A 50,633-nucleotide genomic window follows, 5' to 3' on the forward strand; every position below is an offset into this window, starting at 1 on the left:
ACCCTTTCTCATCGGAAAGTGTTGCAACGACCCTTTGGACTCAAGTAACGGTTGTTGATGTAGGTCTGGTCCGTTAGCTCCCGCCATGTATCTCCCAGGTGACGGGGCACCCCAGGGGAGTGGTCTCCCGCGAGATACATATCCAGATCTAACTGACGGGACCTACTTAAGTACGGCATCCGCACGCCTATCCGAGCCACTCCACTTATGACCCCGCCAACGTACTCTCCCCATCTGGATGGTCTGGAGGGGGTTGTCTCCGCAGGTGGTCAGGCCAGCCATATCCCGGGCGTCATCGCCAACCTCATCGGAGACTAAGCTCCGGTCCGGAGAGCTATTGAGGCTGCCCCGGAACCACCGGCGGAGTTCCTGGGTCAGTAGGTCACGGCGCCCCGCGAGGCGGACTGCACCAGCTTGGCGTATTTACCCAGCACGCCGTGCAGGCGCGGGTTCTCCGGTACCTGCCATGCTTCCCGACGCCGCGCCAGCTCCTCCTCCGGGATGTCCACGTCGATGGTGCGCTCCGGGATGTTCACCCGGATCGGGTCGCCGTCCTGAATGAAGGCGATGGGGCCGCCGTCGACAGCCTCCGGTGCCACATGACCGATGCACAGACCGGTGGAGCCGCCGGAGAAGCGTCCGTCGGTGACGAGCAGGACATCCTTACCGATGCCCGCACCCTTGATCGCACCCGTGATGGCCAGCATCTCCCGCATTCCGGGCCCGCCCTTGGGGCCCTCGTAGCGGATGACCACGACGTCACCCTTCTTCAGTTCACCGCCCAGGACCGCATCCATGGCGGGTTGCTCGCGGTCGAAGACGCGGGCGGTGCCGTTGAAGACGTCGGCGTCGAAACCGGCGGTCTTGACCACCGCACCCTCTGGGGCGAGCGAGCCGTGGAGGATACTCAGTCCACCGGTGGCGTGCATGGGGTTGTCCAGGGCCCGGAGGATCTTTCCGTCCGGATCCGGGGTACGGATATCGGCCAGGTTCTCGGCGACGGTGCGGCCGGTTACGGTGAGGCAGTCACCGTTGATGAGGCCGGCGTCGAGAAGCGCCTTCATCACGACCGGGATGCCACCGATACGGAAGACATCCGCCATGACATAGCGACCGAAGGGCTTGAGGTCGCCCAGATGCGGGACCTTGTCGGCCACGGCATTGAAGTCATCGAGGCTGAGATCGACCTCCGCCTCATGTGCGATGGCCAGCAGGTGCAGAACCGCATTGGTGGAACCACCCAGGGCCATGACCACCGCGACGGCGTTGAGCAGGGAATCGCGGGTGATGATGTCACGGGCCCGGATCCCGTTGCGCAGCAGACCGACGACGGCCTCACCCGACTGGCGGGCGTGGATGATGCGGTCGCGGTGGACCGCCGGGGGAGCGGCAGAACCCGGCAGGGACATGCCCATCGCCTCGGCGGCGGAGGCCATGGTGTTGGCGGTGTACATGCCGCCACAGGCGCCCTCACCCGGGCAGATGGCGCGTTCGATGACGTCGACGTCATCCTGCGAGAGTTTGCCGGCACGGCAGGCGCCGACCGCCTCGAACGCATCAATGAGAGTGACCTCCTCCTCGCGGCCGTCGGCGAAACGGGCGGTCCCCGGCATGGTGGAGCCGTTGTAGAGGAAGACACTCGAGAGGTTGAGACGGGCGGCGGCCATGATCATGCCGGGGATGGACTTGTCGCAGCCGGCCAGCAGAACGGAGCCGTCGAGACGCTCCGCGCCCATCACGGTCTCCACGGAATCGGTGACCACCTCCCGGGAGACCAGGGAATAGTGCATCCCCTCATGGCCCATGGAAATGCCGTCGGAGACGGAAATCGTGCCGAACTCCAGGGGATAGCCACCGGCGGCGTGAACCCCTTCCTTCGCGAATCCCGCGAGCTTGCGCAGGGTGAGGTTGCAGGGGGTGATCTCATTCCAGGAGGAGGCGACGCCGATCTGCGGCTTCTCCCAGTCATCGTCACCCATGCCTACCGCGCGGAGCATGCCGCGGGAGGCTGTGCTCTCGAGTCCGTCGGTTACATCCCGGGACCGGGGCTTGATGTCCACGTCGTCATTGTCGGGGGAGTCTGTGAGCTTCGTCATGACCTGAGTCTAGGTAGCTGGCGGGCAGGCGGCAGGAAAACCAGGAAGACGGCAGTCGAAATGCTGTTGAACTGGGGATTTGGGGTCCGGAGACATCGTGGGTTATAGTTTCACATGTCGTCAACACGGGGTTAACAATCTTGTGTGGACGTGGTGAAGTGAATATCACCCGACGCGGGGTGGAGCAGCTCGGTAGCTCGCTGGGCTCATAACCCAGAGGTCGTAGGTTCGAATCCTGCCCCCGCTACCAATTCCGACAGCCCCCTGGACCTTGTGGTCCAGGGGGCTTCGTCGTGCGCGGAGGTAACGGTTGTTGATGTAGGTCTGGTCCGTTAGCTCCCGCCATGTATCTCCCAGGTGACGGGGAGTCCTGGGAGAGTCGCATCCCGCGAGATACATGTCCGGATCTAGCCCACGAGAGCTACATCATCCCGGGATCCGAACCTGGCAGGCTGGTAACCATTCGGACACGACATTCATGCCCACCTGCCGGTTCGGGGGTGCCGTGGCATGATGTTGAGGTATTCGTTTGAGCACCACCAGAAGGGCCCCACCTCACATGCGACGGCACTCCCGCGTTAGAAATATCATGACTGCAACGATAGTGATGGGGGCGGTACTGCTCGCAGCACCGGTCTCCGGAGCAGTCGATGCTCCGGCAACCCCCGAGGCCGTGGAGCTGGAGAACCCGCAGGTTGAGCAGACCCCGCAGCCCGCCGGTCAGATGGAGGTCGCTTCCGTCGACGTGGTCAACCAGGTTCGGGGCCAGCTGGCTGCTTTCGGCGTGCAGGCCCCGGCGGTGGACACCGCCCTCACCGATGCAGTGGACCAGGCGATCGTGGACCATGTCCCGAACACGAAGCTGCGCGAATCTGATGAGACCGCGGAGGACAACTCCGCCCCCGTGACCGGTACCCAGTACGTCGACCAGGTGGAGATCACCGACGAGATGCGCGGGCGTTTCGTCGAGGAGGATGCCGTCCCCCTGGATCCGAACTACCGCTGGCACAATGACCCGGTCGCCAAGACCATGGCCGGTAAGCCTTTCGATGAGTGGGTCCTGCACCGCGTGTCGGGTTCCTGGTTCGACGCGCCGCGCATCCCGGAGGAGTCCATGGTCGTGCAGAACCAGGACGCCTCCCTCTACGGCCCCGGCACCCCGATCTACCTGGGTGACAGCATGATGTGCACCCTCGGTGTGGTGGGCACGGACGCGCAGGGCCGGAAGGTCGGTCTCACCGCCGGTCACTGCGGTCAACCGGGGGACCAGGTCTGGTCCGCCGATTCCTGGCAGGTCGGCCCCACCGGCACGGTCGTCACCACCAACCAGGTCCATGATTACTCGGTCGTGGAGCTGGGCTCGAATGCCGAGCTCACACGCACCTACAACGGCGTGACGGTCAACAGCGTCGGGGGCCCGGTCGGGCCGGGGCAGGTCCTGTGCAAGCAGGGTGTGGCCACCGGCCACACCTGCGGCCACGTGTGGGCTGCTGACGAGGAGGTCCACATCACGCAGGTCTGCGCCATGACGGGCGATTCCGGTGCGCCGCTGCTGGCGGGTGACCGCATGGTGGGCATGATCTCCGGTGGCGTGCTGCCGGACCACCGCCTGTCCTGCAAGTCGCCGCTGCAGGGGCAGCTGTTCATGCCGACCGCCTCGCACACCATGGATGCCGTCCTCAAGGACGTGGACGCACGTGGGGGAGTCGGTGCCGGCTTCCGCCTCCCTGACTAGGAACGACGGGAACTAGCCCTCGCCGCGCAGCGCGGCGAGGGTTTCTTCATGCAGCAGGCCGTTGGTGGCCACCGCATCACCGCCGTGGGGGCCGTCCGCCCCGGCCAGGGAGCTGAAGCGGCCACCGGCCTCGGTGACGAGGATCGCCAGGGCGGCCAGGTCCCAGAGGGAGACCTCGGGCTCGGCGGCGATGTCGACCGCACCCTCGGCAACCAGGCAGTAGGAGAAGAAGTCTCCGTAGCCGCGTAGGCGCCAGGTCTTGTCGGACAGGGCGATGAAGTTCTCCCGCAGGCGGCGCTCGGCCCAGCCCTCCAGGGAGGAGAAGGCCAGGGAGGCGTCACTGAGGGAGGCCACACCGGAGACACTGAGCTTCTTGGGGGAGCCACCGTTGAAGGTGCGCCAGGCACCGGATTCCTCGGCGGCGTACCAGCGGCGGGCCAGCGCGGGGGCGGAGATGACGCCGACGACGGGTCGGCCGTCGACAAGCAGGGAGATCAGCGTGGCCCAGACGGGCACGCCGCGGACGAAGTTCTTGGTGCCGTCGATCGGGTCGATGACCCACTGGCGGCCCTCGTGAGTGACCTCGCCGCCGAATTCCTCGCCGAGGATCGCGTCGGTGGGCCGGGCCTCGGCCAGTTTCGCACGCAGTGCCTCCTCGCAGGCGAGGTCGGCATCGGAGACCGGGGTCATGTCTGGCTTGGCGGTGACGTTGAGGTCGGTGGCCTCGAAGCGCTCGAAGGTCAACGCGTCCGCGAGGTCGGCGAGTTCGAGGGCGAGGGCAAGGTCATCGGCGTACGTGCTCATGGCTCTACATCCTAACCAGCGCGGACGTGACCTGTTCCACTGCGCGGGCATTACCTGCCACACACCAGGTGACTCCGGCGGCCTCGACCTTCACTCCGACGCCGCCGGCCCCCTCGACGAGCGCCTTGCCCGGCAGCCAGTCCCAGTCGGCGACGGAGTGCTGCATCCACACACCCATCGAGCCGTCCGCCACGGAGGCGAGGTCGACGGAGGCCGCACCGAGCATCCGCAGGGTGGCGAATTCATCGACGACCCGGGTCCATGCCTCGCGACGCTCCGGTTTCGCCAGCGAGGTGGGATGCAGGTAGGTGGCCAGGCAGAGCTGCCCGGCGTCGATGTCCTGCAGCTTCGCCACCCCCTGGCCGTCCCGGACCGTCGGGATCTCCGGCCCACCCAGCCAGGTGTAACCCATCGCGGGGCGGTGTACCGCACCGAGGATGAGGCGCTCCGGGGTGGCCGGATCGCCCTCTGTCAGGGCGAGGGCGGCGCACCAGTAGTCGGAACCGACGGTGAAGTTGTAGGTGCCGTCGACCGGGTCGACCACCCATGTCCGCCCCGAGGTCGAGGGGTGGTCGGTGCCCTCCTCCCCGACGACCCCGTCCTCCGGGCGCAGCTGCTTCAGTGCACCGGCGATGAACTCCTCCGCTGCGTGGTCGGCCTGCGTCACCACATCGGAGACGGAACTCTTGTGGCGGGTGTCCACACCCTGTTCACGCATCCGCCAGGCCAGGCGCCCGGCGTTGTAGACGAGGGCCTGGGCGAGGTGTTCGTCGGAATCCTGGTCGTGGGCGATGACGAATGTCTTCGTTATCGCGGCGATCATGTCTTCAAGGCTGGCGGCAGGGTGCTGATTGGTCATGGGCCCATTGTGCCCCCTCGGGCGCGATGACTCAGCCGGGGGACAAGTAGACTGTCAGGTTATGCGACCGGAAATCTCTGCTGCACTCGAAGATCTGGACTCCACCCTCACCACCATCGAGAAGGTGATGGACCCGGAGGAGTTGTCCGCGCGTGTGCGTGAGCTGGAGCAGCAGGCCTCCGATCCGAGCCTGTGGGATGACCCGGACCATGCCCAGCAGGTCACCTCCGAACTGTCCGCCGTGCAGGGCAAGCTGCGCAAACTCACCGACCTGCGCCAGCGCCTGAGCGACCTGCCCATCATGTACGAGCTCGCCGAGGAGGAGGACGACGGCGACGAGCTGGCCGACGGGGAGCTCGCCGACGTCCGTGAGCAGATCGAGGCCCTCGAGGTCACCACGATGCTGTCGGGGGCCTACGACCAGCGTGAGGCGTTGATCAACATCCGTTCCGGTGCGGGTGGGATCGACGCCGCGGACTGGGCGGAGATGCTCATGCGGATGTACACCCGCTGGGCGGAGAAGAACGGCCACAAGGTCGACGTCTATGACATCTCCTACGCGGAGGAGGCCGGCATCAAATCGGCGACGTTCGTGGTGCACGGCGACTACATGTACGGCCAGCTCTCGGTCGAGCAGGGTGCCCACCGCCTGGTACGCATCAGCCCCTTCGACAACCAGGGCCGCCGCCAGACCTCCTTCGCCGAGGTCGAGGTGCTGCCCGTCGTGGAGAAGGTGGACTCCATCGATATCCCGGACAATGACGTCCGTGTGGATGTCTACCGTTCCTCCGGTCCGGGTGGCCAGTCCGTGAACACCACCGACTCGGCCGTGCGGCTGACCCACGTCCCGACAGGCATCGTGGTGACCTGTCAGAACGAGAAGTCGCAGATCCAGAACAAGGCCTCCGCCATGCGGGTCCTGCAGGCGAAGCTGCTGGAGAAGAAGCGCCAGGAGGAGCGTGCCGAGATGGACGCCCTCGGTTCCGGTGGCCACGCCTCCTGGGGCAACCAGATGCGTTCCTATGTGCTCCACCCGTACCAGATGGTCAAGGACCTGCGCACCAACTTCGAGGTCAATGACCCCTCGAAGGTGCTGGACGGCGAGATCGACGGTTTCCTCGAGGCCGGCATCCGCTGGCGGATGGCGGAGCAGCAGCAGGCTTGAGTCGGGCGTAGCACTTCCTGGCAACTTGATGGCACCCCTTCTCCTGCGTTCACAGGCCTCTCAATCATCACAGGCCGTTGGCTACAGTGTGAGAGGTGATCACGTTTGACTCCGTCACCAAGGCCTACCGGACCTCGACGCGCCCGGCCCTGGACGATATCTCCCTGACCATCGACAAGGGGGAGTTCGTCTTCCTCATCGGGCCATCCGGCTCAGGAAAATCCACCTTCCTGGAGCTGCTGATCCGTGAGGAGAACGTCACCTCAGGCGACATCCACTTTGCGGACCTCCACGTCAATCAGCTTCGGGGCGGGCAGATCAGCCAGCTGCGGCAGCGCATCGGTTACGTCTTCCAGGATTTCCGCCTGCTGCCCAAGCTCAACGTCCACGACAACGTGGCCTTCGCGTTGGAGGTCATCGGGAAGAAACGCCGCCAGATCGACAAATCGGTGCCCGAGGCCCTGGAGATGGTCGGCCTGGCGTCCAAGGCCGACCGGATGCCGCACGAGCTCTCCGGTGGTGAGCAGCAGCGTGTCGCCGTGGCCCGCGCCGTGATCAACCGCCCCCTGCTCCTGCTGGCAGACGAACCCACCGGCAACCTCGACCCGGAGACCTCCGCCGGCATCATGTCGTTGCTGGGCCAGATCAACCGCGGCGGCACGACAGTGGTGATGTCCACGCACAACGCCCGGGCGGTCGACGACATGCGCAGGCGCGTCATCGAACTCAACCTGGGCCGACTCGTGCGTGATGACGCCCACGGTGTCTACGGCGAATCCCGATAGCGGCAAGGAGCACCACATGAACATCAGATTCGTCCTCCGGGAGGCCTTCCGCGGGCTGGGCCGGAACTTCACCATGACCGTCGCCCTCGTCATCACCACGGCGATCTCCCTGGCGCTGCTGGCCACGGGATTCCTGGTCACCCAGATGACCGGGGACACCAAGGACATCTACCTCGACCGGGTGGAGGTGATGGTCCAGCTCGACGAGGACATCTCCGCCAACGACGCGGACTGCTCCTCCGGGGCGTGCCGGGAGGTCCGTGAGCTTCTCGACGCCGCCGAAGGCGTCGACTCCGTCACCTACCGTTCGCGTGAGCAGTCCTATGAGCGTTTCGTCGAGGTCTTCCGGGACACTGACCCGCAGTTGGTCGCGGAAACCTCCCCCGATGCCCTGCCCGCCGCGCTGCACGTGCGCCTGAGCGATCCGCTGGACCAGGCCCCGCTGGAGCCGGTGCGGGATCTGCCGCAGGTGGACACCGTGGTCGACCAGGTCGATGACCTGCGCGGGGCCACCGAGAACCTGGACGCGGTGCGCAACGCCACCTTCCTCGTGGCCGCGGTGCAGGCGGTCGCGGCGGTCTTCCTCATCGCCAACATGGTGCAGATCGCGGCCTTCTCCCGCCGCCACGAGATCTCCATCATGCGCATGGTCGGTGCCTCCCGGTGGTTCACCCAGGCACCGTTCGTGCTGGAGGCCCTCATCTCGACGTTCATCGGTGCCGTCCTGGCCACGGTGGGCCTGTTCCTGGGTAAGGAATTCGTCATCGACAAGGCGCTGCGCGGTCTGTACGAGTCGCAGCTGATCGCACCGGTGACCAACGCCGACATCTGGCTCGTCGCTCCCGTGGTCACGCTGACAGGTCTCATCTTTGCCGCGGCCACGGCGCAGGTCGCGTTGCGCAGTTATGTGAGAAAGTAGACGGATGACCTGGACCCTGGCACTGGCCGTTTCCCCGACCGGCAACGGCACCGCGAAACTCGGTGCCTCCGGCACACCTGAGATCACCGGATACTTCCCCGAGATCGACCGCGCTGTGCGCTTCTCCTCCGAGGGGGAGGACAGCCGGGTGCCTGCCCGGACCTGCCTCATCATTGAGGAGGGTCTGGAGCCTCACGCCCTCAAGTGGTATCTGGGTGAGCTCGTCATCGCCGGCATCCCCGCCCAGACGGTGCAGGTGCGCAGCGAAGTCGAGGTTCTGTCCACCGCCCACGGGGAGCCGGTGGAGGTCATCCCGCAGGGGACCCCGAAGAAGAAGGGTTTCCTCTCCGTGGAGGAACCGGTGCGTGACGAGGTGACGATCATCGTCCCCGGCCGTGAACCGGAGGTCCGCCCCCGCGAGGACGTGGCGCTGCTGGCACTGGAGAACCCCGTGGCGCAGTCTCTCGTGGACATCCCCGCTGATGCCCCCGCACCGGCGCCGGAGAAGAACACCAGTGTGAACAACTACATCATCATCGTGGCCGTCGCCCTGGCTGTCGTCCTTGGCGTGGTCTTCCTCATCTGATGGGCTGGTCGCTGGGTCTCTCCCTCGGCCCCGGCGGGGTGGGTTCTGCCGTCGGGCTCAGCGGGGGAGGGGTGCACCTGATCGGGGCGTTCCCCACGATCGCCCGTGCCGTCCACGCCGCCACCCAGGCCGCCAGCGGTCCGGCCACCCGGGTGGTGCTTGTCCATCCTGCGGGCCTCACCGTCGACGAACTCGGCCGCCACCTCGGGGATCTGGCCCTGGCCGGTCTCGACGTCGACGGAATCCAGCTGCGCACTGATGTCGAGGTGCTCCACGCGGTGACCGGGCACCGCGTCCTGCTTGTCGACGCCGACCGTGACCTCATCGCCGCCCACCCCGGGCGGACCTCGCGGTTTGAGGCGGACAGGTTGGCCGCGCTCGTCGCCAAGCACCCCCATGACACGACGGTGGCCCTGACCGGCCATCCGGAGACCCGCGACCGATACCACGTCGCCGCCCGCGACTACGCGCCCCTGCTCGTCGAACGCCCGGCCCTGGCAGCACTCGCCCTGCAGATCCCCGACACCACCGCGCTGGTGAGCACGCCCCGTACCGCCGGGGCGCTGCGCCGACGTCCACCCGTTCTCCCCGTCCTGGCCGCCATCCCCGTCATCATGGTGCTCCTGTTGCTTCTGCTGCTGTGAGCAGCCGGGTAGCATGGACCGGACTATGGCCAAGAAGAAGAAAACTCAGGACCGTAGCGTCCTGGCCACCAACCGCAGGGCCCGGCACGACTACAACATCCTGGAGACGTACGAATGCGGTGTCGTGCTGGTGGGCACGGAGATCAAGTCCCTGCGTGAGGGCAAGGTGTCCATCGCCGACGCCTTCGCCACCGTCGATGACGGGGAGGTGTGGCTGCGCAACCTCCACATCCCGGAGTACTCCATGGGCTCATGGACCAACCACCCCCCGAAGCGCACCCGCAAGCTACTCCTGCACCGCCGCGAGATCGACTCCATCATGGGCAAGGTCCGGGATGGCAACCGCACCCTCGTGCCGCTGCAGCTCTACCTCAAGGACGGGCGAGTCAAACTCGAGCTCGGTCTGGCGCAGGGTAAGCAGGACTACGACAAACGGCAGGACATCAAACGCCGCACCGAGGAACGTGAGATCACCCGCGAGCTGGGTAGGCGCATCAAGGGCATCCAAGGGTGATTACCGCGGTCAAGGTCCACGACCTCCTGCGTGGTGACGGGAAAGTAGCGGGACGCGCCGTCCTCGTCGACCGGCTCTGGCCCCGCGGGGTGGCCAGGGCAGACCTTGACTGTCTCTGGTTGAAGGATGCCGCCCCCTCCCATGAACTGCGGAAATGGTTCGGCCATGACCCGGCCCGGTGGGTAGAGTTCCAGGCCCGCTACCGGGCGGAACTCGACACCGGGAATAGCGATGTCGACGAACTGGTTGCACTGGCTGACGGTGATATCACCCTCCTCTACGGAGCCGCCGACCGCGAACACAACCAGGCAATCGTGTTAGCAGAATGGTTGACGGAACAGGTGGAGAAGCGTTAAGATGAACCATCCTGCGGACAGATGCACAATCCCGCCGCAGTGAATACGGGGCTGATTCAGGTTTCGACTTCGTATATTGAGCCAGGGGAAGCGTGCCGGTGCAGGCTGAGGACCACCGTAAGCGTCGCAGCAAACCCATAAGCGCCGAGAACACTCAGCGCGACTACGCCCTCGCTGCCTAAGTAGCGACCGCGTGTCTGTCAGACCGGACTCGCCTCTGATCCGGACCCTGGCATCGACTAGGAGGCTTGCCGTCCAGCCGCGTCAGCGGGGTTGGACGGGACACTTACCGCTGACTGGGCCCATCATCCGGAACGAGTTCGTCCGAGCCGGAGGGCCGAGCAGAGATCCGGCGCGAACTGCGCACGGAGAAGCCCTGGCGAGGTGACGAAGGACCCGGGTTCAATTCCCGGCAGCTCCACCGAAGAGAGATCCCCAGACCATCACTGGTCTGGGGATCTCTTCATTTCATGGCCTTGACCTGCATAAGTAGTCAGCGGACATAGCGGACACTAGGGTACGGGCTAGCACTCCCGTTCCCCACGAATTGGTCACGAGACCACCTCATTGGCCACGCATCGGTCACGCACTGGCCACGACAGAAGGGTTCAATTCCCTATGACTCCACGCCCGAAACGCGGCTTCGGCTCCATCACCCAGCTGCCATCCGGAAAGCACCGCGCGCGCTACACCGGTCCCGACGGCGACCGCCACAAGGCACCGAACACCTTCTTCTCCAAGGATGATGCCGCCGCGTGGCTGCGCTCCGAGGAGAAGCTCATCGAGTTCGACGAGTGGACCCCACCGGCCACTCGCGCCCAATCGCGCGAGGACCAGGCCCGCACCGTCGGCGACTGGATCACCCAGTGGCTTGATCTCCGCTCCCGCGGCACCAGCGCCCTCGAACCATCGACCCTGCAGGACTACACAAGCACCCTCAACCGCCGCATCCTCAAGGTCGCTGACCCTGCCGCCCGCCTCCGGGACATCCCCCTGACGAGGCTGACGCGCCGGGACGTGGCCGCCTGGTGGGATGACATCAACCGCCAGTTCTCAACGCCGCCCTACAACCGCAACGCCTACGCCCGCCTCAAAACCGCCATGCAGGCCGCCGTCGACCGCGACATGATCCCCATCAGCCCCGTCGTCGTCCCCGACGCCGCCAAGCGACCCAAGCACCACCGCAAAGACCTCCCCGAGGCCTCGGTCATGCAGGGCATCGTCGACCAACTCGACAAGAAGATCCCCCGCATCGACGGCCGCCACAAGCTCATCGCGATCCTCACCCTCTTCCACGGACTCCGCCTCGGCGAGGCCCTGGGCCTACGCCGCCGTGACGTGGCCATCACCGCAGACTCCATCCACGTCCACGTCCGGGGCAACGTCTACCGCGTCCCAGGCGAAGGCATGCACTACAAGGCCACCGCCAAGACCGACGCCGGACACCGCACCGTCCCCCTCTTCGCCCGCTTCCACACCGACGTCCGCGACCACCTTAAACGATTCGTCGGTGACAGCCCTGACGCCTGGCTGTTCACCACCGCAGCCGCCGGCGGCATCATCATGGACACCAGCTACCGCAGCATCATGGAACGCGCGAAACTCCGCGCCGGGTTCAAGGACGTCAAAATCACGCCCCACTACGGCCGCGTCTGGCTGATCACAACGCTGGCAGAGGCCGGCATGCCGATCCCCGCGATCGGCGAGATACTCGGCCAGCGCGACCTGCGTACGATCACCGAGATCTACATGCGGTCCTCGGCGGCCAAGCGGGATGAGGTCCTCGGCCAGGTGAACCAGGCGCTCGACACCCCGCTGGCTGATGTCGCAGATCTCGACGCAAAGCGCGGGGAGAAGGAGGTAGGAGAGGAGACTGCCTGACACAGCCTAGCTATAGAGTTACCTTCCGACAGACTGTGACGGAAGGTAACTCTATGGCTGAACTACAGAGAAAGCTCTCGTGGTGCTGAGTCGATACGGACTAGACGGTAACCTGTCCGCCCAGTCCTTCCCGAGGCTTGCTTCTTGCGTCGGCAAGCGATTGTCGCACGTACTCTTTGATTGATAAACAGGGGGAGAGTTTCTAGTAGCTCTTCGTCGATCGTGCCCGCGATGTCTCTTTGGCCGGGGACTTCTAGGAAGAACTGGCGTCGTCGAGTGCGCATGCCATCCAGAACTCCAACGACTTCAGTGGTCCAGTTTTCGTACTCGGATTCGCTTAACGATTCTTTGAGGACTCGAGCTTGCTCAGAAGTCAATTGGCCACCGAGTTGTCTGCCGTCGCTGATCTTGAGGGTCAGTTCGATTGATCGGCTCAGGGAGTCAATCGTCTCGGATAGTTTTTGGAGACCGATTCTCTCAGGGGTGCGAAGTCCAAGGGCAGCATCTAGAGCAGAATCATCCTGTTGGTTTTCAGGTAGAACCTGGGTGAGGCTTCGAGTTGAAGCTTCAGCCTTCGAGGGACTCTCTCTCCGGTCAATAAGGGCGGCGTTCTCATCAGGGATGGAATGAGGGAAACCGAGAAGAATTTTGTTCCCACTTGACCCTAGGTTGCGGAAACCGAGGCTCTCACGGAAGTGCTGGGTGATGCGAACTTGCTCAGCTGCGGTATCCAGCTGAGACTTGGCAAAGTGCGCGACGCTGTCCATGACAGCCATGGAAACCTGAGCGTTGACGTAGGCATCCACTCGCGGGCCATCTATCTCGACCTCAAGGAGCGATGAACGGGGAGTGTAGAATTTTTGCTCGCCTGCAAGCAAGGATCCTCGAGCCAGGCGGGACAGCGGCGAATCGTCGAAAGCATGCTCCTCGAGAGCACGTCTCAGTGGGTTTGTCATACCTTCACCTCCGCAAATCCTTTAACTTCTCCTGGGCAGTAGACGCCGTTGCGCTTCACGCTACTCCAAGTTTCGAACCAGGAGGGCGCCAAGTCTGGAGTTGAAATAAAAGCGTCCAGCGCGCCGGCCATCGGCTGGAGCCTGGGAATGGAGGTCATCCACGGAGATGAGATTAGAACACTCTGCAGCGTGAGGAACTCGACAAGCTCGTCTAGTTCCTCCTGGGTGCGATTGTTGAAGCTATCAACATCCTCAGGAAAGATGACGACATCTACATCACGTGGCGCTTCAAGCTTCTGCATCGCGAACCCGCCGTTTATCCACAGCCTAGACGGGCCAACTGCTGGTCGGACAATTTCGATGTAGCTGGTCAAGCACTGGAAAAGTAGCTCCCGCACCTGACGTTCTGGGGCATCGGTGACAAATCGGTCATAGACGCCGTCCAGATCGGTGGCGTGCGCGCCGGGGTCCAAAAGTCCGCTGGCGTTCCAAGATGGAAGGGGTGCGGCTGACAATGTAGTACCTCCAAGGGCGGACTGGGCGTGAAATTACATTACCCATTAGCGGACTTGGGGGGACGTAAACGGGCATTGGGGGTGTCGGGATGGTGGATAGGCAAGGCCCCTGAACCGTGCTGGTTCAGGGGCCTCACGTGGTGCCGTCGGCGCGCCGGGTGGCGCGGATGGGGGTCAGTACCCCATCTGGTTGGCGCAGTCCTGGGTCCAACCGCTGGTGCCGTCCGTGAAGAACGTCGTGCCGGTCTCGTGCATCATGGGGTCACCGCAGGAGGCGATGGTCTTGTCCAGGACGCGGGGCTGATCGTGGCCGGGGGCGCCGGTGAATCCGATCACTGGTGCGGGGGCTGGGGACGGCGCAGGGACGGCAGGTACGGCGGGTGCAGGCGCTGGTGTCGGTGGTGCCGCGGGTGTGGGTGCAGCAGCGGGGGCGACCTCGGGTGCTGCAGGAGCGGCTGGAACCTCCGAGACGTGGCTGGTGGTCTGCAGGTCAGGGGCAGGGAACGTCCATCGGCCGCTGGTCTGGTCCTCGGTGAGCCTGATCTCCGTCGTACCGATGGGGACGTCAGCGTAGTGGACGTGGCGGACGGTATCGCCGACATGGATCTGTGAGATCCAGGGGGTTTCGTCGGCTGGGTTCGAGCACCAGGTGGAGGACCCGAGGGGGTGGTTGAGCCCATCCTCGGTCAGGGCTGACCATTCGGACCTGATAGTGAAGTAGCCGGGGTCGTACTCGAAGTCGGAGGGCTTGGTCTTGATGAGTACGGGGATGTGCACCAGGATGGTGTCGGCAGGCTGTTCGTCGAACGCGATCCCGGGGCAGGAGTCGAGGGGCTCGATTGCTTCGACGGTGAACAGTACGGAGCAGTCTTCGAAGGCCACGCAATCGAAGCCGGCCTCCTTGCCCACAGTGCTCATACCTATGTCCTCTCCGGGGTCCCTGAGCGTAGGGGTTTCGGAGGTTGACTCGGTGGCGGATGTGGCAGCGGGTGAATCATCAGAATCGGCGTTTCCACACGCTCCCAGAACCATCGACAAAGCTGTGATGCCTGCAGCGAACGGTATGCGAAGTTTTATCATGAACTCTTTCCTGAGTATGCGTTCTACTTTTGCTGCTTGTCGAACGGAGGCTGCAGACGGGCCCGGGTGATGTAGTGGTACACGAAAGGCCCAACGGCCAGAGCGGTGAAGATGAGCCCCACGGGGGCAGTCACCAGACCGATAAGAGCGACGATCGCCAGCAGCACCAGCAGGACCCACCACAGGCCCATCAGCAGGGGACCGCTGAACTCTCGAACGCGCGCCGGGTCTCCGCCATGGGCCTGCATGATGCGCTCGCACTGGCCTACGGTCGCGTAGTCGATGCGGGGAGCTGAGTTGTCTGCTGACGCGGTGCGGACACGTGCCCGCACGACACCGCGTTGAAAGAGGTTCGCACGGCGAGCCCCATCCGGTGCAAGCAGCTCTCCCCAATCGAGAGGAGCTGGTCTCGCCAGCGTATGCAAGGGCATCGAAAAGGACTGGGACGGCGGACGGTTCTGCCGTTGTGTGGATTCTCCTGGCCAGCGATCAGCGACCGGGTAGTTTCTCGGGTTCTCCTCGAAATCGACCAGCCGGGGGATCGGGGCGTATTCGATTGGGGAGAGCTGAGATTCTGATAGCTCACTGGATCGGGCAGCATGAAGAGTTACTTCGGCAGCCAAGGATGATCCCTTGATGGTCGCGTGAGCCACGGTGAGAAGACCGAGATCGTCGAAGTGACGGACCGCCGGAACGTACTTCTCGGAGCTTGCCTTCGTGAGCTCGCCGATCCTCTCTCCACCCAAACGGACTTCGATGCCTTCCCACTTGGCGCGGATTCCCGCTTCAACCACATGAAGAGTCACCAGAAGGTGCCCTTCGCCTGATGGTGGAACATAGTCCGCCAGGACATCAATGTGATCAGATTCCTTGGTCACCTGGATCGCATTACCTGAAGGCAGCACCGCGAAGCCATCAACTGGTGGGTCGTTAAGCGGAACAAGCAGATCCGGCGCCCCCAGCTGGACCGAGGCATCGAAACGCCACTGATTCTCGTAGTCCTTCGACACCCACACGGAAGCCAACGTTGAAGGATCGAAGCCAGAGGCAGCGATACGCCGCAGCTGCTGAAAGTTCCCAGACAGCTCGGAGGGAATATGCCCAATGACACGGTCACGCCACCGAACTGACAATGTATTTCCAGAGGCGCTATGGGGGTTGTCTGGCTCAGGGACGATGGTGACTTCAGCCGTAAAATCAGAATTCTGCCGACCACTGTGAGCTTTCATCATCGCCTGAAGCGCATCAGGGTAGTAGTACGTTCCCTTCACCTCGGTGCGCAAACCTTTCGATAGCGAGGACACATCATAGGTCGGTAGTCCAGTGGTCATTGAACTGAAGTCCTTTCATGAAGATCCCGCCAGAGATTTACATATTCGACGGTGACACCCAGCTCGACTGCTAGCGCGCCGGGATGTGAGCTTACTTCACTTGCTGTGTCACGGTGATCGATTGCCCTGATGGGGGGATCATGCTGCCCACTCCCACGCCATCCTGAAGGCCTATTCGAGAATGCAGTCGTAGTTCGGTTTGATGCGGCCGGTTTCGTAGAGCTTCATCCATACCTCGAGAAGGTAAGGGGTGACGCCGAGTTCGGCGGCCACGGCCGGGGCTGCATGGTCGAGGTCGAGGGAGGCCTGCTCGACGATGTCGAGGGTCAGGAGAAGCTCGGCGGCGTACTCGTCGGCGTCACGCTCATAGCGGGGGGTCGAGCAGTCGTGGCCCCAGTGGGCATGGCCCAGCTCGTGCGCGATGGCACAGCGCCGGGTGACCGGGTCAAGCCCCCAGCGCACGACGATGGTGCGGGTGTCGTGGTGGTAGGCGGCGTTGAGGCTGTCGTTCAGACGGCCGGACTCGACCAGGTGCACGCCCAAAGAGGCAAGGCGTGCCTCCAGGAGGCTGTCCATGTCTACTTCTCCTTAGGTGTATTCCTCGTCCAGGGGCTCCGTGGACTCTTGAGCGGCCACCTGTGCCTGGCCGCTGTTGATGGCGTCGATAAGCGCGTCGTCGTCGTAGGGGGCCGGATCAACATTGGGAGTGGGCAGCGATCGAACGGCAGCGGATGCCTCGGCCTCGATGTCATCGACGGTGAAGGTTCCCTCAAAGAGGTTTGAATCGTTGAGTTTGTCGACGAGCAGCTGCAGCGCATCGGCCATCGATGCCTGGGCGAAGGCTCGCTTGAGACTGACCTTTTCGGAGGCGACTTCGTCGGCGTCAAGGAAGCCAGTGTCGACGAGGGCATCGATGGGGGAGACCTCATAGGCGCGGGCGATCTGGATGATGTTGTCGGCGGTGGAGCGGCCACGCTGTGCATGGCGGATCAGGGTGGGGCCTTGAAGCTTGGATCGTTTAGCGGCGATCGACGGCGTGGGGGATCCCGGGAGGCTATGCAGCCAGGTTTCGAAGTCCATGACTACATTATGCAGCTGCAAAATGTATGCGTCAACACCTGGGGAAATATCTAATCATCTCGTTCCCGTTGACATTCTGAACTGCTGGTGTGCATAATGTATCTGCCGGATACAAAATGTACTAGGAGGGGTCAGATGCACAAGGTTCGACCGGGCGCGCTCGACGAGATCGCTCAGATGATTGACGCCAAAAGCGACAGCGACGTCGCGAAGTTCCTCGGCGTCAGCGAAAGAGAACTTGAGGCAATGCGCTACGGCCACGGAGTCGGAGTGCTTCAAGCGGCAGTCATCGCCAAGCGCCGCGAAGCCCACCTCCGTGCCATGGACATCCTCGACGAAGTCACAGGTCAGAAAGGGGCCTTCGTCGAGGACCAGCCCGCCGCTTGATCAACAGAACGTTCCCCATCCCACCCCTGAAATGAAAGGAGGCCCCCTGATGCAGCAGGAGGCCAGCACCCAGATTACCAGCCTTAACGCGTCCCGAAACGATCTCCTCGGGTGGCTCACCCGCGAGTGGACTGTCGAGGACGACGGGGACATCTTCACTGTTTGGGCCCGCGAGCACCGCACCACCGAGAGCTGGGACGTCTTCCGCACCGCCACCCAGCGGGACCTGTCCACCACGAACCCCCGCCACAAGAGGATCGTCGCAGCCATCAAGGAGCACATCACCCACCGGGTGCTGCTCAAGGACATGGACTTCTACCGCGACTGCGACGGCCGCCATCGCGTGGACCGCAACTACATCGTCAACCACGACGATCAGAAGTGGCAGGTAGTCCGCAGCCTTATGGACGGCGAGACCGAGTACGAGGTTTACAGCCTGCCCGACGTCGACGAGATCCCCCTGGACTCCGAGGCCGGCCGCGCGGTCGTCGCCCTGGTCGAGGAGTTCACCGAGTTCCGAAAGGACGAACTGTGACAACCAAACCTGTGCCGGAACTGATGACCGGCCGGCAGGTTGCCGACCTCTTGAAGGTCCACCCGCGGACCGTCCGCCGGTGGTCCACCGATGGCCGGCTGACCCGCATCCGCCTGGGCCCCCGGTCCATCCGCTACGACGCGGCGGAAGTCCAGGCCCTGGTCGAGGACAACTCCTACCGCCTCGGCGCCTGACGTCACTTTCCACGCCGCCGGCTGGCGGCACATGGCCCGAATGGTTGCAGGCCGGGGTTCGACTCCCCGCCCGGGCACCGCGCACACCTGTGCGCAATCACCCCACACCGAAAGGTTCAACACCCATGGATTCCTTCCACGAGTTCTTCACCGCCCTCTCCTCCAACACCGAGGGCCTGGTTGACGGCGTCTTCGCCTTCATCAAGGCCATCTGGAGCGTCGGCGCCGACTTCCTCCTGGGCTCCTCCACCCCGACCGAGTAGGCCACCAACCGCCCGACCGGCAGGCAGGGGAGTTCGAGCCTCCCCGCGGGCACCGAGGTGCAGCACACTGCTGCGCCTTACCGACGCACGACACCAAGAAGGAGGCCTCATGGCAGAGATTCAGATGTTCGACTTCCGCGGACACGACGTCCGCGCGTTCCTGGCCAAGGATGGTGAACCTCGCTGGGTGGCCACTGATGTAGCCAGAATCCTCGGTTACGCCTCCGCGAAAGACATGACCCGCAACCTTGATGAGGACGAAAAGGGTGGGCACAATCTGCCCACCCTTGGTGGCGCGCAGATCATGACCGTCATTACCGAGTCAGGTCTCTACGCCGCGATCTTGCGCTCCCGGAAAGTAGAGGCGAAGGAGTTCAAGCGTTGGGTCACTCGCGAGGTCCTACCCTCCATCCGCCGACACGGTGCCTACATGACACCGACCACCGTCGAGCAGATCCTCACCGACCCCGACACCCTCATCAAGCTCGCCACCGACCTCAAGGCATCCCGCGAGCGCGCAGCAGCCGCCGAGAACCGCGCCCGCGTCCTCGAGGCACCCGCCAAATCCTGGGAGCACCTCGCCGCGCCGGGTGGAGACTTCTCCGTCAGTGCCGCGGCCAAGGTCTTATCGCGGGACCCGGAGATCTCCCTCGGCAGGGATCGCCTGTTCAAGCACATGGCCACCATCGGCTGGATCTTTCGAACGAAGGGCCATCGCCCCCACTGGGAAGCCTCGCAGCAGAAGGCCATCGATACCGGCCGCCTGACGCACAAACTCTCCGCCCCGTTCTTCAACGAGCGGACCGAGGAGTGGGAACAACCGAACCCCACCATCCGCATCACCCCGAAGGGCCTCCACCAGCTGCACCGCAGTCTCGGCGGCTCTGACCAGACAACCCTCTTCCAGCAGGAGCTCAATTCATGAAGCCCGACCGTATGCCGTCCCGCTCTGCCGCAGCCACGCTCGCACAGGAAGCGATCGACGCCGCCCGACTCCGGCGTGAGATCTCGGACAACGTCGAGATCTACCGGGACCGGAGGTCCAACAGTGCCCGTGTCGTCGTCGACGGCGTCGACCTGCAGCTGCCGGCAGGCACCCGCGTCTCGCAGTTCTCCCTGCACAACAAGGAACAGTCGCTCGTCAAGATCGAGATCTTCGCCAACAACGTCACCGTCGAAGGATCGGAAGCCTGATGATCCACCGTCATGAGACCAAGACCGTGTCGACGCCGTCCGCGCCGTGGAGCTGGTACGCCGCCCTAGCCGTGCTCGTGCTGGCCCTGCTCATCGGAGGTGCGCTGTGACCGAGACCAGGACCATCGACTGGTCGGCTCTCGGACCGATCCCTGACCTCCCTGCGGCCCCCACATCCGGGCAGTCGGTGGCGGCCGCGTCGGCCGCGCTGCTCGAGACGGTCACGACCACCTTGCGGGGGGCAGCGGCGCAGATTCGTGCGGTTGACCGGGAGCGCCAGGACGCGCTTGAGGCAGTGCTCTCTACGAATCGTCAGCTGCAGCGGGCGGAGGAGCGGATCGCGGAGCTGAAGGAAGGGAGCAACCGGCCGGCGCTGGAAGCCATCCCGGCTGGTGCCCGGCCGGAGGACACTCGCCTGATCGAGGAGCTGACCGCCGAGCTCGTGGAGGCACGCAAGGTCAACTCCTCATTGTCGGTGCAGGAAACCGACACGATCCGCCAGATGGCCGCGGAGTTGGAGCGCACCCGCACCATCGCGGAGCGCCAGCGCAAGGAGCTTCTCCGTCTGCAGAACGCTCTCATCGCAGAGCAGGAGAAGCATGAGGCGACCCGCAAGGCCCGGGACGACGCGAAGGAACACGCGGATCATCTGATCTCCGCGAACGTTGCTCTCGTCGACCGTAACCGCGTGCTGGAGAAGAGCCTCGCTGCCACCACCACTGATTTCCCCATTCTGGAAGGAACGAAACGATGAACATCATTCTGATTCTGCTTGTCCTCGCTGCTGTCGCTGTCCTCGCTGGAACCAGCGCCGCGAAGTCGCTGCGTCTCGAGGCGCTGGAGAGAGCCCATGATCTCCTCGAATCGGACGTCACCGAACTGGAGGAACAGGTCACGCAGCTGCGCGAACACTTCCACGGATACACCCTCACCCCGGCCGCCCTCGACGTCCTGGAGGGTCGCAGTGCTTAGGGTCACCCGCAACATCGACGGCGTGTCCGTCACTGGTACCGCACCTGAGAAGATCCGCGACGCTGTCGAGGACTGTGTGGGGAAGGTCCACCGTGCCTTCCTCGATGACGGCGTGGAAGGTATCGGCCTGGAGGACCGGATGGATACGGTCGCGGCGATGATCGAGTGGGCGTTCATCGGCTTCAACAACCGGGTGATCGCCGACTTCGAGGCGCGGGTCGACCAGGAACTCGCTGTCGCCGATGTCTTCAAGGTGAGCACCTCACCTCGCGGTGGTGCCTGATGAGGATCCCGTGCCCCGTAGCCAAGGACCGCTTGATCGGCGTGGACGTCATCGACGGTGTCCGCATGATCGAGATGGGTGACCTCACCGCCGCCATCCCTAGGTGGCCGCACACCCCGGCGATGCGCCTGGCCACCCGCCGGGCCATTCGCAGCCGGCAGTTCGTGGCCACCGACGTCGCCCGCAAGTGGGCCACGGATCTCGACAAGGAGCAGGCCCCGGTCCTGGCCGCCGTCCTCGACTGGGCCGACCGGATCCCGCTCGCCCAGCCCCGCTGGGAGGTGACCGTCGATGCACATGTGGCCTGACGACGACCTCAATGAGCTGTGCTCACCCTTCGAGGGCCGTGATCTCCTCGACCAGGCACAGGAAGCCCTCGTCCTGCTGGTCGTGGTTGGTCTCCTCGCCGCCATCGTCTTCATCCCCGGTTTCTGGTTCTACCAGGCGGTGATCACATGGTGACGAGCAAGAAGATCGGGAAGCGCGCCGGCCGTGCCTGGTGCCGGGAGTGTCACGCCCCGATCCAGTGGGCCCGCAATCGTGAGGGCAATCCCGTCCCCCTGGATGAGTCCCCGGATCCGTCCGGGCGGTGGGTCATTGAGAAGGGTCGGCGGACCCGCCCGCTGCGGGGCGTGGAGTGGGAGCGCGCGCAGGAAGACGGTCGGTTGATGTTCACGAACCACATGGCCACCTGCCCCGCCCGCCAGTCCATCCGGTCACCGGGGGAGGGGGTCTGCCCGCCGCATCTGCGTGAGTCCCTCGGCTTGCGACCGAGGGGGAGCGATGGATGAGGAGTACTTGGCCTGGGAGTGGTGGGAGGGGCTTGACGCTGGCAGGCGGGTGAGCATCTTCAAGTGGGTCGCCCGTGGTGACCACACCAAGATCCCGCAGATACCTGGCCAGCTGCCGCTGATCGAGGACATTGAGGAAGAGGAAGGAGAAGTAGGAGCATGAGCACGACCGAGACGTCCAAGGTGATTGTCTTCGGCCAGGAGTTCCAGGCCGCGCTGAAAGCCGCGCACGCAGTCGCCCCGAACAGCGATTACGACATGGTGCAGCTGAGGGTGCAGGCCTCCGGTGGGAACCTGCTGGTGTGCGCCCGGGACCCGAAGAACAACATGATCGTCGGGATCACCGTGGGCACCACGATGGTCGATATCGTTCACGACCGTGACGAGGTCATCGAGATCTCGAAGGCCTCCGCGCACCAGATCCAGGGCATGAAGGTCAAGGCCGGTGAGGATGAGGAGGACCCGCTTCTCGGCCTCATCATCGCCGGTGACCGGGTCTCCATCACGGACGAGACCGGTTTCGACCTCGGCCTGCGCCTGACCAGAGTCCGCCGGCTGGTGTTCGACGATGGTGCGTGGCTCGGTGACGTCGAGGCGATGTTGGCCCGCGCTGCGGATTCCCTTCCGGGGGAGTGCGCTCACCTGTCGCCGGCGCAGTGGAAGAAGGTCGCGGCTGTGGCCACCGCGACCGGTGTCGACCTGCAGGTCCGCCCGCTGCACTCCTCGGATGCGGGTATGTCGCGCGCGATGGTCCTCGGTGACCGTGTCGCCGGCTACCTCGCCCACCTGCCCCTCCAACCGGACAACCCCGATGACGGAGGTGCGGAGACCATCCTGATGGACTTCGACGACAACCCCGAGGGCCCGGATGACCCCGCCGACGTCGGCCAGCCGGCCCCCACCTCCGCACCGACCGTGCGCGTTCTCCGCGCTGTCCCACCGAAGGGAATCGCATGACCAACGTGATACCAACCGCCAAAGAAATCGGACAGAGAATCCTTAGCGTCCGCAACAGCAAAAAAATGTCACGTCGTGATGTCCTGGAAGGTCTCAAGAAACTCGGCATTCCCATGTTCGAGACCTCCCTAAGACGAGCGGAAACTGAAGCCCAGCCGCTCCGAATCCATGAAGCCATCGCCCTATCCGCCATCTACGAAATGGACCTCTACGAACTCTGCGGACTCGACAAGGACTACCACGTTGATGTCGCGCGCCGGGCGTTGGAAGAACAGGCTGCCAGGCTCCGTGAGGAACTCGCAGAGATCGAAGAGAAGCTGAGGCCAGAGAATGAAGGCCAGTGATGTTCTGGGCATCTGCCAGCTCACCGCCAACCGGGCCCGCCCGGACCGCCCGTCCCTCTGGGACAGCCGCTACACCGGAGAGAAGATCCCCGACGTCCTGGCCCGCCACAAGGCAGCCCGCCTCGCCTGCGTCCACTGCCCACTTCTCAACGCCTGTGAGGCCATGCTCTCCGACCACGAGGCACAGGGCATCCACATCGAGGGCGTCGTCGCCGGCCGTCACACCGACTTCGTCGCTCACTGGGCCAAGCAGGACAGCGACCTGGTCCAGACCGAGTGCCGCGGTTGCCGTCGCCCCCTCCAACCCCAAAAGGATCGAGACCGGCCTCTCCGCGGAGCACAACGCCCCCACGTCGGCGAAGGCATGTGCGAGGTCTGCTACCCGCGTTTCTCCCGCGCCGCACGCCAGAAGAAAGCAGCAGCATGAACCAACTCGCTCTCGACCTCACCACACCCATCGGCAACCTCCCCTCCAACGACGGCCGCGAACACTACGCCGACATCACCGCAGCCGGCCACCACGTCGCCACCATGAACGGGCCCAACCCCGGCCCCGACGTCGCGCCGGGCGACTCGGTGGTCAAGCCACCGCTGCCGGCCGTGGGTGACCGCCTGGTCGACCGTCACGGCCGCACCGGCACCGTCGAAGCGGTCCGCACGGAGACCGGCGTCAACATGTCCATCGACGTCCGCCTGGACGTCCCCTCAAACCTCGGCTCTGGAACCATCCTCGGCCTGTTCGCCCCGACCTGGTGGCGAGATTGGAGAAAAGCATGACCCAGTTGAAGATCACCCGGACCGGCATGAACATCTACGCCGGCACGGATCAGTGGTGGGTCGCCACCCCCACCAGCCCCTATGCCCCGCAGATCCTCACCATGTGCGGTGACACTGCCACTACCGACACCATCCGCACTGGCACCGGTGAGGACCTTCTCGTCGGCATCCCGGTTGACCAGCTCGACCTCTTCATCGAGGCCCTCATCACCGTACGAAAGGAGGCCGGCCGTGCCCCAGCAGCCGAATGACCTCATGACTGTGGACGAAGCACGGGACTACATCGCGCGCATGGAGGCCCGTGGACACGATGACCTGATGACGTTGAAGGCCGCTCGCACCATCGTCGCCCAGGCCGACGAGATCGCCGAGCTTGCCCGCGCCCGGGACGCAGCTCTCGTCGACGCTCAGGACTACAAGATCCGCCTGCACGCTCTGCTCGATGATGAGGAGGGCCACTATGGCTGACCTCGACTGATCGCCCACCTGATGACCCACCACCTGAAAGGCCGCCGACGTGCCGTGGCTCCGCGCCGGAGACAACCTCTCCACCCACCCGAAGATGTTCCGCCTGCTCGAGGCCTGTGGCTACGACCATGACCTCAAGAACGCTGCCTTCGGGGCTCTGGTGATCTCGGCATCCGTCGCTGCTGCCCACCTCACCGACTACGTCATCGAGCCCGGCCTGATCGCCACGTTCGCCCCGACCCAGCCGAAACGCATCACCGACGCCCTCATGTCCGCCGCCCTCCTCGAGGAGATCGACGTCGAGGGCCGTCGACTGTTCCGCATCGTCGAGGACGAAGATTTCCTCCACATGCGCAGCAAGGAGGAAGTGGAGATCGACCGTCGTCGGTCCGCCGACAAACGCAACCACGAGCTGATCATCAGCGTCCGTGTCCGGGACGGCGACGTCTGCCGCTGGTGTGGACGCACCGTCAACTGGAACGACCGCCGCGGCACCCGCGGCGGCGAATACGACTCACTCTCCAGCCACAAGGACTCGACCACCGACACCCTGGTCGTTTCCTGCAAGGGCTGCAACAGCAAACGCAAGGACGGCCACGAGCTCCAGCTCAGGCCTGAACCCACCCGCGAGGAGGTCTACTACACACCATCCAGCATCTCCTGGATCAATTCCCACCCCTGGGCCCAGGAGAACAACATCACCGTCTCTGACAGGCAAACCCGACTTGATCTCGGCCAGGCAGCAGCCGCCGGGGCAGATGTCGACGGCCAGGCAGCAGCCTCCACGGCAGCGCCGGCCGCACCGACCGCCCCGGCCCAGGCAGCGCCGGCCCCTTCGACCCCGCCACCAGTGGGGCCACGAGACGATCTGGCTGACGCACCCGACTGGGTGACGGCGCCGATCAACGAGATCATCAAGGCACGCCCCGCAGCGTCGGGCCATGATGGCGTCGATGACCAGGCAGCCGCGACCACCGCAGCACCCACCGACCAGGCAGCAGCTCTAACGGCAGCGCCGGCGGATCAGGGAGCGCGAGGCCAGCAGGCGCCGGAAGTCGAGGCCTCAGAAGGCCAGGCAGCAGCACCAGATCACGATGAATGTAACGAAATGGCAAAACCTAGCTCGGACCTAGATCGTGAGGGTGACGGACCTGGTCTCGTCGGGTCGGGTCGGGACGGTAAGGGAAGGACAGGAGAGTGGTCTGTTCTCGGTCAGGGACGGAAAAGGAAACGTGGTCGTCGTTCGGGAAGGAGACGATGAAGGTGATGGATGATCTGCTTCTTGATGAGCTCGGTAGATCGTTGGTGAGGTTGGAGACATTGGGTCCTCTTCTGGATGATCTGGTGTTTCCTCGTCAGGTGGCGACCGGGGAGAACGCGGGGGTCGCTCCGAATGCTCCATCGTCCCGGCCGCCGGTGTCGGTGCCGATGGTGGATCTCAAGACGGATGCCCAGCAGGTGGTGTGTGGGTGGGCCGGTTGTCTGGTCGATGATGCTCGGGATCAGGTGGGGCAGGCGCCGGAGGATCGGTCGCTTGCTGTTCAGGCGGCGTGGCTTCGTGAGCACTTGTCCGTGTTGGAGGTGATGCCGTGGGCTGATCTTGCGGCGGAGGAGGTCATCGCGCATGTGCGTCTGATCTCTGATGTGGTGGATCCGCCGGCCGCTCGGGACGCTCCGGAGCCGTTGACGGTGGGCACGGTCAGGGAGATCGTGTCCTGGGGCAGGCTTCTGGGTGCCCGGGTGTCGGAGCGGTCGGTGCGCCGGTGGTGCCAGGACGGTGACATCCCGTGCGAGTTGGCTCCGGATGGGAGCATGCTGGTGCTGCTGGAGGACGTGTTGGTCAGAGCCCGGAAAACTTCTGGTGACCAGCAGTATCCGCCGTTTGGCCGTGTGTCTTGATAAGCTGACGCACGAAAGAGATGGGCCCTGAACGTGAGGAACGTTCGGGGCCTTTCGCGTACCCGGGGGAGGTGAGGGTAGTGGCGCTCATCGTGGTCACTGGTTCGCCCGGGTGCGGGAAGTCCACCTGGGTGCGAGCCGTGGCTCAGCCGGGGGACATCCGTTTCGACGGGGATGCTCTGACCAACCTGCTCACCGGCAAGACGGAATCCAGGCACCACCACGACAAGGCTCACACCAGGATCAGTCGGGCCGCGCGGGAAGCCGGCATAGCCGAGGCCGTCCGGCACGCCAGCGACCTTGACGTCTACGTCCTGGTGAGCAACCTCAACCAGGAGGAAGAACTGCGATGGCGGACCCTCGGCGCTCGCTTCGTGATCATCGACCCCGGGTTCGACATCGCCATGCAGCGGTGCCGCGCCCACCGGCCCGGATACAAGCATCGGCTGGTTGACGCGTGGTACGACCGGCGGGACCAGTGGCCACACGATGCGGAGATCATCCGTGACTTCCAGGCCCCGGACCCCGGCGGCGAGGATGATGATCCCGAGGTACCGACCACCACTCCAGCCCAGCTCCATGTGGTGATCGGCCCGCCGGCATCAGGCAAGTCCACCTTCGTCCGCGAGAACCGCAGACTCGGTGACATCACGATCGACTGGGACGAGATCGCCAACACCTTCGCCGGACTTGAGCCCGCCAACCACACCCACCAGCCGCACGTCAGGGCGGTGACGAAGGCGGCACGCCAGGCCGCCATCGACACCGCCCTGAAGCAAGCCGGTGATCATCGGGTGTGGCTGATCCATTCCTCGCCGGCCGCGTCCACCCTTGAGCGGTACCGCAGCCTCGGCGCCGAGATCCACGTCATCGACCCGGGCAAGGATGTGGTGATGAAGCGGGTCAAGGCGCAGCGCCCACCGCACCTGCTGCGCGTCGCTGCCGCCTGGTACACCCAGGACCGCCGGACGCAGTCAAGCGCTCCAAGCACCACCACCGAACGAGGCTATGGCCACGACCATCAGCAGGCCCGTGAGCAGCTGATGTTCCACCACGTGGACGGAACCCCGTGCTGGTGGTGTGGCCAGCCGCTGTACCGGGACCGCACGAGGAACTGGGACTACGATCCAGACTCCACGGACCCGGGATCCGGCTCGCTGCACGCCGATCACGGCAACGGCAAGGGCGAGCAGGCCTCGCGGCTCCTCCATGAGCGGTGCAACAAGAGCCGCGGCGATGGTAGCCGCGATGACTCCCGGCCGGCGCTCCAGCCGGAGCCCGAACCTGTCCCACCGGGTGAGACGTTCCGGTGGGCGTCGATCTGACCCCGCCCCCGAAAATCTCGGCGGGCGGGCGGCCTGACTCGTCCCCTCGGCGCATCAGTCAGGCCTTCTCTCTCTCCGGGAAAGATTCAGCTGTCCAGCCTCGTCCCACTCTGTGGAATGTGCTGGTCAGAAGACTATTTGACCAAGAATTAGGGTGTGATATGGCTCACGATTTCGAGCCTGACGCTGACGTGCGCAGGGAGCGCGACCGAGTCGCGCGCAAGCGGATCATCGGCGGTCGGGAGATCTCCGAGATCGACCACGTCTGGGTCGGAATTGTCTCCGGCCTCGTGGCGCAGATTGAGGAGGTACGCACGCTCATCGAGCGGGACGGCGTCCTCGTGAACGGTGAGGCTCACCCGGGCTTCGACGTGCAACGGAAGGCCTCACAGGAGATCCGGGGCTGGATCGAGCGCCGCCCGGATCTCTTCGGCGGCGACAAGATCAAGGGTCAGCGGACCACCAAGACGCAGAAGGACCGCTTCAAGCACGTCCTCGGGATGTAGACGGGAGGTGAGTGGCGGTGGCAGGCCAGCACCTGATCGGCCAGCAGCAGCCGCGCCTCAGCTCCATCCCGGAGGGCGACCCCGCACGCGGAAAGCTCGCCGTCGATTTCGTCCACACCTACGGAGTGAACCTCTTCCCGTGGCAGGACGAGCTGCTCATTGACATGTGCCGTGACACTGTCCGTGAGGTCGAGCATCCAGGCGGTACCACCGTCGACGAGGTTGTCCCGGCCGTCTCCGAAGTGGTTGTGCCGCTGGCACGCCAGAACGGCAAGGGGGAGCTGCTCATCGCCAGCGAGCTGTCCGGGGTCTACCTCTTCAAAGAGAAGACCATCCTCCACACCGCCCACCTCATGGACACCGCCCAGGACGCGCAGAAACGCCTGTGGGACGTCATCTCCGAGAACGACGACCTCATGACCTGGTGGGAAGACGACTACGACGGTGTCCCGGAGATCACCACCGGCAACGGGAAGGAGTCCATCAAGTTCCCGAACGGAGCGGTGATCTACTTCCGGACGAGGACGGAAAAGACTGGCCGTGGCTTGCCGGTGGACCGGTTGATCTTCGACGAGTGCTTCAACCTCCCCCAGGAGATCTACGCGGCGATGAACTACACCACCCGAGCCCGACCGCGAGCACAGAAAATCTTCATCAGCTCTCCGGTGAACCGCCGCCGGCACCGCCACGGCAAGATCTTCTCCGCCAAGCGGTGGGCCGGGATCGATGGCGCCCCCAAGACTCTGTTCAAGGAGTGGTCGCCGGGCAAGGGGGACGATCCCCACGCCCTGGACACCTGGATCAAGACCAACCCCTCGTTGACGCGCTGGGGCGCGGGCGTGCAGCTGGATGAGGTGCAGAACGACTCCAACTCTGCGAAGAACGACGACGCCCTCCTGGAGGTCTTCCTCGTGGAGGCCCTCGGTCAGGGCGACTGGTACCCGCGCGCTGGGGACGTCGAGAAGCGCGATCACGTCATCGACCTCTCCGCCCTGGCTGCTGCTGCCCGCACGGTCCTGCCCGCCAAGACGGGGGACAGCTGCATCGCGGCGGACACGCCCCCGGGTGGCGATGGCGTGGCCGTCTGGTCGGCGTTCCGCACCTCGTACGGGGCGCACCTCTACCGTGCTCCCATCGAGGAGATGGACACCGACCAGGTCACGGCGTTGATCACCGGAACCGCGCGGTCCGCTGACCCGGTGGCCGTCGTCTACGACCCGAAGACCGCGCTGTCGGTGATCACCCCACGGCTGACCGCCGCGGGCATCGAACCTGTCCGGGCGGGGGCGCAGGCCCTGACCACCGCGGCCTCCACCATCGTGGCCCGAATGAAGGAGGGCACCGTGACCTGGGACGGAAGTTCCCAGTTGACGGAGGCCGTCGAGGCCGCCGACTGGCGGCATATCGGCGAGGTCGGTCGCGCCTTCACCCGCAAGACCGGTGTCATCCATGACCTCGTTGCCGCCAGCCTCGCCCTGTGGGGCCTGGAGACCTTCGAGATTCCCGACTACGTACCCGAGCCTGAGCCCGAGCCGATGCACATCCCCGCACCGCTTGTGGTGGAGGCACCCGCAACACTGAGGAGGTGACCATGGCAGACACAGTCACGCCCGAGATCGGGCACGCGCAGGTCAGCCTCTGGGACGGAACGACAGAGCTGGACTTCAACCTGCAGGGAGTGCAGGCCGCCCGCACCTGGAGCCGCCTCCTGAGGGAGGACGATAAGTGCGCGGAGGTCTACCAGGCCCTCACACTGCCCATCCGTCGCGCCGCCTGGCAGGTCGACCCCAACGGGGCGCCCGGCCACATCGTCGCCCGCGTCGCCGAGGACCTCCGCCTGCCCGTCCGCGGAGAAAAATCCGACGAGCCCGTCGCCCCCCGCGCCGGGCGGCTGTCCTGGTCCGAGCACCTGGAGCAGCTGCTTCTCTCCCTGCCCTACGGGGTGATGTTCTTCGAGCAGGTCTACCGCACCGATGCACACGGTGAGGAGCACCTCGTCAAGCTCGCACCGCGCCCCCCGGGGACGATCACTGACATCACCGTGGCACGCGACGGCGGCCTGGAATCCATCACGCAGGCCGCCGCGCCGGGTGATGAGACCGGGCCGGTCACCATCCCGGTGGATCGTCTGGTGGCCTATGTGCACCGGCCGTTGGACACGACGTGGACGGGGACGTCGATCTTCCGGCCGGCGTGGTCGAAGATTGTCCTTCGCGACCGGCTGCTGGAGCTGGAGGACATCGTCGCGCACCGCACGGGCATGGGCACCCCGGTGTATACCGCCTCTGAGATGGCGACCAAGGACACCGTCGCTGCCGATATGAAGGCCGGGCTTAAGATCGCCCAGGAGTTGGCTGCAGGCCGTGGTGCAGGTGCCTCCCTCCCCCCGAAGGCGAAGCTGGCCTTGGTCGGCACTGACGGCAAGGTCGTCGACATCCGCGCGATCATCGAGGCTCATGAGGCGTCGATCACGAAGTCGGTCCTCGCGCACTTCCTGAACTTGGACGGGCAGGCAGGCGCATACGCGCTGGCTGATACCCAGAACGACATCTTTGTCCAGGCGCAGCAGACCATCGCGGACTGGATCGCCGACACCGCCACCCAGCATGTCGTCGAGGACCTTGTCAGGGTCGCGTTCCCCGAGCATGAGGGCCTGTGCCCGCGCATTGTGGCTGATCCGATCGCCTCGAAACGTGAGCTCAGTCCCGAGGCGCACGCCCAGCTCTGGCAGTCCGGGGCTCTGCAGGACCGGGGCCCGGTCGGCGATGAGCTGCGCCGCCGCTACAGCCTGCCGGCCCTGGGTGAGGAGAAGGGGGCGGGGAGTGAGGTCGAAACTGTGGTTGATGACACGACAAAGTCATCGGATGACTTGCTCAAGGCATTCAACGGTGCGGGCATGGATTTCCGCTCCGGGTTCGACCCCGTTGAGGCGTTGGCAGAGTTCGGTGTCGAGGGGATTGCACACAATGGCTCCTTCCCCATCACCTTGAAGCCACACGAAGTGGCTGATGCTGAAAGTGAAGCGGCGATGGAAGCTCTAGAAGATGACGGCAACCAGTCATGACCCCATCCCCGCCGTGTGCCACCTCGATGGTCGGCGCCCAAATACCTAAGGAGAGCCAGTGACAACCACAACCCGGCCACGCATGGCCGTGAAGAACCAGGCCTCCGCGTCGGAGTACGGCGCCGAGGTGCTCATCTACGGATTCATCGGCGACTGGTGGACCGGCATGGACGCTGACACCTTCGCCCGGCAGATCGAAACCATCTCCGCCAACACGATCCTGGTGCGCATGCACTCCCTCGGCGGAGACGTCTGGGACGGGATCGCCATCATGAACGCCCTCAAGCGCCATACCGCGAAGGTCACTGTCGTCGTCGAGGGCATCGCCGCGTCGATGGCCTCCGCCATCGCCGTGGGCGGCTCCGACGAGCTGATCATGGCGCCGCACTCGCAGCTGATGATCCACGACGCCTGGGGCGGGGGATTCGGCAACTCCGAGGAGCTGCAGAAATACGCCGCCGACATGGACCGTGAATCGCAGAACCTCGCAGAGATCTACGCCACCCGCGCCGGGACCCCGGTGGAGGAGTGGCGTGAAGCCATGCGGGAAGAGACCTGGTTCAAGGCAGAAGAGGCGGTGGCAGTCGGTCTGGCCGACAGCATCGGCTACGCCGGTCTGGCCGCCCCGTCTGAGCCCGCCACGATCCAGGACTTCGAAGATCACCGCATCATGGCCACCCTGCGTCACCGTGGCCGCGACGACGCCCCACCACCGCCATCCCGACTCATGCCCCCACAGGAGGACCCCACCATGAAGCTGGCAGACAAGATCACCGCCAAGCTCCGCACCGCCAACGCCACCGCTACCGAGTCTCAGATCCTGGCTGCTCTCGACGAAGCCCTCGGTCTCACCCCGAACGCTGAGACCCCCCAGGCGCCGGCAGCCGCGGACACCGCGCCGAAGAACGTCCTCGAGCTGACCGATGAGGAGACCACCGAGATCCTCGCCCTGGCCGGCCTCGAGGAGGGAGCCACCGCCCGCGAGATTCTCGACGCTCTCGCCGAAAAGCTCGCCGACACCACCAACGCTCAGGCTTCCGCCCTGACCACCCCGGTCGACAAGGAGACCCTGGCGGAGCTGCGCCAGCTCGCCGCCGAGGGCATCGTGGCCCGCGCTGACAACCAGAACCGCGCCCGCGCGGACCTGGTCGAGAAGGCGATCCGCGAGAACCGCATTTCCGCCAAGAGCCGCGACCGGTGGATCAAGGCCCTGGCCAACTCCCCGGAGTCCGCCGAGAAGGAACTCCTCGCCATCCCCGTCGACACCATCCCGCGCGCCGAACTGGGCCACAACCGCGAGGACCACACCGACACCCCGTCCACCGAATCCGCCGCCATCATCGCGGCCTTCCACTCCTAGGAGGAGCTGACATGCCCGCACTGAACATCATCCGCAAGACCGGCCCCGCCGGCTACGCCGCCGAGGAAGAGATCACCGGCGGCCAGGTCGTCGCGCCGGGTGCTTCCGGCGGTGTGGTCGTCGCTGAGGCTGACGCCGAGGTCATCCTCGGTGTCGCTCTCGTCGACGCTGCCCCCACTGATCTGGAGGTCGGCGACATCAAGGTCGCTCGTCCTCGTATGACCTCCGTGGCCTACGGGCCGGCCGAGGTCAAGCTCGCGTACACCGGCACCCTCGCCCACGGCGACCAGGTGGGTGTCGGTGCTGGTGGTGCCGTCAAGAAGCATTCCGCCGGCGCCGTCGTCGGCATCGTGTCCCAGCCCCCTGCAGGCGGCTTCGCCGTCGTCCGTCTCGCTTAGAAGGAGTCACTCTCTCATGACCACCACTCTTCACTCCATCAACGACGGGCCCGTCTACACCGTCTCCCAGCTGATGGCTGACCCGAAGCAGATCACCCAGCCGATCATGAAGTTCGTCGAGGAATGGGACCTGGCGAAGTTCCTGCTCCGCGACGGCGGCGCCAACCAGGGGTCCGTCACCTTCGAGCGCGACGCCGCCCCGCTGACCGAGGATGGCCTGGAAACCCTCGCTGAGTTCGAGGAGGTGCCGACCACCCGCATGGTCGGCGGACAGGTCGTCACCGAGCTGGCCGAGACCGAAGGTCGAGCGTTGTCCATCTCCGATGACATGCGCGACTTCAACAAGGTCGGCCAGGTCAAGAAGGGGATCGAGCAGCTGAAGAATGCTGCGGTGTACAACGCGGCCAAGAAGTTCCGCACCCTGGCCCTGGCCGCCGACATTCCGGAGATCCCGGCGTCCGCCGCGTGGGGCGACAGCGGTTCCGCAGTCATTCACGACGTGTTCTCCGCAGTCGAGTCCATCACCGGTGCTGAGGTGCCGGGACATGAGGACGTGGAGTGGGACTACGAGGCCGAAGTTATGGTCGCTCCGCGCTCCATCCAGGGAGCCATGCTCCAGGATGAGCAGGTGCGCTCACTGTACGTCGGCAACATCGCCGACCAGAACCCCGCCTACAAGGGCTTCCAGAACTTCAGCTTCGCCGGTCTGCGCGTCGTCTTCCCGAAGTTCTGGTTCTCCGACCGCATCCTGATCACCAAGCCGGGCGCCCTCGGCTTCTACTCGGATGCCCGCAAGCTGCACATGGAGGGCCCGATCGATCTGCGTCCCACCCGTGAGACCCGCTACCAGCTCCTGCGCTCCCGAGCGCTGGGCCTCGACCAGACCCAGGCCGGCGCCTGGATCACCGGCATCAAGGACTAGAGGAAGGACCACATCATGAAGATCAAACTGACCGCCACGAAGTTCACCTACCGCAAGGGCAAGGGCTACACCCGGCATATCAAGGGTGACGTCTTCGAGATCGACGAGCGTAATGGTGCCCGGCTGATCAAGGCCGGCGCCGCGGTGCGGGTCGATGACGACGCACAGGAGGCTTCCGTCCAGTCCGGTGACTCCGACGATGACGCCGAGGCTCCCGCCGCTGAGGCCGAGACCGCCACCGATCAGGAGGAGGACGCCGCGGATGAAGAAGACGAGTCCGACGACGGCGATGAGACCGCCGAGGCTCCCGCCGCTGAGGCCGAGACCGCCACCGATCAGGAGGAGGACGCCGCGGATGAAGAAGACGAGTCCGACGACGGCGATGAGACCGCCGAGGCTCCCGCCGCTGAGGCCGAGACCGCCACCGATCAGGAGGAGGACGCCGCGGATGAAGAAGACGAGTCCGACGACGGCGATGAGACCGCCGAGGCTCCCGCCGCTGAGGCCGAGACCGCCACCGATCAGGAGGAGGACGCCGCGGATGAAGAAGACGAGTCCGACGACGGCGATGAGACCGCCGAGGCTCCCGCCCAGGAGTCTGGAGCACCTCTGAAGGGCGCTGGCATCGCGGACTGGCGAAAGCACGCCAAGAAGCACGGCATCGACACCGCGAACCTGACGAAGCAACAGATCATCGCCGCTGTCGCCGCCGCAGAAGCATAGAGGAGGTGGAGCCGTGCCCACCCTGGCCGTCCCCCTGCAGGATCTGCTGAAACGGCTCCCCCGACCACTGGACCCAGCTGAGTCGTCACGAGCAGAGACCCTGCTCGATGACGCTGCCCAGGAGGTCGCCGACACTCTCGAGGACCACGGGGTTGACCCCGCGGACTGGATGACCGAACCACGGCAGGCACGCCGTGCCACCCGCGTCGTTCGTGCCATGGTCGCCCAGGCCATCCTCATCGGCGATGCTCTCAACACCACGTCCATCGCGACCGGCACGGGGCCCTACTCGGACTCCGTCACCTGGGATGCCCGCATCGCTCCCCTCACCCTCTGGGGGGAGGCGGAGCTGACCGCCGACATGCTTCACTACCTCGGCGTCCACACCAACGGGCCACGAGGACGGTTCCCGACCGTCCCGATGTGGCCGGGAGGGGGACTTCCATGGAGACGGTGAAGCACCGCCGGCCCAACGGCGGGAAAACACCCACCGGCCACCTCATCCCCGACACCTCCACCTGGTCAGATCTGCCGCGCTGCATCATCGCCCCCACCAGGTCCGAGGACATGGTCACCATCTCCCGGGACGGCGAGGTCCTGGCCTGGGACGTGTTCACCCACCATCCGGTGGATATCCGCCGCGGTGACAAGGTGCTGATCCGCGGGCAGGAGTTCACTGTCGAATTCACCCCCTTCACCTGGACTCCGATGACCCGCCGCCGCGGCCGGCACGGAACCCGATTCACCGCGACCCGAAAGGAGGGATAGGAATGGCGCGCCGCACCAAGCCCTCCTTCCGGCTTAACGTCCCCTCCCCGGAGCTCGAGAAGATCCTCACGACCACCTCGAAACCGGCGCTCCGGGACGCCGGCAACGCCGTGGCATCCAACATCCGGGGAATTCCCGTCAACGTCTCGGTCGGCAACAACCGCAACGGCCGCGCCGCAGCATTCGTGACCCTCCTCCACCCCAAGGCGATTGCGTCGCAGATCAAACACGGCACCCTCACCCGCGCTGCAGCTCGCGCCGGGCTGGAGGTGAAACGTTATCGTGTCTGACCCTGTAATCCGCACCGCGGGGGACCGGGTCGCGGACATGATCACCCTGCTCAACCACATCGTGGTTGACGTCCCCACCACCGACGCCCTCCCTGATAACTACGCGGCGGACACGGACGGCCCCCACATCGTAGTCGAGGGTGACGGAACCCCCGTCTCAAGTCAGGCCCACACCGGCCAAGCAGTCCGCGTCATCGTCCACGCCCCTACCCGTCCTGACGCAGTCCGGATCATCGACGTCCTTGACGCTCTGCTCCAGCTGCATTCCTCCACCGGAGTCGGCATCGCAATCAGGCCCGGCCAGAACCCACTGGTCGACAAGGACTCCGGCGGCCACGGCACCCACTACATCGCCAGCGCAGGATTCACTGTGCTGGCACCACGCACCAAGGAGAAAATCTGATGCCAGACACCACCCCGTCCACCACCGGAGCCGTCGACATCTGGGTCGGCGCCGAAGTCTACGTCTCCCTCGACGACAACCCCCAGATCGAACAGAACGGCACCTTCGGCGAGGAGTGGAACCTTACCGGCCTACTCGACGGCTCCGCCGGCTTCACCCAGAACCGCGAAGTCTCCACCACCGAAGCCACCGCCTGGGGCAAGGGTGTCGTCGACGCCGCCGACTACGGCTTCAAGTCCACAGGCGGATTCACCGCACTTGAGGACAACGACGTCACCCGCTACCTGATCAACCCGGGCAGCACCGAGCACGTCATCGTCGCCCCGAAGCCGGCCTACGCCTTCCTCGCATACTGCACCACCAACCAGCGCGGCGACACCGAAATCCTCATCACCCGCAAGAAGGCCCGTGTCTTCGCCCCGTCCATCCCCAAGACCCAGGAATTCGCGGGTACCGCCTTCGAGGTCAGCCACTTCGTTGACGGCAAGGGTGGACTTTTCGACCGCGTCATCATCGACTCCACCACCGGCGAGGTCACCACCATCGCGCCGATCCGCATCAAGGGCCTGAACACCCCGGAAACCCCCCTCAACATCCACGGCGACACCGTCCCCGCCGGCGGATAACCCCGCCCGCCGCCGCGCGGTCGGCACACACCAACCGCGCCCCCAGTCACCCCAAAGGACCCCAGCATGCACATCCCCACCCAACAGGAGATCGACGCCCGAGCCCGACAACTCGGCCAAGACATCAACGGCACCTGCCCGCCACATCTGCGCGCAGGGATCGCCAGGCAGTTGGCCCAGGAGTCGGCGGCACAGTCGGAGGCCCCACCGGAGGCACTGGCCGAGGTCGCGGCCCGCTTCGACCGGGAGCTGGCGAGTCTCGGCGTGCCGGAGCTCGTTCGTGCGCACGCTGTCGGCGGGCTGATCAGCTCGCTGGCTCTGGGAAACACCGAAATAACCCCACATTCCTGACCCCAAGGAGGACGGCCGATGGCCGCAGTAAAGAAGTCTGAGTCCGCCAAGCGTGTTGCTGATGTCATCGAGGCAGAGGCGACAGCCAGTGAGAAGTATGTGACGTTCACCGTCGAGATCGGTGATGCGGAGCTTGAGCTGACCACCGTGCGTGAGGTGACTGATCTGCCGCGTCACGTCATGAAGTTCGTCGGCAAGAAGGACCTTGAGTCGGTGTCGCTGTTCCTCGAGGCGCTGCTCGGTCCTGAGCAGCTGGGCAAGGTCGATGCTCTGCAGGCCACCATCGGGGAGTTCTCCGAGATCGCGTCGGCCTGGGCCGACGTCGCTGGCCTTGAGGGAAAATAGGGCTGCTCCCGCAAGTTCTGGAGCACCTCGATCTGGTCGAGGCGGATCTGCTGGAGCAGTACGGCGTTGACATCTACTCCTGGTGGCGCGGTGAGATGTCGACTCGCCGGCTGCTGAACTTGGTGTTTCAACTTCGGCAGGAGTCGTCTTTTGTCGCGAAGATCACCGGTTCTCAGCGCATTTCGTTCGCTGATGAGCGGCTGATGGACATCCCCGAGGCATTGACCGGGCAGGCACATCCGGTTCGTCAGGCGATCGCTCGTGCTGAAAAGCAAAGGGCGATGGAGCCGAAACGTGCCGCGGCTCTCCGGAAAGCCAAGGCACGTCGAGCGGTATCACGTAGGTAGGAGGGGAAGTCTAATGGTCGCAGTCGGGTATGCAACGCTCCCGATCATCCCGTCGTTGGAGGGGATCGCAGAGAAACTCTCCTCGGCACTGGAGAAGCCGGCCGCTGCCGCCGCTCAGCGGGCGTCTGCGTCCATAGAGCAGTCGATGTCGCAGGCTGCAGACAAGGCGTCCTATGTGCTCAAGAAGGCTCGGGAGCGGGAAGAGGAGGCCACCCAGAAGGTTCGCGATCTTGAGCGAAAGCTCGAGACTGAGCGTAATGATGCCGCCCGCAAGCATGATGCGATCCAGGCCGCCGAGCTGGCGCGAGACCGTCAGGTCGCCGACAGCAAAGCACGGGTGGAAGAAGCTCAGCGCAAGCTCGATGAGGCGAAGTCCTCTGGTGCTGCCACCACGGAGGAACTCGCAGACCTTGAGCGCAAGCTCGAGTCGGCGTCGCTCTCGGCTGCCGAGACGAAGATCAAGGCCGAGAACCGCGTCTCCGCGGCGGTTGACGCGCATCAGAAGTCACTGGACAAGGTCGAGAAGACCACCCGCGACTACGGTGACGCGCAGGAAGACGCCGCCGAGAGCTCCGAGAAGGTCCTGACCGCCCAGAAGCGTCTGGACACTCAGACGTCGATGACCACCGGGGAATTCAAGGCTCAGCAGGACGAGGCCGAGAAACTCGCCCGGGAGCTGTCCGGGATCGGTGACGCTGCTGCCGATGCCGGTGAGAAGTCTGTGTCCCTGGGAGACCGCATCAAGCAGGGTCTCGGCACGATCGGCCGGGGCGCCCTCCTGGGTGTCGGCGCCAAGATCGGCACAACCTTCATGGATGCTGTCGGAGAGTCCGTCGGCCGCGGCTTCAAGCGACTCAACGCTTTCGATCAGGCTGAGGCATCGATGCGGGGCCTCGGGCATGCTGCCGACGCCATCGACCGCATCATGCAGGGTGTCAGTGACTCCGTCACCGGCACCTCTTTCGGTCTTGATGAGGCCGCCGGCTCCGGTGCGAAGCTCTCCGCTGTCGGCGTGGAGGTCGGCGCTGAGCTCGACCGGGCGCTGAAGCTGACCGCTGACATCGCTGCCCAGGGCCGGACCTCGATGGATGACATCTCCTCGGTCATGGCCAAGGTCGCCGGTGACGGCATCCTGACCAATGAGGTCCTCGGCCAGCTCGATGATCGAGCCACCGGTGCCTCGGCCGCGGTGGCCCGCCATATGGGGGTCAGCGTCGGTGAGGTCAAGAAGCTGGTCACTGAGGGGAAGGTCTCTTTCGAGGACTTCCAGACCGCGATGGAAGATCACATCGGCGGTGCCGCGCAGGCCACCGGTGAGACGTTCGAGGGCTCGCTCGGGAATATGCAGTCCGCGCTGGGTCGTCTCGGGACGAAGGTCCAGGAGCCCGTGTTCGCGCTGCTGCCTGGTGTGTTTACCGCCGTCGGTGGTGCCGTGGACAAGCTGGGGGAGAAGATCGGTCCTCTCGTGGAGGAGTGGTCTGCTCGTCTCCAGCCGACGATGGAGCGGTGGGCCGATGAGCTCGGACCGCGCCTGATTGACACGATCGAGCAGGTCTCTGACAAGATCGGGGCGGCGTTCGGGTGGATCTCCGACAATCAGGATGTCCTCCAGGCCGTCGCTGTCGGCGCCGTAGCCGCCGGGGTGGCCTGGCAGGGTTGGGCTGTCGGTATGAAGGTCCATGCCGCGGCCGTCGCGATCGCCGACAAGGGGTGGAAGGCCTACATTGCGTCCACCACGATTGCGACAAAAGTCACCGCCGCGTTCGACAAGGTCACCAAAGCCACGGTCATCGGCGCAATCGCGGTGGCGGTCATGGCTGTGGTCGCGGCCCTCGTCTACTTCTTCACCAAGACCGAGACCGGTAAGGAAATCTGGTCCCGTTTCACTGATTTCCTGAAATCATCGTGGGAATCAGTCCAGGAGAAGTTCACCGTGGTGGTCGACTCCATCACCGCTTCCTGGGAGTGGCTGACCTCCGCCATCCAGGCAGGCTACGAGGGCTACATCAAGCCTGTCGTCGACGGGATCATCCTCGTTTTCAAGACGCTGCTCGTCGTGATCACCACCGTGGTTCTCACCCCCCTGCAGATCGCTTGGAACGCGGTGTGGGCCGGCATCAGCTGGTACTGGGAGAACGTATCCAAGCCAGCATTCGAAGCGATCCAGTCGGTGTTCCACATCGTCGCGGAATGGATACGGGAAAAGATCGACGTGATCCGCGGGAAGTTCGACGAGTTCACCGCGAAGATCGTCGAACTGTACGAGACGTGCGTCTCACCGTATCTGCTTCTGGTGCAGGCCGCTTTCGAATACACCCAGGCATGGATCGCTGAGCGGATCGACCTCATCCGCGGAGGGCTGCAGTCACTCGGTGACAAGATCACCGAGCTGTACACCTCGTACGTCCAGCCGATCATCGACAAGATCGTCGAGCGGTTCAATCACTTCCGGGACATGGTTGGCCAGGTCAAGGACTTCATCGTCAACGTGGCCATCGTCGGCATGCAAAACGCCTTCAAAGGTTTCCGTGACTTCGTCACCTCCGTTGTCGACGGCGTCGGAACGAAGTTCAACGAGATCAGACAGAAGTTCGCCAAGCCGATCAACTTCATTATCCGCACGGTCTACACCGACGGACTCCAGCGGGTGTGGAACGGTATCGCGGAGAAGGTCGGTGGAGTCCCCCAGCTGGGGAACATCGCACCCATCCCCGAGTTCAACACCGGCGGCCACGTCAAGGGCCCGGGAACCGGCACCTCGGATGACATCCTGGCCAGGCTGTCCAACGGTGAGCATGTGCTCACCGCCGCCGAGGTCGAGGCGGTCGGTGGCCACGGCGTGATCTACGCGCTACGCAAGGCCATCAATGCCGGCCACGGCTTCACATTCGCCAACGGCCAGCTCGTTGAACTGCCCGGGAGAATCAACAACCGGGTCGGCGACCTCGCCGGCGCCGCGCCGGGCCTGTTCCCGGCGTTTCGCGACGGTGGCGAGGTTCGGCCGCTATGGGAGATGCAGCTGCAGAAGGCTCATGAGTTCGCCAAGGCTCAGCACGGCAAGCCCTACCAGTGGGCAGGGCCCACCGGCCCTGGGTCGTCGTTCGACTGCTCCGGGTTCATGGGGTCGATCGCAGCTGTCATCCAGGGCACTGATCAGTGGCGCCGCTACTGGGCGACGATGAGCTTCCCGACTCCGGGTGCGCAGGGCTTCGCCCCGGGCCTGGGACCGGGTTTCTCCATCGGTGTCTGGAACGGCGGTCCGTACGGAGGCCATACCAGCGGAACCCTCGGCCCCGCCGGCCCCTACGGGTCGGTCAACGTCGAGTCCGGCGGTTCACCGTCCATGGTCAAGTACGGCGTCGGCGCCGCCGGAGCTGACGACCCTCAGCACAAGATGCACTTCCACCTGCCCATCGGTGCCGACGGGGCGTTCGTCTCCGGCGGGTCTCTGTCCGCAGAGGGGATGCTGTCGGTGATCAGGCAGAAGATCGAGTCCACCATGGACTCCGTACTCGGCCCGATCAAAGCGCAGCTGCCGCAGCCACCGACCGGGATCAACGCGATCCCGCACCAGATCGTCGAAGACCTCCCACCGAAGGTCGTCGACAAGCTCTTCAACATCGTCGAGAACCTCGGTGAGAAACTTGCCACGGTCTACAACGCTGTCAAGGACGTCGGGTCCCTGGTCTCTGACCGGGTGAGCTCCGGCGTCAACTGGGTCACCGACCGGGCAGCATCCGCCATCGGTCTTCATGACGAGGGCGGCTGGCTCATGCCGGGGGCTCTGGCGACCAACCGGCTGAGCAAACCGGAGCCGGTGCTCACCCCGGAGCAGTGGGCTGACATCAGCCGCATGGTCGAGTCCCTCCCGACTATCGGCCCCCCGCTGAAGAACCTGGTCGAGGTGCTCGAGGTGGAAGCTCGAACGCCGTGGGATGAGCGCATGGCATCGCTGGCCAACCACCTCGAAGGCATCGAGGTCAACGCGAAGGGAGAGACCGAGAAAACTCGTGGGCGCATCGGAACTCCCGGCGAGATCGCCCAGTGGGCAGGCACCGAAATCGCCGAGAGTATCGGCAACGAAGCCCTCGGACTGATCGGACTCGACGGCCTGATCAGCCTTCCCCGGTTCCTCGACGACGAGCTCCGCGTCCCCTACACCAAGGACCAGGCCACCGCGCCGGGTGAAGTGGGGACCCTGGTGGAACCGAAGTCGGTGGCGTCAGTAGCAGATCAGGCCACGGCGGGTCAGGCCCAGTCAGTGACGCTCAACGTCACGTTCAACAACGTGGATCCGGAGAACGTGGACGAGCTCCAGCGGATGGTCGACGAGCTGGCAGCAAAGGTATCTGACGCGACGACCAATCGTCGGACGGCGGCGGCGGTATCTCGCGGCCGGTCAATCTAGAAAGGGGAGATGCTCATGGGCACCATGTTCGATGGCACCGAAACCTATGACTGGTGGCTTGAAGACTTCCGCGGCCGGAAGTGGGTGCTGTTCGGAGATGAGGAAGGAGACCGCGGGGTCACCTTCGAGTCGATCAGCGGTGCGGAGAACAGCATCATCCGCGAGATGACGGCAAGCTCCCACCAAGTCGGCGAGACCATCTCCGGGTGGCACGTCGAGAGGCTGGAACCCACCCTCACGGTGTCGATCTCCACCCGGGGTCGGCCCAAGGTGTGGACCGACTGGATGACCGCCTGGTCACAGAACCGCGAGTGCACGCTGTTCTGCCGCAATCCGCACACCCAGCGGGTCAAGCAGTTGACGTCTCGTATCCAGTCGGGACGTCAATCTCCGGAGGCGGAGCCGCATCTGTCCGGGCTCACGATCCAGGAGTTGCCCCTCCTGGCGCCGAAAGGGGTGTGGGTGGGTTCCGTCCAGGTGCTCAACGTCGGGGACGTGTGGGTCAACCCCGGTGATCTTCCACCACTGGTCTCGTACTACCCCGAGGCTGCCGGTGAAATCGGTCTGGGCATCGGCGAGGACGTGTGGACCGCAACTCACCCTGCTTTCCCTGCGGGGACGGAGGTGGATCTCGATCCTGAGGCGCGGATGAAGACCCGGGTGAACGGCGTCGTCGAACCCGTGTGGTTCTCGACGTGGCGCAACAAATGGAATCCCCTGCAGGTGCAGGAGGGGCAGGAACTGCACGTGGTGGCCGCCGCCGGCGAGGTGGCAGTCACCCCACGGTTCCTCGGCCCATGGTGACGAAAGGAGGTGGAAGCTGGTGAGTTTCGACTGGACTCGGTGGCACAACGACATGAAGCTGTCGGCGAAGGCCTTCGGTCGCGCGATCTGGCTGATCGACCGCGACGGGATCCCCTACGAGGAAGTGCGTGGCTGGATCGACCACGACTTCGGAGACAGCGCCCTTGACGTGGCCGCCGGGTCGGTGACGATCTTCGCTGACAACGAAGTCGTCCCCTGGTTGCTGGCCATGCAAGACGTCGGCCTGATCGACGGTCACTCCCCGGAGATGGACGCCCTGATCCACGAAGCCGTGCACATGGTCGTCCTCTCCGACGGCGGCACGCTCAAGGGCTATCGGGTCCATGAGCTGTCCGTGGAAATCGGTGGGAAGAAGGGCGGCACCGTCGAGCTCATCGGCCTGCGCCCCTTGGAGCACTGGAAGCATATCGTCCTGAAATCCAACCCGGCGTCGCCCAACGAGTTCCAGCTCAAGTGGTCGGACATCCGCTGGGGGCCCTCGCTGAAGATCCTCAAGGACTACATCCACAAGAACCTCGAGCGTGCCTTCCAACCGCTGTCACTGCTAGGCCAATGGGATCTTTCATCACCTAGCGCCTGGTCAAAGATCGAGCCGGCACGATGGAAGATCATCATGAACCCGACCGTGCCCGCCCGGCCCACCGAGTGGGCGGTGATCGAGGCCCGCTACGACAATGCCTGGGACGCACTCTCCGGCACCGCCCACGCCGCCGGCCTGATGATGACCGCAGAGTACTGGTTCCCCGGCGACCCCCAGCCAGCACCCGACCACTTCACCCTCACCACACCAACGATCGTCCTCGACGTCGTGGACCGTTCCTTCCACAACGGGGCAACCGGCACCCTCGCCGACCCTCTCCGTGCGATCGCCCGGATCTTCTCTTCGGTCGGGGACACCGAGATCTCCGACGTCCCGGTCTTCGACCCGACGGCCGCCGCAACAGCCTCAGGCCTCCAGCCCTGGGTTGTGTGGCGCCCCACCGAATACCAGGCTGTATCGCGCCTGGTCATCAAGAAGAGCACCGACAACTCCTTCATTATCGGTGGACGCTCACCCGCCGCCCTGAACAAGATCCTCTCAACGGGTGTCCGGGCATTGGCCGCCGGCATCGGCTCACTCCTCCCTGGCATCGGCCCGGCACTGGCTGTCATCGTCGGTGACCTCGTGGAGGAGAACGTCAAGGACCGAATCCTGGCGTTCATGCAGATCGACCATCGCCGCCGTGCTGGGTACCACGGCCGGCTCTCGTATCTGGAGCTGTCGAAGCCGGGGGAGGCATTCTCGCTCTCCGGTGTCCAGCAGGCGATCGCTGCCTCTGAGGAGACTGATGGCGGAATCAGTTTCGAGATCGCCGTCATCGACGACGCCCCGTACAAGCTGGGCCGGGACTACGTCTTGGGCGACCAGGCTGGTGTGGAGGCCCTCGGCATGCAGCTTGCTTCGTTCGTCTCCGAGACCCACGAGATCGGCTCCCGTGGGCACCTCGGGGTATCCGTCAGCCTCGGCGACCCCCGGCTGAGGGAATCCCAAGGAGACATGCTCGCACGCAACGCCGAAACGACCTCTGGGATCCTCTCCCGACTCAAGACCCAGCTAGGAGCGTGACGATGTCCGAAGTCAACCACCAGTTCAGCCGGATCAACCCTTATCCAGTCCCGGCCGGCAAACACCCGTGGATTCCCCTCCTCGTCCGACCCAGCGGAATCGCCTTCGACGAGGAAGTGTTGGAGGCCATCGCCACACACATGGAGAAGGTCGGCTTCATCCACCTCGGATGGATGGAGATCGTCCATGACGTGCGCGTCGTCGTGGGCCTGCCACCCAAGGGAGCCGACGACCTGACAGCCCAGCCGGGAGAGCCCTTTGAGTGGCTCATCCCGGACGGATGGAAATCTCACTGCCGTCATATCGGGCAACTTCCGCCGGGGATTGAGCTGGTCGGCGACAGACTCGTGGGTGTGTGCGCGATGCCCGGTGTCTGGTCATTCCAGATCATCGTCGGACCAGGCGTGAAATTTGATGGTCTGGGACATGGCGGCGCTCCGCTGGAGCCGGGGGAGTGGATTTCGGTGGATCAGGAGCCTGCCGTGATCTCCCGGGAGGTCGATGGGATTGACCTGACCACGAAGAGCCGGCAGGAGCTTGATGACATCATCGCTCAGGCCATGGCCGTCAAGCAGGACAAGAGAATGCAGGAGGTGCGTGACCAGTGAGTGTGGATCCGTCAAAACGTGTGCCGGTCCCCAACAGCGGGCCCAGCTCCTTTAATTTGGGGGAAGCTCTGGGAGGTCTGCTCGGTGACATCATCGGTGGGATCGGCGCGGCCATCGCCGGGTTCTTCGACCCGGAGGGTGTTTTCGGTGCTGTGGGGGAAGGTATTTCCACCATCCGGGATGGGATGGAGGATCTTCATGACCGGGTGGATCTGGTGGATGAAATTTTGGATTACGGTGTGGCGTACATGCCCACCGGCCGGAATTTCAGCGGAGCTGGGAAGCTGCCGTTTACGGGTCAGCGCACCCCGCTTAAGGGCGTGCGCCTGGAGAGCTCGGGACTGCGTCTGCTGGGGAAGGGGGCGTGGCAGATTTCTGTCACCCTCAACCCGTCGTGGGTGCGTCTGGTCACCAGTCAGATCATCTACGAGATCCGCTGCTACGCACCCAACGGTTCGTTGTTCACCTACCAGAGGTTCGTGGACTATACGTCAGATGACACGCACTCAGTCGACTTTGGTGCGGACTTCGTGGTCCCTGCCCCAAATTATTTGGTCAGCGTCCATGTGGTGTCCATCGGCCTGGGCCGTGGCCACAACGGCGGATGGGCCACCACCCGGCTGGTAGCGAAGCGGTGGACGTCAGAGACCATCGGGCAGCCATCAGGTGACGCGTCTGAGGAAGTGGGAGAGGGTTAAAGTGACCATTCTTACGGGAAAACTAACTTCTGTTGGCGGCAAGCCCTTCGCCGGACGGTCGCATGCTGTCCTCATTTACTCGCGGGTGGCCCGGCCAGGCCCGGGGAATGCTGTCATCCTCCAGCTGGTGGACACCATCCCAATGCGCGCCGCGGCTGGCGGGGAGTTCACTTCTCTTGACATGCCCCCGGGCCCAATCCGTGTTGAGCTGCAGGGCAGCGAAGCTCACGGCCAGCACTGGGATGTCACCCTCCCCGATGAGGATGTGGTGGAGCTGTCCGCGCTGATCGAAGCCAACTTCGACTGGACTCCTGCTGTGGTGTCCCGCGCGGAGGCCGCTGCGCGTCGTGCGGAAGGTGCGCGGAATGACATCGTCCAGGTGGTGGAGTCTACGGAGTGGGTGGGTGACCGGCTCACCGTCCTCGGGAAGGAATCCCCACCGCTGAAGGGCCCGCGGGGTGAGCAGGGGGAGAAGGGGGAGCCTGGGCAGGATGGGCAGGTCACGTTTGAGTCCCTGACGCCTGAGCAGGTGGAGCAGATCAAGGGCCCGCGGGGTGAGCAGGGGGAGAAGGGTGATCCCGGTCCGCCGGGTGATCAGGGCCCTCCGGGGGATGTGTCTGTCGATCACCTGAATCACGCACTCACTGCCAAGGCGGACGTGGAGCACACGCACCCCACCAGCCAGGTCGCGGGGTTGGATGATGCCCTCGCGGGGATCCATGACCTGGTGGAGGGGCGGACCACTCCGACCACGGTGGCGGGCATGATCAATCTCGCGGTGGACGCCCTGATCGACGGGGCACCCGAGGCTCTGGACACGCTTTTCGAGATCGCCGCCTACCTCGGCACGCATGATGATGAGCTGGCCGCCCTGGTCACTGCCCTGGCGGGGAAAGCCGACAAGACGCACTCCCATACCCCGCAGCAGGTGGGGGCGGCCCCCGCCCATGTGGAGGTCACCGGGGACTGGCCCACGTCGGGCACCCCGGGCACCATCTACTGGAAGGCGGAATAATGCCCCTCCAGATCGACGGGAAGAATGTAGGCGAAATACGCCTCGCCCAGATTGACGGCACTCTCGCCGTCATGGGGGAAACCTGCGTATGGGACAGCGGGGAGTGGCGGACGATCTACACCTCTGTCCGACCCCTGCATTTCGAGGTGCTGGAGATCACCACCGCCGGGACACACACCATCACCATCCCCGACTGGTGCACGCACGTCGCCGCGATCCTCGTCGGCGGTGGCGGAGGCGGAGGCAAGTGGAGAGCCAACTCTACGACCGGCCAGGGCGGCAACCGGGGCGAGGGCCGCGTCCTCGACCTCGCCGTCACCCCCGGCACCCTCACCCTCGCCCTCACCGTCGGAGCGGGTGGTGGGGCTGGTGCATCCAACTACCCCGGCGGGACAGGCGGGTCCACCACGCTCCTTGGAGCATCCGCGCCGGGCGGGTCCGGTGGCAGCAGCTCCGGCTCGCCGCTTGCTGGGCAGGAGGACACTCTGCCCATCGACCCCAAGGTGGTGCCACTCACTGATGGGCAGACACAATTTTTCATCGGCCCCTCCGGCAAGACCTACGGCGAGGCCGGCCAGCGTGGTGGTGGCGGTTCCGGAGGAAACTCTGAGCTGACCAAGCCGTCCGCCCCTGGTGGTGATGGGTGGGCACGGATCTGGATGTGGAACCGCGACCCCCGCACCTGACTGTCCTGTCTGATGAGGACCTCCGAAACCGCTATAGGCAGATCTCCGATGAGCTTTCGCGTCGTCATGAGCTGGCTGCCGGACCGCAGCAGGTGCGTGAGATCTGCGCCCGACACTGCGAGCTCGGCGGTGACCCGCAGGACCTCGCTGACGAGATCCACACGGTCGCAGCCGAACACGACATCACCATGCAGGCACCGACCGACGAGACCTGACCCCTAAAATTGCTCTGCTGCCGGTAGCTTGAATGCATGTTTGAACTGATCTGGGCGCCGATCATATCGGGCACTTTCACTGGCGTAGCAGTTGCGCTGGTACTCGCGGCTTTTAGGTGGAGGGCGAAACCACGATTCGAGCTGCAGAAAATGGGAGAAGAAGGATACGGCAAGCTGATCAACTGGTCACTTCGGCCGATTCTTCTCGGTGACAGCTTCTGTATGGATACTCAGTCGCGTCTGCTGGATCCTGGCGGAGGATCGAACTTATCCGGAGAGAACTCTCTTTCTCGATTGGTGGTTCTGCCGCTGGATAGTCGGATTGTGCTTTTGAACGGCGCTGATCTTGGTCACTACGTGACGTTCACCTACCGACCTCTCTGGCGTGCCAGTGGGGGAAAGAACTACTCGGAGCTCGGTGCGCAAGCTGACGAAATAGGACCTTTCGGATCCCCGAAGCAGAACGACAAACGTTTTTCTAAATGGAGAGAGCACTCCGTCCTCGTAAGCGACTGACTACGAACTCACAACCCCTGACCAGTGTGGTCGGGGGTTTTCTCATTCCCGAAAGGAAACCCGTGAAGACCATCCCGTACAGCACAGCGATGGAGATCCTGGGCTGGATCTACTCGAAAAATGGCTTGCCCTATCACTACGGAGGTAGCGGCCGGCCGGGCGGTGACTGCTCCTGGTTCGTCATGGCTGTGGCCGCTGCCCTGCAGGGGAAGGCCCGCGATGTCCGTTACGGATCGACCGAGACCTTCCGCCTGGCCTCCGGTGAGGTTCTCGGCCTGGTCCGTGCGTCCTCGAAGGCGGCGGTGCCGGCCGACGCGATCCTCAAGCTGGGCTTCTATCACAACGGCGGCGGTTACAACTCACACACGAGCGGCACGTTTGCCGGTGTGAACTTCGAGTCGCGCGGCATGTACCGCGGTGTTTCTGGACACGTCGTCGCTGGCACGGCGCGCGCCTGGGACGATCCGCTGTACCACTCCTGGTGGTATCTGCCGGCCCGTCTCGGCCCGAAACCCGCCGGCGCCTTCCCCCTGCCGCCGCAGGGCTGGTACTACGGCCCGCGGTCGGGCCCGGATCAGTCCGTGTCCGGAGAGGCTGGGGAACCGCCCTACATGATCGAGGGCCTGCGTGAGCTCCAGCGCGCGCTGGGCACCACCCCGACCGGCCGGTGGGCTGACGTCGCCGGCCGTGTCCGCACGATCCAGGCTGATGCCGGCGGAGCTCTCGGCCCGACGACCGGGCACGTCGGCCCGAAGACCTGGGCCGCGATCATCAACCCCACCACGACCCCCACACCTGCACCTGAGAAGAAGGAGACCACCATGGCCACCACCCTCGACACTGACGTCGAAGCAACCGACGGCACCACGCACAGGGTCGTCGACCTGATCCGCTACACCGACGGCCGGGTGTTCGGCCTCACTGAGGTCACCCTGCCTCGGATCGAGAAGAAGCTCGACACGGTCATCGAGACCAACGGTCAGATCATCGACATGCTCGCCAGCTTGCAGGCCCGCGCCGCCTCCGGTGACGACCGCCAGCAGATCACCATCCCCACCACCACCGTCTAGAAGGAGAACCACACCATGATCACTACCGCATTCTGGGCTGACGCCCTCGAGCGCGCCGTCAAGACCGCAGCCCAGGCCGTCCTGGGTGTTTTCGTCGCGGGCGTCACCATCATGTCCGTCTCGTGGGTCGAAGCCGCCGCCATTGCCGGCACTGCCGCCCTGGTCTCGATCCTCACCTCCATTGCCTCCTCGGGTGTCCGTCATCAGGACTCCGGCTCCCTCATCCGACAGCCTCACCCCCTCCCGGACGACGCCGCGACGAACTAGATCATGGACCTGCCCCTGCTGGAAATCCTCTTCGGGGCCGGGGCTACGGCACTCATCGGCATCATCGGCTTGGTTTGGAAGATCGTCTACGAATCCAGAGCCGCCCGGCACTCTGCCGTCGAGGCTGAGGCCGAAGTTAAGAAGGTGAAAGCGGAAGCCGAATCAATCGCCGTCGAGGCCGCCCACACGGCAGTCCAGACCGTGCAGGCCGCCCTCGAGGCTCAGGCTGCCCAGGTCCGCGACCTGTCGCAGCGAGACCTCAACCGTGACACCCAGATGACCCGGATCAACCAGAAACTGGACGACAGGGAACGCCTGTACAGCCTCGCACTCGGACATATCGCCGAGCGAGAACAGTACGCCGCGACCATATTCGAGGCCCGCCCAGGCGACCTACCTGAGATACCTGTCGAGCTCCGCCCCGACCTTGAGGCCCTGGACACCAACCACCGGTTGCACAAACACCCCCGGCCCCGGTCGCCGGATCCGAAAGCCCGCACACCCCCCGAGCGCAAGTGAACCGCCCCACCCCGCACGCCATCATGGGCGCGCCGGGTGGGGCGGTTTCGTCATTTCTGGGTGTCGTCCTCGATGATGATGTCGGTGGGGATGCAGCCGAGGCAGCCAGCGGCGATATAGGTCAGTGCTTCGTTGTCGGGCTGGTGGGGGAGTCGGGCGAGGAGGGCGTCGAGGAGTTCGCGGCGGTCGTTGGCCACGATCCAGTTTCCGAGGCTGTCGTCGAGGAAGATCATGCTTTATTAGACTGCGGTTCTGCTCGTGCGGTTCCCGGCAGTGCGGAAAAGGTTCAAACTGGGTGAGGTTGAACTAGGTGGCATTACCCACGAATTACCCACGTCTAGATTTTGTGGTGGATCTCCTGCAGGTAGATCAGATATACCGTGAATCCCCGGCAGCTCCACC

The 50,633-nt window shown here is 64.6% G+C and carries 67 protein-coding genes, 1 tRNA gene and 1 other RNA gene; 59 read left to right on the forward strand and 10 right to left on the reverse strand.

The window, feature by feature from the left end:
* Positions 1-374 precede the first annotated feature (374 nt).
* Positions 375-2,096 carry a dihydroxy-acid dehydratase gene (gene ilvD / locus EAH68_RS12570; protein WP_126121694.1) on the reverse strand — a complete coding sequence of 574 codons (1,722 nt, stop codon included), beginning with the start codon at positions 2,094-2,096 and terminating at the stop codon, positions 375-377.
* Positions 2,097-2,269: 173 nt separating this feature from the next.
* On the opposite strand from ilvD, the gene EAH68_RS12575 reads away from it, so the two are divergent.
* Both EAH68_RS12575 and EAH68_RS12580 read left to right on the forward strand, forming a co-directional pair.
* Positions 2,270-2,346: transfer RNA gene (locus EAH68_RS12575), tRNA-Met, on the forward strand.
* A 309-nt stretch (positions 2,347-2,655) separates the two neighbouring features.
* Entirely contained in the window at positions 2,656-3,831 is a 1,176-nt protein-coding gene (locus tag EAH68_RS12580; RefSeq protein ID WP_164546491.1) for a S1 family peptidase, read from the forward strand.
* 12 nt (positions 3,832-3,843) lie between these two features.
* On the opposite strand, the gene hisN is transcribed toward EAH68_RS12580, so the two are convergent.
* Together hisN and EAH68_RS12590 are read right to left on the reverse strand one after the other, a co-directional pair.
* Positions 3,844-4,635: a histidinol-phosphatase gene (hisN, locus tag EAH68_RS12585; protein ID WP_126121695.1), complete on the reverse strand. Its 792-nt coding sequence runs from the start codon at positions 4,633-4,635 to the stop codon at positions 3,844-3,846.
* A gap of 4 nt (positions 4,636-4,639) precedes the next feature.
* Entirely contained in the window at positions 4,640-5,494 is an 855-nt protein-coding gene (locus EAH68_RS12590) for an inositol monophosphatase family protein (RefSeq protein WP_126121696.1), read from the reverse strand.
* A 61-nt stretch (positions 5,495-5,555) separates the two neighbouring features.
* On the opposite strand from EAH68_RS12590, the gene prfB reads away from it, so the two are divergent.
* From prfB to EAH68_RS12635, 9 genes are all read left to right on the forward strand, one after another.
* Positions 5,556-6,659: a peptide chain release factor 2 gene (prfB, locus tag EAH68_RS12595; protein ID WP_126121697.1), complete on the forward strand. Its 1,104-nt coding sequence runs from the start codon at positions 5,556-5,558 to the stop codon at positions 6,657-6,659.
* Positions 6,660-6,754: 95 nt separating this feature from the next.
* Positions 6,755-7,444: a cell division ATP-binding protein FtsE gene (gene ftsE / locus EAH68_RS12600; protein WP_126121698.1), complete on the forward strand. Its 690-nt coding sequence runs from the start codon at positions 6,755-6,757 to the stop codon at positions 7,442-7,444.
* A gap of 16 nt (positions 7,445-7,460) precedes the next feature.
* Positions 7,461-8,363 carry a permease-like cell division protein FtsX gene (gene ftsX, locus EAH68_RS12605; RefSeq protein ID WP_126121699.1) on the forward strand — a complete coding sequence of 301 codons (903 nt, stop codon included), beginning with the start codon at positions 7,461-7,463 and terminating at the stop codon, positions 8,361-8,363.
* A gap of 4 nt (positions 8,364-8,367) precedes the next feature.
* A complete protein-coding gene (locus EAH68_RS12610; RefSeq protein WP_126121700.1) occupies positions 8,368-8,949 on the forward strand; it encodes a hypothetical protein in 582 nt (193 codons plus the stop codon).
* On the forward strand, positions 8,949-9,593 hold the full coding sequence (locus tag EAH68_RS12615) for a hypothetical protein (protein ID WP_126121701.1): 645 nt from the start codon (positions 8,949-8,951) through the stop codon (positions 9,591-9,593). Before EAH68_RS12610 ends, EAH68_RS12615 begins: the two co-directional genes overlap by 1 nt.
* A gap of 25 nt (positions 9,594-9,618) precedes the next feature.
* On the forward strand, positions 9,619-10,107 hold the full coding sequence (gene smpB, locus EAH68_RS12620) for an SsrA-binding protein SmpB (RefSeq protein ID WP_126121702.1): 489 nt from the start codon (positions 9,619-9,621) through the stop codon (positions 10,105-10,107).
* Positions 10,104-10,463, forward strand: a complete 360-nt coding sequence (locus EAH68_RS12625) for a DUF488 domain-containing protein (protein WP_126121703.1) — start codon at positions 10,104-10,106, stop codon at positions 10,461-10,463. The genes smpB and EAH68_RS12625 overlap by 4 nt, the downstream gene beginning before the upstream one ends.
* A gap of 47 nt (positions 10,464-10,510) precedes the next feature.
* Positions 10,511-10,887, forward strand: a transfer-messenger RNA (tmRNA) gene (ssrA, locus tag EAH68_RS12630).
* 194 nt (positions 10,888-11,081) lie between these two features.
* Positions 11,082-12,344: a tyrosine-type recombinase/integrase gene (locus EAH68_RS12635; RefSeq protein ID WP_126121704.1), complete on the forward strand. Its 1,263-nt coding sequence runs from the start codon at positions 11,082-11,084 to the stop codon at positions 12,342-12,344.
* Between the two features lie 62 nt (positions 12,345-12,406).
* On the opposite strand, the gene EAH68_RS12640 is transcribed toward EAH68_RS12635, so the two are convergent.
* From EAH68_RS12640 to EAH68_RS12665, 6 genes are all read right to left on the reverse strand, one after another.
* On the reverse strand, positions 12,407-13,300 hold the full coding sequence (locus tag EAH68_RS12640; RefSeq protein ID WP_126121705.1) for a hypothetical protein: 894 nt from the start codon (positions 13,298-13,300) through the stop codon (positions 12,407-12,409).
* Positions 13,297-13,815 (reverse strand): DUF6932 family protein, encoded by a 519-nt coding sequence (locus EAH68_RS12645; protein ID WP_439647636.1) that lies wholly within the window; start codon positions 13,813-13,815, stop codon positions 13,297-13,299. Before EAH68_RS12645 ends, EAH68_RS12640 begins: the two co-directional genes overlap by 4 nt.
* Before the next feature lie 174 nt (positions 13,816-13,989).
* Positions 13,990-14,733, reverse strand: a complete 744-nt coding sequence (locus EAH68_RS15005) for a hypothetical protein (protein ID WP_241228455.1) — start codon at positions 14,731-14,733, stop codon at positions 13,990-13,992.
* Between the two features lie 185 nt (positions 14,734-14,918).
* Complete coding sequence (locus tag EAH68_RS12655) at positions 14,919-16,226, reverse strand: HIRAN domain-containing protein (protein WP_126121707.1); 1,308 nt, start codon at positions 16,224-16,226, stop codon at positions 14,919-14,921.
* A 171-nt stretch (positions 16,227-16,397) separates the two neighbouring features.
* On the reverse strand, positions 16,398-16,802 hold the full coding sequence (locus tag EAH68_RS12660; protein ID WP_126121708.1) for an ImmA/IrrE family metallo-endopeptidase: 405 nt from the start codon (positions 16,800-16,802) through the stop codon (positions 16,398-16,400).
* 12 nt (positions 16,803-16,814) lie between these two features.
* Complete coding sequence (locus EAH68_RS12665) at positions 16,815-17,306, reverse strand: XRE family transcriptional regulator (RefSeq protein ID WP_126121709.1); 492 nt, start codon at positions 17,304-17,306, stop codon at positions 16,815-16,817.
* 135 nt (positions 17,307-17,441) lie between these two features.
* Between EAH68_RS12665 and EAH68_RS12670 the strand changes: the two genes are divergently transcribed.
* The 48 genes from EAH68_RS12670 (at position 17,442) to EAH68_RS12890 (ending at position 50,231) form a co-directional block, all read left to right on the forward strand.
* On the forward strand, positions 17,442-17,693 hold the full coding sequence (locus EAH68_RS12670; protein WP_126121710.1) for a hypothetical protein: 252 nt from the start codon (positions 17,442-17,444) through the stop codon (positions 17,691-17,693).
* 49 nt (positions 17,694-17,742) lie between these two features.
* On the forward strand, positions 17,743-18,228 hold the full coding sequence (locus EAH68_RS12675; protein ID WP_126121711.1) for a hypothetical protein: 486 nt from the start codon (positions 17,743-17,745) through the stop codon (positions 18,226-18,228).
* Positions 18,225-18,422, forward strand: coding sequence for a helix-turn-helix transcriptional regulator (locus EAH68_RS12680; protein WP_241228456.1), 198 nt, complete (start codon positions 18,225-18,227; stop codon positions 18,420-18,422). The genes EAH68_RS12675 and EAH68_RS12680 overlap by 4 nt, the downstream gene beginning before the upstream one ends.
* A gap of 125 nt (positions 18,423-18,547) precedes the next feature.
* Positions 18,548-18,685 carry a hypothetical protein gene (locus EAH68_RS14770; RefSeq protein ID WP_164546492.1) on the forward strand — a complete coding sequence of 46 codons (138 nt, stop codon included), beginning with the start codon at positions 18,548-18,550 and terminating at the stop codon, positions 18,683-18,685.
* A 109-nt stretch (positions 18,686-18,794) separates the two neighbouring features.
* Positions 18,795-19,610, forward strand: coding sequence for a phage antirepressor (locus EAH68_RS12685; protein WP_126121712.1), 816 nt, complete (start codon positions 18,795-18,797; stop codon positions 19,608-19,610).
* The gene (locus EAH68_RS12690; protein ID WP_126121713.1) at positions 19,607-19,879 is read left to right on the forward strand and encodes a hypothetical protein; all 273 of its coding nucleotides are present in this window, start codon (positions 19,607-19,609) and stop codon (positions 19,877-19,879) included. Before EAH68_RS12685 ends, EAH68_RS12690 begins: the two co-directional genes overlap by 4 nt.
* Positions 19,880-19,985: 106 nt before the next feature.
* On the forward strand, positions 19,986-20,633 hold the full coding sequence (locus EAH68_RS12695; protein WP_126121714.1) for a hypothetical protein: 648 nt from the start codon (positions 19,986-19,988) through the stop codon (positions 20,631-20,633).
* Entirely contained in the window at positions 20,630-20,851 is a 222-nt protein-coding gene (locus EAH68_RS12700; protein ID WP_126121715.1) for a hypothetical protein, read from the forward strand. Before EAH68_RS12695 ends, EAH68_RS12700 begins: the two co-directional genes overlap by 4 nt.
* Entirely contained in the window at positions 20,844-21,134 is a 291-nt protein-coding gene (locus EAH68_RS12705; protein ID WP_126121716.1) for a hypothetical protein, read from the forward strand. Before EAH68_RS12700 ends, EAH68_RS12705 begins: the two co-directional genes overlap by 8 nt.
* Positions 21,134-21,442: a hypothetical protein gene (locus EAH68_RS12710; protein WP_126121717.1), complete on the forward strand. Its 309-nt coding sequence runs from the start codon at positions 21,134-21,136 to the stop codon at positions 21,440-21,442. Before EAH68_RS12705 ends, EAH68_RS12710 begins: the two co-directional genes overlap by 1 nt.
* On the forward strand, positions 21,426-21,596 hold the full coding sequence (locus EAH68_RS14775) for a hypothetical protein (protein WP_164546493.1): 171 nt from the start codon (positions 21,426-21,428) through the stop codon (positions 21,594-21,596). Before EAH68_RS12710 ends, EAH68_RS14775 begins: the two co-directional genes overlap by 17 nt.
* Positions 21,597-21,917: 321 nt before the next feature.
* On the forward strand, positions 21,918-22,088 hold the full coding sequence (locus EAH68_RS14785) for a hypothetical protein (protein WP_164546495.1): 171 nt from the start codon (positions 21,918-21,920) through the stop codon (positions 22,086-22,088).
* A complete protein-coding gene (locus tag EAH68_RS12715; protein ID WP_126121718.1) occupies positions 22,085-22,882 on the forward strand; it encodes a hypothetical protein in 798 nt (265 codons plus the stop codon). Before EAH68_RS14785 ends, EAH68_RS12715 begins: the two co-directional genes overlap by 4 nt.
* Positions 22,879-23,226: a hypothetical protein gene (locus EAH68_RS12720; RefSeq protein WP_126121719.1), complete on the forward strand. Its 348-nt coding sequence runs from the start codon at positions 22,879-22,881 to the stop codon at positions 23,224-23,226. The genes EAH68_RS12715 and EAH68_RS12720 overlap by 4 nt, the downstream gene beginning before the upstream one ends.
* Complete coding sequence (locus tag EAH68_RS12725; RefSeq protein ID WP_126121720.1) at positions 23,213-23,653, forward strand: hypothetical protein; 441 nt, start codon at positions 23,213-23,215, stop codon at positions 23,651-23,653. The genes EAH68_RS12720 and EAH68_RS12725 overlap by 14 nt, the downstream gene beginning before the upstream one ends.
* Positions 23,650-24,003 carry a hypothetical protein gene (locus EAH68_RS12730; RefSeq protein WP_126121721.1) on the forward strand — a complete coding sequence of 118 codons (354 nt, stop codon included), beginning with the start codon at positions 23,650-23,652 and terminating at the stop codon, positions 24,001-24,003. The genes EAH68_RS12725 and EAH68_RS12730 overlap by 4 nt, the downstream gene beginning before the upstream one ends.
* Positions 24,000-24,254, forward strand: coding sequence for a hypothetical protein (locus EAH68_RS12735; RefSeq protein ID WP_126121722.1), 255 nt, complete (start codon positions 24,000-24,002; stop codon positions 24,252-24,254). The genes EAH68_RS12730 and EAH68_RS12735 overlap by 4 nt, the downstream gene beginning before the upstream one ends.
* A complete protein-coding gene (locus EAH68_RS12740) occupies positions 24,235-24,471 on the forward strand; it encodes a hypothetical protein (protein WP_164546496.1) in 237 nt (78 codons plus the stop codon). Before EAH68_RS12735 ends, EAH68_RS12740 begins: the two co-directional genes overlap by 20 nt.
* A 49-nt stretch (positions 24,472-24,520) precedes the next feature.
* On the forward strand, positions 24,521-25,732 hold the full coding sequence (locus EAH68_RS12745) for a hypothetical protein (RefSeq protein ID WP_126121724.1): 1,212 nt from the start codon (positions 24,521-24,523) through the stop codon (positions 25,730-25,732).
* The gene (locus tag EAH68_RS12750; protein ID WP_241228457.1) at positions 25,729-26,370 is read left to right on the forward strand and encodes a hypothetical protein; all 642 of its coding nucleotides are present in this window, start codon (positions 25,729-25,731) and stop codon (positions 26,368-26,370) included. The genes EAH68_RS12745 and EAH68_RS12750 overlap by 4 nt, the downstream gene beginning before the upstream one ends.
* Before the next feature lie 80 nt (positions 26,371-26,450).
* Positions 26,451-27,695, forward strand: coding sequence for an AAA family ATPase (locus tag EAH68_RS15010; RefSeq protein ID WP_241228458.1), 1,245 nt, complete (start codon positions 26,451-26,453; stop codon positions 27,693-27,695).
* Positions 27,696-27,856: 161 nt separating this feature from the next.
* Complete coding sequence (locus tag EAH68_RS12760; protein ID WP_126121725.1) at positions 27,857-28,201, forward strand: hypothetical protein; 345 nt, start codon at positions 27,857-27,859, stop codon at positions 28,199-28,201.
* A gap of 17 nt (positions 28,202-28,218) precedes the next feature.
* Positions 28,219-29,790 (forward strand): terminase large subunit domain-containing protein, encoded by a 1,572-nt coding sequence (locus EAH68_RS12765; RefSeq protein ID WP_126121726.1) that lies wholly within the window; start codon positions 28,219-28,221, stop codon positions 29,788-29,790.
* Positions 29,791-29,792: 2 nt separating this feature from the next.
* Positions 29,793-31,265 (forward strand): phage portal protein family protein, encoded by a 1,473-nt coding sequence (locus tag EAH68_RS12770; RefSeq protein WP_126121727.1) that lies wholly within the window; start codon positions 29,793-29,795, stop codon positions 31,263-31,265.
* Positions 31,266-31,323: 58 nt separating this feature from the next.
* Complete coding sequence (locus tag EAH68_RS12775; protein ID WP_126121728.1) at positions 31,324-32,625, forward strand: head maturation protease, ClpP-related; 1,302 nt, start codon at positions 31,324-31,326, stop codon at positions 32,623-32,625.
* Between the two features lie 11 nt (positions 32,626-32,636).
* Positions 32,637-33,023 carry a hypothetical protein gene (locus EAH68_RS12780; protein ID WP_126121729.1) on the forward strand — a complete coding sequence of 129 codons (387 nt, stop codon included), beginning with the start codon at positions 32,637-32,639 and terminating at the stop codon, positions 33,021-33,023.
* Positions 33,024-33,039: 16 nt separating this feature from the next.
* Entirely contained in the window at positions 33,040-33,945 is a 906-nt protein-coding gene (locus EAH68_RS12785; protein WP_126121730.1) for a phage major capsid protein, read from the forward strand.
* 15 nt (positions 33,946-33,960) lie between these two features.
* On the forward strand, positions 33,961-34,668 hold the full coding sequence (locus EAH68_RS12790; protein WP_126121731.1) for a hypothetical protein: 708 nt from the start codon (positions 33,961-33,963) through the stop codon (positions 34,666-34,668).
* A gap of 13 nt (positions 34,669-34,681) precedes the next feature.
* Positions 34,682-35,125 (forward strand): Gp19/Gp15/Gp42 family protein, encoded by a 444-nt coding sequence (locus EAH68_RS12795; protein ID WP_241228459.1) that lies wholly within the window; start codon positions 34,682-34,684, stop codon positions 35,123-35,125.
* Positions 35,113-35,436 carry a hypothetical protein gene (locus EAH68_RS12800; protein WP_126121732.1) on the forward strand — a complete coding sequence of 108 codons (324 nt, stop codon included), beginning with the start codon at positions 35,113-35,115 and terminating at the stop codon, positions 35,434-35,436. The genes EAH68_RS12795 and EAH68_RS12800 overlap by 13 nt, the downstream gene beginning before the upstream one ends.
* Before the next feature lie 2 nt (positions 35,437-35,438).
* Positions 35,439-35,726, forward strand: coding sequence for a hypothetical protein (locus tag EAH68_RS12805; RefSeq protein WP_126121733.1), 288 nt, complete (start codon positions 35,439-35,441; stop codon positions 35,724-35,726).
* Positions 35,719-36,129, forward strand: coding sequence for a hypothetical protein (locus EAH68_RS12810; RefSeq protein WP_126121734.1), 411 nt, complete (start codon positions 35,719-35,721; stop codon positions 36,127-36,129). Before EAH68_RS12805 ends, EAH68_RS12810 begins: the two co-directional genes overlap by 8 nt.
* Positions 36,129-36,755 carry a hypothetical protein gene (locus EAH68_RS12815; protein WP_126121735.1) on the forward strand — a complete coding sequence of 209 codons (627 nt, stop codon included), beginning with the start codon at positions 36,129-36,131 and terminating at the stop codon, positions 36,753-36,755. The genes EAH68_RS12810 and EAH68_RS12815 overlap by 1 nt, the downstream gene beginning before the upstream one ends.
* A 66-nt stretch (positions 36,756-36,821) precedes the next feature.
* Positions 36,822-37,106, forward strand: coding sequence for a hypothetical protein (locus tag EAH68_RS12820; protein WP_126121736.1), 285 nt, complete (start codon positions 36,822-36,824; stop codon positions 37,104-37,106).
* An 18-nt stretch (positions 37,107-37,124) separates the two neighbouring features.
* Positions 37,125-37,451 carry a hypothetical protein gene (locus tag EAH68_RS12825; protein ID WP_126121737.1) on the forward strand — a complete coding sequence of 109 codons (327 nt, stop codon included), beginning with the start codon at positions 37,125-37,127 and terminating at the stop codon, positions 37,449-37,451.
* A 95-nt stretch (positions 37,452-37,546) separates the two neighbouring features.
* Complete coding sequence (locus EAH68_RS12830) at positions 37,547-37,798, forward strand: hypothetical protein (RefSeq protein ID WP_126121738.1); 252 nt, start codon at positions 37,547-37,549, stop codon at positions 37,796-37,798.
* A gap of 13 nt (positions 37,799-37,811) precedes the next feature.
* Positions 37,812-42,206, forward strand: coding sequence for a tape measure protein (locus EAH68_RS12835; RefSeq protein WP_126121739.1), 4,395 nt, complete (start codon positions 37,812-37,814; stop codon positions 42,204-42,206).
* A gap of 15 nt (positions 42,207-42,221) precedes the next feature.
* Complete coding sequence (locus EAH68_RS12840; RefSeq protein WP_126121740.1) at positions 42,222-43,010, forward strand: hypothetical protein; 789 nt, start codon at positions 42,222-42,224, stop codon at positions 43,008-43,010.
* A gap of 19 nt (positions 43,011-43,029) precedes the next feature.
* On the forward strand, positions 43,030-44,637 hold the full coding sequence (locus EAH68_RS12845) for a Gp37-like protein (RefSeq protein WP_241228460.1): 1,608 nt from the start codon (positions 43,030-43,032) through the stop codon (positions 44,635-44,637).
* 2 nt (positions 44,638-44,639) lie between these two features.
* On the forward strand, positions 44,640-45,245 hold the full coding sequence (locus EAH68_RS12850; protein WP_126121741.1) for a hypothetical protein: 606 nt from the start codon (positions 44,640-44,642) through the stop codon (positions 45,243-45,245).
* Positions 45,242-45,943 (forward strand): hypothetical protein, encoded by a 702-nt coding sequence (locus EAH68_RS12855; RefSeq protein WP_126121742.1) that lies wholly within the window; start codon positions 45,242-45,244, stop codon positions 45,941-45,943. Before EAH68_RS12850 ends, EAH68_RS12855 begins: the two co-directional genes overlap by 4 nt.
* A 127-nt stretch (positions 45,944-46,070) precedes the next feature.
* Complete coding sequence (locus EAH68_RS12860; RefSeq protein WP_126121743.1) at positions 46,071-46,958, forward strand: hypothetical protein; 888 nt, start codon at positions 46,071-46,073, stop codon at positions 46,956-46,958.
* The gene (locus EAH68_RS12865) at positions 46,958-47,644 is read left to right on the forward strand and encodes a glycine-rich domain-containing protein (protein ID WP_126121744.1); all 687 of its coding nucleotides are present in this window, start codon (positions 46,958-46,960) and stop codon (positions 47,642-47,644) included. Before EAH68_RS12860 ends, EAH68_RS12865 begins: the two co-directional genes overlap by 1 nt.
* Positions 47,620-47,859 (forward strand): hypothetical protein, encoded by a 240-nt coding sequence (locus tag EAH68_RS12870; RefSeq protein WP_126121745.1) that lies wholly within the window; start codon positions 47,620-47,622, stop codon positions 47,857-47,859. The genes EAH68_RS12865 and EAH68_RS12870 overlap by 25 nt, the downstream gene beginning before the upstream one ends.
* 36 nt (positions 47,860-47,895) lie before the next feature.
* Positions 47,896-48,375: a hypothetical protein gene (locus EAH68_RS12875; RefSeq protein ID WP_126121746.1), complete on the forward strand. Its 480-nt coding sequence runs from the start codon at positions 47,896-47,898 to the stop codon at positions 48,373-48,375.
* Positions 48,376-48,437: 62 nt separating this feature from the next.
* Positions 48,438-49,445, forward strand: a complete 1,008-nt coding sequence (locus EAH68_RS12880) for a hypothetical protein (protein ID WP_126121747.1) — start codon at positions 48,438-48,440, stop codon at positions 49,443-49,445.
* Positions 49,446-49,460: 15 nt separating this feature from the next.
* On the forward strand, positions 49,461-49,712 hold the full coding sequence (locus tag EAH68_RS12885; RefSeq protein WP_126121748.1) for a holin: 252 nt from the start codon (positions 49,461-49,463) through the stop codon (positions 49,710-49,712).
* Between the two features lie 3 nt (positions 49,713-49,715).
* A complete protein-coding gene (locus EAH68_RS12890) occupies positions 49,716-50,231 on the forward strand; it encodes a hypothetical protein (protein WP_126121749.1) in 516 nt (171 codons plus the stop codon).
* A 50-nt stretch (positions 50,232-50,281) separates the two neighbouring features.
* Here the strand turns inward: EAH68_RS12890 and EAH68_RS12895 are convergent, their stop codons facing one another.
* On the reverse strand, positions 50,282-50,464 hold the full coding sequence (locus tag EAH68_RS12895; protein WP_126121750.1) for a hypothetical protein: 183 nt from the start codon (positions 50,462-50,464) through the stop codon (positions 50,282-50,284).
* Positions 50,465-50,633: the final 169 nt, after the last annotated feature.

It is taken from the genome of Corynebacterium hylobatis, from assembly GCF_003955685.1.
Taxonomy (GTDB): domain Bacteria; phylum Actinomycetota; class Actinomycetes; order Mycobacteriales; family Mycobacteriaceae; genus Corynebacterium; species Corynebacterium hylobatis.

What these genes read in the sequence shown, in the direction of transcription:
- ilvD (WP_126121694.1), bottom strand. Translation starts at nt 2,096, where the DNA reads ATGACGAAGCTCACAGACTCCCCCGACAATGACGACGTGGACATCAAG.
- EAH68_RS12580 (WP_164546491.1), top strand. Translation starts at nt 2,656, where the DNA reads ATGCGACGGCACTCCCGCGTTAGAAATATCATGACTGCAACGATAGTG.
- hisN (WP_126121695.1), bottom strand. Translation starts at nt 4,635, where the DNA reads ATGAGCACGTACGCCGATGACCTTGCCCTCGCCCTCGAACTCGCCGAC.
- EAH68_RS12590 (WP_126121696.1), bottom strand. Translation starts at nt 5,494, where the DNA reads ATGACCAATCAGCACCCTGCCGCCAGCCTTGAAGACATGATCGCCGCG.
- prfB (WP_126121697.1), top strand. Translation starts at nt 5,556, where the DNA reads ATGCGACCGGAAATCTCTGCTGCACTCGAAGATCTGGACTCCACCCTC.
- ftsX (WP_126121699.1), top strand. Translation starts at nt 7,461, where the DNA reads ATGAACATCAGATTCGTCCTCCGGGAGGCCTTCCGCGGGCTGGGCCGG.
- EAH68_RS12610 (WP_126121700.1), top strand. Translation starts at nt 8,368, where the DNA reads ATGACCTGGACCCTGGCACTGGCCGTTTCCCCGACCGGCAACGGCACC.
- EAH68_RS12615 (WP_126121701.1), top strand. Translation starts at nt 8,949, where the DNA reads ATGGGCTGGTCGCTGGGTCTCTCCCTCGGCCCCGGCGGGGTGGGTTCT.
- smpB (WP_126121702.1), top strand. Translation starts at nt 9,619, where the DNA reads ATGGCCAAGAAGAAGAAAACTCAGGACCGTAGCGTCCTGGCCACCAAC.
- EAH68_RS12635 (WP_126121704.1), top strand. Translation starts at nt 11,082, where the DNA reads ATGACTCCACGCCCGAAACGCGGCTTCGGCTCCATCACCCAGCTGCCA.
- EAH68_RS12640 (WP_126121705.1), bottom strand. Translation starts at nt 13,300, where the DNA reads ATGACAAACCCACTGAGACGTGCTCTCGAGGAGCATGCTTTCGACGAT.
- EAH68_RS15005 (WP_241228455.1), bottom strand. Translation starts at nt 14,733, where the DNA reads ATGAGCACTGTGGGCAAGGAGGCCGGCTTCGATTGCGTGGCCTTCGAA.
- EAH68_RS12655 (WP_126121707.1), bottom strand. Translation starts at nt 16,226, where the DNA reads ATGACCACTGGACTACCGACCTATGATGTGTCCTCGCTATCGAAAGGT.
- EAH68_RS12660 (WP_126121708.1), bottom strand. Translation starts at nt 16,802, where the DNA reads ATGGACAGCCTCCTGGAGGCACGCCTTGCCTCTTTGGGCGTGCACCTG.
- EAH68_RS12665 (WP_126121709.1), bottom strand. Translation starts at nt 17,306, where the DNA reads ATGGACTTCGAAACCTGGCTGCATAGCCTCCCGGGATCCCCCACGCCG.
- EAH68_RS12670 (WP_126121710.1), top strand. Translation starts at nt 17,442, where the DNA reads ATGCACAAGGTTCGACCGGGCGCGCTCGACGAGATCGCTCAGATGATT.
- EAH68_RS12675 (WP_126121711.1), top strand. Translation starts at nt 17,743, where the DNA reads ATGCAGCAGGAGGCCAGCACCCAGATTACCAGCCTTAACGCGTCCCGA.
- EAH68_RS14770 (WP_164546492.1), top strand. Translation starts at nt 18,548, where the DNA reads ATGGATTCCTTCCACGAGTTCTTCACCGCCCTCTCCTCCAACACCGAG.
- EAH68_RS12685 (WP_126121712.1), top strand. Translation starts at nt 18,795, where the DNA reads ATGGCAGAGATTCAGATGTTCGACTTCCGCGGACACGACGTCCGCGCG.
- EAH68_RS12690 (WP_126121713.1), top strand. Translation starts at nt 19,607, where the DNA reads ATGAAGCCCGACCGTATGCCGTCCCGCTCTGCCGCAGCCACGCTCGCA.
- EAH68_RS12700 (WP_126121715.1), top strand. Translation starts at nt 20,630, where the DNA reads ATGAACATCATTCTGATTCTGCTTGTCCTCGCTGCTGTCGCTGTCCTC.
- EAH68_RS12710 (WP_126121717.1), top strand. Translation starts at nt 21,134, where the DNA reads ATGAGGATCCCGTGCCCCGTAGCCAAGGACCGCTTGATCGGCGTGGAC.
- EAH68_RS14775 (WP_164546493.1), top strand. Translation starts at nt 21,426, where the DNA reads ATGCACATGTGGCCTGACGACGACCTCAATGAGCTGTGCTCACCCTTC.
- EAH68_RS14785 (WP_164546495.1), top strand. Translation starts at nt 21,918, where the DNA reads ATGGATGAGGAGTACTTGGCCTGGGAGTGGTGGGAGGGGCTTGACGCT.
- EAH68_RS12715 (WP_126121718.1), top strand. Translation starts at nt 22,085, where the DNA reads ATGAGCACGACCGAGACGTCCAAGGTGATTGTCTTCGGCCAGGAGTTC.
- EAH68_RS12720 (WP_126121719.1), top strand. Translation starts at nt 22,879, where the DNA reads ATGACCAACGTGATACCAACCGCCAAAGAAATCGGACAGAGAATCCTT.
- EAH68_RS12725 (WP_126121720.1), top strand. Translation starts at nt 23,213, where the DNA reads ATGAAGGCCAGTGATGTTCTGGGCATCTGCCAGCTCACCGCCAACCGG.
- EAH68_RS12730 (WP_126121721.1), top strand. Translation starts at nt 23,650, where the DNA reads ATGAACCAACTCGCTCTCGACCTCACCACACCCATCGGCAACCTCCCC.
- EAH68_RS12735 (WP_126121722.1), top strand. Translation starts at nt 24,000, where the DNA reads ATGACCCAGTTGAAGATCACCCGGACCGGCATGAACATCTACGCCGGC.
- EAH68_RS12750 (WP_241228457.1), top strand. Translation starts at nt 25,729, where the DNA reads ATGAAGGTGATGGATGATCTGCTTCTTGATGAGCTCGGTAGATCGTTG.
- EAH68_RS12760 (WP_126121725.1), top strand. Translation starts at nt 27,857, where the DNA reads ATGGCTCACGATTTCGAGCCTGACGCTGACGTGCGCAGGGAGCGCGAC.
- EAH68_RS12770 (WP_126121727.1), top strand. Translation starts at nt 29,793, where the DNA reads ATGGCAGACACAGTCACGCCCGAGATCGGGCACGCGCAGGTCAGCCTC.
- EAH68_RS12780 (WP_126121729.1), top strand. Translation starts at nt 32,637, where the DNA reads ATGCCCGCACTGAACATCATCCGCAAGACCGGCCCCGCCGGCTACGCC.
- EAH68_RS12785 (WP_126121730.1), top strand. Translation starts at nt 33,040, where the DNA reads ATGACCACCACTCTTCACTCCATCAACGACGGGCCCGTCTACACCGTC.
- EAH68_RS12790 (WP_126121731.1), top strand. Translation starts at nt 33,961, where the DNA reads ATGAAGATCAAACTGACCGCCACGAAGTTCACCTACCGCAAGGGCAAG.
- EAH68_RS12800 (WP_126121732.1), top strand. Translation starts at nt 35,113, where the DNA reads ATGGAGACGGTGAAGCACCGCCGGCCCAACGGCGGGAAAACACCCACC.
- EAH68_RS12805 (WP_126121733.1), top strand. Translation starts at nt 35,439, where the DNA reads ATGGCGCGCCGCACCAAGCCCTCCTTCCGGCTTAACGTCCCCTCCCCG.
- EAH68_RS12815 (WP_126121735.1), top strand. Translation starts at nt 36,129, where the DNA reads ATGCCAGACACCACCCCGTCCACCACCGGAGCCGTCGACATCTGGGTC.
- EAH68_RS12820 (WP_126121736.1), top strand. Translation starts at nt 36,822, where the DNA reads ATGCACATCCCCACCCAACAGGAGATCGACGCCCGAGCCCGACAACTC.
- EAH68_RS12825 (WP_126121737.1), top strand. Translation starts at nt 37,125, where the DNA reads ATGGCCGCAGTAAAGAAGTCTGAGTCCGCCAAGCGTGTTGCTGATGTC.
- EAH68_RS12830 (WP_126121738.1), top strand. Translation starts at nt 37,547, where the DNA reads ATGTCGACTCGCCGGCTGCTGAACTTGGTGTTTCAACTTCGGCAGGAG.
- EAH68_RS12835 (WP_126121739.1), top strand. Translation starts at nt 37,812, where the DNA reads ATGGTCGCAGTCGGGTATGCAACGCTCCCGATCATCCCGTCGTTGGAG.
- EAH68_RS12840 (WP_126121740.1), top strand. Translation starts at nt 42,222, where the DNA reads ATGGGCACCATGTTCGATGGCACCGAAACCTATGACTGGTGGCTTGAA.
- EAH68_RS12850 (WP_126121741.1), top strand. Translation starts at nt 44,640, where the DNA reads ATGTCCGAAGTCAACCACCAGTTCAGCCGGATCAACCCTTATCCAGTC.
- EAH68_RS12865 (WP_126121744.1), top strand. Translation starts at nt 46,958, where the DNA reads ATGCCCCTCCAGATCGACGGGAAGAATGTAGGCGAAATACGCCTCGCC.
- EAH68_RS12875 (WP_126121746.1), top strand. Translation starts at nt 47,896, where the DNA reads ATGTTTGAACTGATCTGGGCGCCGATCATATCGGGCACTTTCACTGGC.
- EAH68_RS12885 (WP_126121748.1), top strand. Translation starts at nt 49,461, where the DNA reads ATGATCACTACCGCATTCTGGGCTGACGCCCTCGAGCGCGCCGTCAAG.
- EAH68_RS12890 (WP_126121749.1), top strand. Translation starts at nt 49,716, where the DNA reads ATGGACCTGCCCCTGCTGGAAATCCTCTTCGGGGCCGGGGCTACGGCA.
- EAH68_RS12895 (WP_126121750.1), bottom strand. Translation starts at nt 50,464, where the DNA reads ATGATCTTCCTCGACGACAGCCTCGGAAACTGGATCGTGGCCAACGAC.